Origin of the sequence: Bartonella grahamii ATCC 700132 (genome assembly GCF_000518085.1) — a bacterium.
In the GTDB taxonomy this organism is placed as follows: domain Bacteria; phylum Pseudomonadota; class Alphaproteobacteria; order Rhizobiales; family Rhizobiaceae; genus Bartonella; species Bartonella grahamii.
On record NZ_JACX01000009.1, the window covers coordinates 1 to 57,671 of the forward strand.

At 37.3% G+C, this 57,671-nt stretch carries 45 protein-coding genes, 3 tRNA genes and 2 pseudogenes (1 of these 50 running past the window's edge); 9 read left to right on the forward strand and 41 right to left on the reverse strand.

From position 1 onward, the window contains the following. Positions 1 to 12 precede the first annotated feature (12 nt). The 3 genes from tuf to U736_RS0104405 form a co-directional block, all read right to left on the reverse strand. The gene (gene tuf, locus U736_RS0104395) at positions 13 to 1,188 is read right to left on the reverse strand and encodes an elongation factor Tu (protein ID WP_012755022.1); all 1,176 of its coding nucleotides are present in this window, start codon (positions 1,186 to 1,188) and stop codon (positions 13 to 15) included. Positions 1,189 to 1,368: 180 nt separating this feature from the next. Beyond that, positions 1,369 to 1,442, reverse strand: a tRNA-Gly gene (locus tag U736_RS0104400). A gap of 32 nt (positions 1,443 to 1,474) precedes the next feature. Next, a tRNA-Tyr gene (locus tag U736_RS0104405) sits at positions 1,475 to 1,558 on the reverse strand. 205 nt (positions 1,559 to 1,763) lie between these two features. Between U736_RS0104405 and U736_RS0104410 the strand changes: the two genes are divergently transcribed. After that, entirely contained in the window at positions 1,764 to 2,594 is an 831-nt protein-coding gene (locus U736_RS0104410) for a TrmH family RNA methyltransferase (RefSeq protein WP_026500346.1), read from the forward strand. Positions 2,595 to 2,597: 3 nt separating this feature from the next. Here the strand turns inward: U736_RS0104410 and U736_RS10935 are convergent. The 6 genes and pseudogenes from U736_RS10935 to U736_RS0104440 all read right to left on the reverse strand — a co-directional run bounded on the left by U736_RS10935 (position 2,598) and on the right by U736_RS0104440 (position 8,578). Next, positions 2,598 to 3,316, reverse strand: a pseudogene (locus tag U736_RS10935) (rhomboid family intramembrane serine protease). An 894-nt stretch (positions 3,317 to 4,210) separates the two neighbouring features. Continuing rightward, positions 4,211 to 4,636, reverse strand: a complete 426-nt coding sequence (locus U736_RS0104420) for a DUF2155 domain-containing protein (RefSeq protein WP_012755019.1) — start codon at positions 4,634 to 4,636, stop codon at positions 4,211 to 4,213. Between the two features lie 88 nt (positions 4,637 to 4,724). Beyond that, the gene (locus tag U736_RS0104425) at positions 4,725 to 5,123 is read right to left on the reverse strand and encodes an NADH:ubiquinone oxidoreductase subunit NDUFA12 (RefSeq protein ID WP_012755018.1); all 399 of its coding nucleotides are present in this window, start codon (positions 5,121 to 5,123) and stop codon (positions 4,725 to 4,727) included. 181 nt (positions 5,124 to 5,304) lie between these two features. After that, positions 5,305 to 6,804 carry an Asp-tRNA(Asn)/Glu-tRNA(Gln) amidotransferase subunit GatB gene (gatB, locus tag U736_RS0104430; RefSeq protein WP_026500348.1) on the reverse strand — a complete coding sequence of 500 codons (1,500 nt, stop codon included), beginning with the start codon at positions 6,802 to 6,804 and terminating at the stop codon, positions 5,305 to 5,307. 128 nt (positions 6,805 to 6,932) lie between these two features. After that, the gene (gene tig / locus U736_RS0104435) at positions 6,933 to 8,360 is read right to left on the reverse strand and encodes a trigger factor (protein ID WP_012755016.1); all 1,428 of its coding nucleotides are present in this window, start codon (positions 8,358 to 8,360) and stop codon (positions 6,933 to 6,935) included. Between the two features lie 135 nt (positions 8,361 to 8,495). Next, positions 8,496 to 8,578 (reverse strand) — tRNA-Leu (locus U736_RS0104440). 134 nt (positions 8,579 to 8,712) lie between these two features. On the opposite strand from U736_RS0104440, the gene trmFO reads away from it, so the two are divergent. Continuing rightward, complete coding sequence (trmFO, locus tag U736_RS0104445) at positions 8,713 to 10,125, forward strand: methylenetetrahydrofolate--tRNA-(uracil(54)-C(5))-methyltransferase (FADH(2)-oxidizing) TrmFO (RefSeq protein WP_012755015.1); 1,413 nt, start codon at positions 8,713 to 8,715, stop codon at positions 10,123 to 10,125. A 1,104-nt stretch (positions 10,126 to 11,229) separates the two neighbouring features. Here the strand turns inward: trmFO and U736_RS0104450 are convergent. The 8 genes and pseudogenes from U736_RS0104450 to U736_RS0104485 form a co-directional block, all read right to left on the reverse strand. Next, on the reverse strand, positions 11,230 to 11,508 hold the full coding sequence (locus tag U736_RS0104450) for an HU family DNA-binding protein (RefSeq protein ID WP_012231443.1): 279 nt from the start codon (positions 11,506 to 11,508) through the stop codon (positions 11,230 to 11,232). A 231-nt stretch (positions 11,509 to 11,739) separates the two neighbouring features. Next, positions 11,740 to 14,166 (reverse strand): endopeptidase La, encoded by a 2,427-nt coding sequence (gene lon, locus U736_RS0104455; protein ID WP_012755014.1) that lies wholly within the window; start codon positions 14,164 to 14,166, stop codon positions 11,740 to 11,742. Positions 14,167 to 14,349: 183 nt separating this feature from the next. Further along, complete coding sequence (gene clpX / locus U736_RS0104460; RefSeq protein ID WP_012755013.1) at positions 14,350 to 15,624, reverse strand: ATP-dependent Clp protease ATP-binding subunit ClpX; 1,275 nt, start codon at positions 15,622 to 15,624, stop codon at positions 14,350 to 14,352. A gap of 183 nt (positions 15,625 to 15,807) precedes the next feature. After that, a complete protein-coding gene (clpP, locus tag U736_RS0104465; protein ID WP_012755012.1) occupies positions 15,808 to 16,440 on the reverse strand; it encodes an ATP-dependent Clp endopeptidase proteolytic subunit ClpP in 633 nt (210 codons plus the stop codon). Between the two features lie 146 nt (positions 16,441 to 16,586). After that, positions 16,587 to 17,395, reverse strand: a pseudogene (locus tag U736_RS10940) (glycosyltransferase family 32 protein). Between the two features lie 10 nt (positions 17,396 to 17,405). Beyond that, positions 17,406 to 18,782: a Trk system potassium transporter TrkA gene (gene trkA / locus U736_RS0104475; RefSeq protein WP_012755010.1), complete on the reverse strand. Its 1,377-nt coding sequence runs from the start codon at positions 18,780 to 18,782 to the stop codon at positions 17,406 to 17,408. Positions 18,783 to 18,786: 4 nt separating this feature from the next. Continuing rightward, entirely contained in the window at positions 18,787 to 20,145 is a 1,359-nt protein-coding gene (gene ntrX, locus U736_RS0104480) for a nitrogen assimilation response regulator NtrX (protein WP_012755009.1), read from the reverse strand. A 1-nt stretch (position 20,146) separates the two neighbouring features. Then, complete coding sequence (locus tag U736_RS0104485) at positions 20,147 to 22,414, reverse strand: sensor histidine kinase NtrY-like (protein WP_012755008.1); 2,268 nt, start codon at positions 22,412 to 22,414, stop codon at positions 20,147 to 20,149. A gap of 172 nt (positions 22,415 to 22,586) precedes the next feature. On the opposite strand from U736_RS0104485, the gene rirA reads away from it, so the two are divergent. From rirA to U736_RS0104500, 3 genes are read left to right on the forward strand one after another with little or no spacing between them, the layout of a single operon-like run. Beyond that, positions 22,587 to 23,030 carry an iron-responsive transcriptional regulator RirA gene (gene rirA, locus U736_RS0104490; protein WP_012755007.1) on the forward strand — a complete coding sequence of 148 codons (444 nt, stop codon included), beginning with the start codon at positions 22,587 to 22,589 and terminating at the stop codon, positions 23,028 to 23,030. A 23-nt stretch (positions 23,031 to 23,053) separates the two neighbouring features. After that, positions 23,054 to 24,244: a bifunctional 2-C-methyl-D-erythritol 4-phosphate cytidylyltransferase/2-C-methyl-D-erythritol 2,4-cyclodiphosphate synthase gene (locus tag U736_RS0104495; RefSeq protein ID WP_274532021.1), complete on the forward strand. Its 1,191-nt coding sequence runs from the start codon at positions 23,054 to 23,056 to the stop codon at positions 24,242 to 24,244. Then, positions 24,241 to 24,729 (forward strand): CinA family protein, encoded by a 489-nt coding sequence (locus U736_RS0104500; protein WP_012755005.1) that lies wholly within the window; start codon positions 24,241 to 24,243, stop codon positions 24,727 to 24,729. Before U736_RS0104495 ends, U736_RS0104500 begins: the two co-directional genes overlap by 4 nt. A 540-nt stretch (positions 24,730 to 25,269) precedes the next feature. On the opposite strand, the gene U736_RS0104510 is transcribed toward U736_RS0104500, so the two are convergent. The 13 genes from U736_RS0104510 to tpiA form a co-directional block, all read right to left on the reverse strand. After that, positions 25,270 to 25,731, reverse strand: coding sequence for a type II toxin-antitoxin system RatA family toxin (locus tag U736_RS0104510; RefSeq protein WP_012755004.1), 462 nt, complete (start codon positions 25,729 to 25,731; stop codon positions 25,270 to 25,272). 2 nt (positions 25,732 to 25,733) lie between these two features. Continuing rightward, on the reverse strand, positions 25,734 to 26,696 hold the full coding sequence (gene lipA, locus U736_RS0104515; RefSeq protein WP_012755003.1) for a lipoyl synthase: 963 nt from the start codon (positions 26,694 to 26,696) through the stop codon (positions 25,734 to 25,736). A 67-nt stretch (positions 26,697 to 26,763) separates the two neighbouring features. Beyond that, on the reverse strand, positions 26,764 to 28,224 hold the full coding sequence (lpdA, locus tag U736_RS0104520) for a dihydrolipoyl dehydrogenase (RefSeq protein WP_026500349.1): 1,461 nt from the start codon (positions 28,222 to 28,224) through the stop codon (positions 26,764 to 26,766). A 220-nt stretch (positions 28,225 to 28,444) separates the two neighbouring features. After that, complete coding sequence (locus tag U736_RS0104525) at positions 28,445 to 29,788, reverse strand: pyruvate dehydrogenase complex dihydrolipoamide acetyltransferase (protein ID WP_012755001.1); 1,344 nt, start codon at positions 29,786 to 29,788, stop codon at positions 28,445 to 28,447. A gap of 14 nt (positions 29,789 to 29,802) precedes the next feature. Further along, on the reverse strand, positions 29,803 to 31,167 hold the full coding sequence (locus U736_RS0104530; protein WP_012755000.1) for a pyruvate dehydrogenase complex E1 component subunit beta: 1,365 nt from the start codon (positions 31,165 to 31,167) through the stop codon (positions 29,803 to 29,805). Positions 31,168 to 31,183: 16 nt separating this feature from the next. Further along, a complete protein-coding gene (gene pdhA, locus U736_RS0104535) occupies positions 31,184 to 32,224 on the reverse strand; it encodes a pyruvate dehydrogenase (acetyl-transferring) E1 component subunit alpha (protein WP_012754999.1) in 1,041 nt (346 codons plus the stop codon). A gap of 135 nt (positions 32,225 to 32,359) precedes the next feature. Beyond that, entirely contained in the window at positions 32,360 to 32,671 is a 312-nt protein-coding gene (locus tag U736_RS0104540) for an FtsB family cell division protein (protein WP_012754998.1), read from the reverse strand. A 928-nt stretch (positions 32,672 to 33,599) separates the two neighbouring features. After that, positions 33,600 to 34,007: a TM2 domain-containing protein gene (locus U736_RS0104555; RefSeq protein ID WP_012754997.1), complete on the reverse strand. Its 408-nt coding sequence runs from the start codon at positions 34,005 to 34,007 to the stop codon at positions 33,600 to 33,602. Positions 34,008 to 34,118: 111 nt separating this feature from the next. After that, positions 34,119 to 35,390, reverse strand: a complete 1,272-nt coding sequence (gene eno, locus U736_RS0104560) for a phosphopyruvate hydratase (RefSeq protein ID WP_012754996.1) — start codon at positions 35,388 to 35,390, stop codon at positions 34,119 to 34,121. 71 nt (positions 35,391 to 35,461) lie between these two features. Beyond that, positions 35,462 to 36,298: a 3-deoxy-8-phosphooctulonate synthase gene (gene kdsA / locus U736_RS0104565; RefSeq protein WP_012754995.1), complete on the reverse strand. Its 837-nt coding sequence runs from the start codon at positions 36,296 to 36,298 to the stop codon at positions 35,462 to 35,464. Positions 36,299 to 36,334: 36 nt separating this feature from the next. Then, the gene (locus U736_RS0104570) at positions 36,335 to 37,963 is read right to left on the reverse strand and encodes a CTP synthase (RefSeq protein WP_026500351.1); all 1,629 of its coding nucleotides are present in this window, start codon (positions 37,961 to 37,963) and stop codon (positions 36,335 to 36,337) included. 126 nt (positions 37,964 to 38,089) lie between these two features. Beyond that, entirely contained in the window at positions 38,090 to 38,542 is a 453-nt protein-coding gene (secG, locus tag U736_RS0104580; RefSeq protein WP_012754993.1) for a preprotein translocase subunit SecG, read from the reverse strand. Positions 38,543 to 38,624: 82 nt separating this feature from the next. Continuing rightward, positions 38,625 to 39,389, reverse strand: coding sequence for a triose-phosphate isomerase (gene tpiA / locus U736_RS0104585; RefSeq protein WP_012754992.1), 765 nt, complete (start codon positions 39,387 to 39,389; stop codon positions 38,625 to 38,627). 154 nt (positions 39,390 to 39,543) lie between these two features. Here tpiA and U736_RS0104590 point away from each other — a divergent pair, with 154 nt between their 5' ends. Then, entirely contained in the window at positions 39,544 to 41,433 is a 1,890-nt protein-coding gene (locus U736_RS0104590; RefSeq protein ID WP_026500352.1) for a peptidyl-prolyl cis-trans isomerase, read from the forward strand. A gap of 726 nt (positions 41,434 to 42,159) precedes the next feature. Here U736_RS0104590 and U736_RS0104595 read toward each other — a convergent pair. The 9 genes from U736_RS0104595 to tatA form a co-directional block, all read right to left on the reverse strand. Continuing rightward, positions 42,160 to 43,020: a phytoene/squalene synthase family protein gene (locus U736_RS0104595; protein ID WP_012754990.1), complete on the reverse strand. Its 861-nt coding sequence runs from the start codon at positions 43,018 to 43,020 to the stop codon at positions 42,160 to 42,162. A gap of 875 nt (positions 43,021 to 43,895) precedes the next feature. Continuing rightward, positions 43,896 to 44,282, reverse strand: coding sequence for an Mth938-like domain-containing protein (locus tag U736_RS0104600; protein ID WP_012754989.1), 387 nt, complete (start codon positions 44,280 to 44,282; stop codon positions 43,896 to 43,898). A gap of 460 nt (positions 44,283 to 44,742) precedes the next feature. Next, a complete protein-coding gene (gene yajC, locus U736_RS0104605) occupies positions 44,743 to 45,195 on the reverse strand; it encodes a preprotein translocase subunit YajC (RefSeq protein WP_012754988.1) in 453 nt (150 codons plus the stop codon). A 685-nt stretch (positions 45,196 to 45,880) separates the two neighbouring features. Then, positions 45,881 to 47,062: a M23 family metallopeptidase gene (locus U736_RS0104610; RefSeq protein WP_012754987.1), complete on the reverse strand. Its 1,182-nt coding sequence runs from the start codon at positions 47,060 to 47,062 to the stop codon at positions 45,881 to 45,883. Between the two features lie 155 nt (positions 47,063 to 47,217). Next, positions 47,218 to 47,877 carry a protein-L-isoaspartate(D-aspartate) O-methyltransferase gene (locus tag U736_RS0104615; protein WP_012754986.1) on the reverse strand — a complete coding sequence of 220 codons (660 nt, stop codon included), beginning with the start codon at positions 47,875 to 47,877 and terminating at the stop codon, positions 47,218 to 47,220. A 133-nt stretch (positions 47,878 to 48,010) separates the two neighbouring features. Beyond that, positions 48,011 to 49,288, reverse strand: a complete 1,278-nt coding sequence (gene serS / locus U736_RS0104625; RefSeq protein WP_012754985.1) for a serine--tRNA ligase — start codon at positions 49,286 to 49,288, stop codon at positions 48,011 to 48,013. Between the two features lie 59 nt (positions 49,289 to 49,347). Continuing rightward, a complete protein-coding gene (gene tatC, locus U736_RS0104630; protein ID WP_012754984.1) occupies positions 49,348 to 50,130 on the reverse strand; it encodes a twin-arginine translocase subunit TatC in 783 nt (260 codons plus the stop codon). Continuing rightward, positions 50,127 to 50,531: a Sec-independent protein translocase protein TatB gene (gene tatB, locus U736_RS0104635; protein WP_012754983.1), complete on the reverse strand. Its 405-nt coding sequence runs from the start codon at positions 50,529 to 50,531 to the stop codon at positions 50,127 to 50,129. The genes tatC and tatB overlap by 4 nt, the downstream gene beginning before the upstream one ends. Before the next feature lie 55 nt (positions 50,532 to 50,586). Further along, positions 50,587 to 50,898, reverse strand: coding sequence for a twin-arginine translocase TatA/TatE family subunit (gene tatA / locus U736_RS0104640; protein ID WP_012754982.1), 312 nt, complete (start codon positions 50,896 to 50,898; stop codon positions 50,587 to 50,589). A gap of 1,635 nt (positions 50,899 to 52,533) precedes the next feature. On the opposite strand from tatA, the gene U736_RS0104645 reads away from it, so the two are divergent. The 3 genes from U736_RS0104645 (at position 52,534) to pgsA (ending at position 56,428) form a co-directional block, all read left to right on the forward strand. Further along, on the forward strand, positions 52,534 to 53,397 hold the full coding sequence (locus U736_RS0104645; protein ID WP_012754981.1) for a 23S rRNA (adenine(2030)-N(6))-methyltransferase RlmJ: 864 nt from the start codon (positions 52,534 to 52,536) through the stop codon (positions 53,395 to 53,397). Between the two features lie 397 nt (positions 53,398 to 53,794). Further along, complete coding sequence (gene uvrC / locus U736_RS0104650) at positions 53,795 to 55,774, forward strand: excinuclease ABC subunit UvrC (RefSeq protein WP_012754980.1); 1,980 nt, start codon at positions 53,795 to 53,797, stop codon at positions 55,772 to 55,774. A gap of 72 nt (positions 55,775 to 55,846) precedes the next feature. Next, the gene (pgsA, locus tag U736_RS0104660; protein WP_012754979.1) at positions 55,847 to 56,428 is read left to right on the forward strand and encodes a CDP-diacylglycerol--glycerol-3-phosphate 3-phosphatidyltransferase; all 582 of its coding nucleotides are present in this window, start codon (positions 55,847 to 55,849) and stop codon (positions 56,426 to 56,428) included. 335 nt (positions 56,429 to 56,763) lie between these two features. Here pgsA and ndk read toward each other — a convergent pair whose 3' ends face one another. Both ndk and bafA read right to left on the reverse strand, forming a co-directional pair. Further along, positions 56,764 to 57,186 carry a nucleoside-diphosphate kinase gene (gene ndk, locus U736_RS0104665; protein WP_012754978.1) on the reverse strand — a complete coding sequence of 141 codons (423 nt, stop codon included), beginning with the start codon at positions 57,184 to 57,186 and terminating at the stop codon, positions 56,764 to 56,766. A gap of 393 nt (positions 57,187 to 57,579) precedes the next feature. Further along, positions 57,580 to 57,671: the 3' end of a BafA family autotransporter gene (bafA, locus tag U736_RS0104670; RefSeq protein WP_026500353.1), read on the reverse strand. It continues 5,473 nt past the right edge of the window; the window shows 92 of its 5,565 coding nt (coding positions 5,474-5,565); the start codon falls outside the window, past its right edge — the gene reads right to left on this strand; its stop codon occupies positions 57,580 to 57,582.

The window sequence follows — 57,671 nt, forward strand, 5'->3', positions numbered from 1 at the left end:
AACAAGCATTATTTATTCAATGATTTTAGAGACGATACCGGCACCAACAGTACGACCACCTTCACGAATAGCAAAACGAAGCTTCTCTTCCATCGCTATCGGAACGATCAACGAAACATCCATGGCAACATTGTCGCCTGGCATAACCATTTCCGTTCCTTCTGGAAGCGTAACAATACCTGTAACATCCGTCGTACGGAAGTAAAACTGAGGACGATAATTCGTGAAAAATGGTGTATGACGTCCACCTTCATCTTTTGTCAAAATGTAAGCTTCTGCTTTAAAACGTGTATGAGGCGTAACAGATCCTGGCTTTGCCAATACTTGACCACGCTCAATCCCTTCACGGTCAACACCACGAAGCAGAGCTCCTATATTATCACCCGCTTGACCCTGATCTAAAAGCTTGCGGAACATTTCAACGCCTGTAACCGTCGTCTTAGACGTTGGACGAATACCGATAATCTCGATTTCCTCTCCAACTTTAATAACACCACGCTCAACACGACCCGTAACAACGGTTCCACGACCCGAAATCGAAAATACATCCTCTATCGGCATCAAAAATGGTTGATCAACAGGACGTTCAGGGGTTGGAATATAATTATCAACTTCACTCATTAAAAGACGAACAGCATCTTCACCAATGCTTTTATCCTTATCCTCAAGAGCTGCCAACGCAGAACCTTTAACAATTGGTATATCATCGCCTGGAAAATCATATTTGGATAAAAGTTCCCGAACCTCAAGCTCTACAAGCTCCAAAAGTTCTGCATCATCAACCTGATCAACTTTATTAAGAAAAACAACAATTGCTGGAACACCAACCTGACGCGCAAGCAAAATATGCTCACGTGTCTGAGGCATTGGACCATCAGCTGCTGAAACAACCAAAATAGCACCATCCATCTGTGCTGCCCCTGTGATCATGTTCTTCACATAATCAGCGTGTCCTGGACAATCAACGTGCGCATAGTGACGATTTTCCGTTTCATACTCAACGTGCGCTGTAGAAATAGTAATTCCACGTGCGCGTTCCTCTGGGGCAGCATCAATTTGATCATAGGCTTTAAATTCACCAAAATATTTCGTAATCGCTGCTGTCAACGAGGTCTTCCCATGATCAACGTGACCAATCGTACCAATATTAACATGCGGTTTTGTTCGTTCAAACTTGCTCTTCGCCATCGCTATTAATCTCTTGTTTTATTCCCTATTTTTGTTAGCACCTAGGGACAGTTCTGCAAAACTCAATCTGACTAGGCTATAACCAGCTCAATCACCACAACTCTTAGACGGAAAACCCCACCCAATCTATAAATGGAATATCCTCCATCATACCTATTTGCCCAATCACCAACAACTATTTGGAGCGGGTAGCGGGAATCGAACCCGCATATTCAGCTTGGAAGGCTGCTGCTCTACCATTGAGCTATACCCGCATGAACTCACATACTAACTCTCCTTCGATGAATGGTGGAGGGGGTTGGATTCGAACCAACGTAGCATACGCAACGGATTTACAGTCCGCCCCCTTTAACCACTCGGGCACCCCTCCATTACACCGGTAAAGTCGCGCAATGAGACATTACGAAAACCATCTTGAATACCCATTCAATTCAATCTGATTGCGAAGTGGTTATGACGATTACTATTGTATCTGTCAACAGAATAAATACAATTCTATACAAATTTCCTGCTCATAACTTTAAATCACAGATTTTTTCTCTCTATTTTTCTTATTAACACGCTATAAAGGAGTTATGAAAGAAAAAACATCACAAAATTCTCATTATGCTCGTTTACGTCGCCGATATCGCGATACAAAAGGCTCTCCTTCTCGATCTTTTACACACCTAAAGAAGAAAGCTGCTTCTTTACAGCAAGGGATAATCCATCTTTATGGCATTCATTCTGTTCAGGCAGCTTTAGAAAACCCAAAAAGAATTTTAAAATGTCTTTACGTTACACAAAATGCCTTAAAACGATTAAATATATCCGAATCAGATTATCCTTGCTCTGTTACATTATGCACCCCAAAATATCTTGATTCGCTTGTTGGAAGTGAGGCTGTTCATCAAGGTATTGTTTTGGAAACTTTACCCCTCAAACCATGCAAGCTTTCGGAACTAACCAATACTGACCTGGTCATTGTCATGGATCAAATTACCGATCCGCATAATGTTGGCGCTATTATGCGCTCTGCAGTTGCATTGAAAGCTAAAGCGCTTATTACAACTTGCCGTCACTCTCCCCACGAAAGCGGTGTTCTTGCGAAAGCGGCATCTGGAGCTCTGGAAATGATTCATTATATTACCGTACGAAACCTCGCTGAAGCTCTTCAAGAACTTCATCAAACAGGTTTTACAAGCTTTGGTCTCGATTCAGAAGGGGACAAACCTCTAGAAACAGCATTAACAGGGAATAAAATTGCTCTTGTTTTAGGAGCAGAAGGTAAAGGTTTACGTAAAAAAACACGTGAAACCGTTTGCGCTTTAACACGCCTTGATATGCCTGGAAATATTAAATCATTAAATGTTTCAAATGCAGCAACAATAGCGCTTTATGTGGCACATAAATATCTTAGATTCTAGTTTTTAATTTTTTTGTGAAACATCAAAAAAACCAACCAACAAAAAACCCGCAAGAAACCCGCCAATATGAGCTTCCCATGCTATTGAGATGCCATTTTCTTCAAACAAAATAGAAGAAATACCTATGATAAAATCAGCCATCAGCCATACACCCATATAAACAAGCATCCCCTTAGAGCACAGAGCTTTTTTAATGGACAATAAAGGTCCAAAAAGTTTTTCGTTCTGCGCATTGACAGCTAGATAACCACTAGAAAAACCGTAACGTGCAATAGCTCCCATCATTCCAGATACGGAACCTGACGCCCCAATAAGTGATATGGTACTTTCTTGATGAAATGTAAAATAAGTCAAAATAGAAATAACTGCCATTAACACCCAAAAAATTAAAAAACGTAAAGCACCAAAATGCCTTGCTAAAGGAGAGCCAAAAACCAAACCATATTAAGAGCAACATGTTTAAAACTACTATGCATAAATGAATAACTCACCATGGTATAACAGAGTGCTACAGGATCCCTCTTAAACAATGCTGGTATAAATGAAAAAAATTCAAGACTTTCAACATAAACCTTATGAGAAAAAAAATACTGAGAAATGCAATAAAGACAAAAACAAAATGCTATCAAAACAACTATAATAAATGGAACATTCAACAAGGGTTCTTTAGGTTGTTTCGGTAATCGAGAAACATCATTATGTTGGTGACTAGAAACTTTCATTTTATAAAATCTCGTATTCTTTAGAGAATGGGTTATTCTTTATACAAAATAAATATACCACTCCCAGTGATGCAGAATCTTTTCAACGCCTCTTCGAAGCCCCTTTTTAAATTTTCAATAGCTCTACATGAAAACACGTGTATTTTATACAAAAGATTTTAAAAAGCATGGATATCAAGAATATGATTTACAAACTTAGCGGTATCCTGCTTATTAAAATGTGAAGTTATTATGTAATATACAAGAACTTACGAATAGACAAACTCACTTATGAGGTGGTGTATAATAAAAATATATAAACATTGTTTTTTTACTAGAAATATATTGATCACTGCATTTTTTAACCAATCTATACTTCGATTGAGAAACTTTAAATAATCTTAAGTCTCAATTTTTCCATTAATATAGCTTGAATATAGCTTGTATTGCTTCTACTCTTTGAAAGAAAAACGACATCTCTATGAGAAAACTACCAACACAGCGTTCTCTAGATATACTAATTGCTATTTCATGATGAATTACTCACTCGATAGTCTGTTTCCCTCATAAATGCAAAAGCTTCAGTTCATCTCTTTAACAAATATCAACAAGCCTTTCATTTCAACCTCTAACAAATATAATTGAAGAACTGTCTCTTATGAAACACTGCAAAATATGTTGATTTTAATGATGCATCTTTGAATTTAAACAGTTCATGAAGTAAATTTTTATTCCTTATCTTAGAGAATCTTATCTGCACATCCGCCACTTGTAATGCGCAAGAGAATAATTCAGATTAATTCAATATAGAAAAATTTTAAATGAGGCAATCATAGGAAATTGAACCTCTTATTAAGTTGTAAAATGATAAAGGACCATTATAAATCAATGTATTATAAATAGATAACACACTAATCATTGAAGAGGAAGATCTTGAGAATTCTGCTTGCAATCCTTTAACCACACATCATAAATAGGATGCTCAACAGCGTTCAAACCAGGACTATCTGCAAACATCCATCCTGTAAAAATACGCCGTACTTTTTTATCTAATGTCACTTCATTGACTTCAACAAAACCAGTTGTACGCGTTGGTTCATCTTTAGAGCTCGTATAACACGCACGTGGCGTCACCTGTAATGCACCGTACTGATAAATTTTACCAAGAGTAACTTCAAAACGTGTGGTCCGCCCCGTGATTTTGTCAAGACCTGCAAAAACAGCAATTCCATTGCTAATACGCTCAGCCCGCACTCCACTATTTAAAGATAAAAATACTAAAACTCCCATTAAAAAAATATATATAAAATGCTTCACCCCTAACAATAAAAAAAATCTCATCATATCAAAATCAATCGCATCTTAAAAATAATTCTTTTCATAACTTAGAGTCCAATAAGACAAAAATACACGCGCACACTAAAATCTTTTATTTTTTAGGTGACCACGCATCATAATCTTCATGCACACAAGAACGCTCTCCATTGGAGGTGATAGCCCCCTTTGGTCGATAGTCCTCACTTGTTCCTGTCATATTTGCAACATGAGGCTTTTCCCATTCATAAGGATGATAATCCTCCTGTGTTGGTGGGCACTCACAGCGATGATGAATCCAGCCGTGCCAACCTGGTGGAATAGTAGAGGCCTCAGAATAGTCTTTATAAATAACCCAACGGTGCGGATAACCATCCTTATGAAGTCCCCCTTCATAATATATATTTCCAAATTGATCTTCCCCTATCCGCTTACCTTTGCGCCATGTGAAAAAACGCGTACCAATGGTATTGCCATTCCACCATGTGAAGATTTGCTTAAAAAAACGAGCCATCTGCTATTCCATTCATTTAGTGCGCTCATGAAATTAATCGTTGGAATAAAACTGTTAACGATTGAAATTACCGAAAAATTTACTAGTAAATTCAGCTACAATTCCAATTGATAGGATAACGTGCTATCCCTTAATTTCAGGAAGATATCATATGTATGGCTTCTTCTCCACCCCATAAAATTTAATCTATGCCAAGTTTTATCTTAACCAATTCATTAACAGCTTGAGGGTTTGCCTTACCACCTGTTGCTTTCATTACCTGTCCAACAAACCAACCAGCTAAAGCGGGTTTCTGTTTTGCTTGCGCAACTTTATCAGAATTATTAGCAATGATTTCATCAACGGCTCTTTCAATTGCCTTTGTATCTGTCACCTGCTTCATATTTCGCTCTTCTACAATTTGGCGTGCATCTCCCCCCTCATTCCAAATAATCTCAAAAAGATCTTTGGCAATTTTTCCAGAAATAACTCCTTCTTTTATGAGATCAATAATGCTTCCCAATTGATTTGGCGATACCGGTGATTCTTCAATCTCACGATTATCTTTATTTAAAGCCCCTAAAAGGTCATTAATCACCCAATTGGCAACTATTTTTCCATCACGCCCACGCGCTACTTCTTCAAAATAATCAGCAATAGCCTTTTCTGTCACAAGAATGGAAGCATCATACACAGTCAATCCCATTTCCTTAACAAAACGTGCTTTTATAGCGTCAGGCAATTCTGGTAAGTCTGCTGCCAAAGCATCCACAAATGCTTGATCAAATTCTAATGGTAAAAGATCAGGATCAGGAAAATAACGATAGTCATGTGCTTCTTCTTTTGAGCGCATAGAACGCGTTTCACCTTTAGCCGCATCAAAAAGCCGAGTCTCTTGATCTATGACTCCTCCCTCTTCTAAAATTGCGATCTGACGACGCGCTTCATACTCAATGGCTTGACCAATAAAGCGAATAGAATTAACGTTTTTAATTTCACAGCGCGTTCCAAAATTTTCACCAGGACGACGAACAGATACATTAACATCTGCACGCATAGAACCTTCATCCATATTGCCATCGCAAGTGCCCAAATAACGAACAATCGTACGCAATTTTGTCATATAGGCTTTGGCTTCATCTGATGAGCGCATATCCGGTTTGGAAACAATTTCCATAAGAGCAACACCAGAACGATTAAGATCAACAAAAGACATTGTTGGATGCTGATCATGCATCGATTTTCCTGCATCTTGTTCAAGGTGTAATCTTTCAATCCCGACTTCAATATCTTCAAATTGGCCATTCGAATCTGGACCAACAGATATGGTAATCTTTCCCTCTCCCACAATGGGATAGCGAAATTGAGAAATTTGATACCCCTGCGGTAAATCTGGATAAAAATAATTTTTGCGATCAAAAACAGATTTTAAATTAATATGCGCCTCTAATCCTAACCCCGTTCGAACCGCTTGACGGACACATTCTTGATTAAGAACAGGCAACATACCTGGCATGGCTGCATCAATGAGTGATACATGATTGTTCGGCTCTGCACCAAATTTGGTTGATGCTCCTGAAAAAAGTTTCGAATTTGATATGATTTGCGCATGAACTTCCATGCCAATGATGACTTCCCAATCACCTGTAACTCCAGAAATAAAACGCTTAGAATCAGGAGTACGCGTATCAATGATGCTCATTGCCAATCCACTACCAATATTTTAAAATATACTCATGGCTTATCTAAAACCATTCTCTCAGTGCAATCTTAGGATATAAATCTTACAAAAAGCCCGATTCTATCGGGCTTTTTCTGTTTGCATAAATACTAAGCTTTTTTAGGAGCTTTTTTCTTAGCTGATGTTTTCTCTGTAGACGTTTCTTTCACTGCAGACTTTTTCTTTGCCGGCTTTTCTTCAGGGATATCTGATTCGTCATATTCTTTCATCAACTCTTCAACCGTCACTTCCTTATCTGTGACTTTTATCTGTGCTAATAAATGATCAATGACCTTTTCTTCAAAAATCGGAGCACGTAGATTTTCAACAGCTTCCGGAGTCCTGCGGAAAAAATCCATAATCTCTTTCTCTTGTCCAGGATACTGGCGAACCTGATCAAAAACGGCTGCTTTTAGCTCATCCTCACTAACTTTAACACCAACCTTCATTCCAATTTCAGAAAGCACCAAACCAAGACGAACACGACGTTGTGCAAGGACACGATATTCCTCCCGTGCCTTTTCTTCTGTAATACCTTCATCTTCAAAACTGCGCCCAGCCTTTTTCAAATCATCATTAACCTGAGCCCATATATTGTTAAACTCAATCTCTAAAAGTTCCTCAGGAATCTCAAAATTATAATCAGCATCTAAAGCATCAAGAATTTGACGCTTAACTTTTTGACGTGTCACTGAACCGTATTGGCTTTCAATCTGCCCACGAACGACCTCACGTAAGCGATCTAGAGACTCTAAACCAACTTTTTGTGCTGCTTCATCATCAATTTTTAATTCATCTGGTTTAAAGACAGCTTTGACAGTAATGTCAAACTCTGCTTCCCGTCCGGACAAATGTGCTGCACTGTAATTATCAGGAAATTTAACAAAAATCGTTTTTGCATCCCCAGCTTTCACACCAACCAATTGCTCTTCAAAACCAGGAATAAATTGTTTTGACCCAAGAATCAGTTGTGCATCACTATCTTCCCCACCTTCAAATGGAGCGCCTTCAAGCTTACCTTGATAATCTATGCTAATACGATCACCTTCTTCAGAAGCCCCCTCTTTTAGGGAATAATTACGCGTAGAAGAAAGGACGCGATTGATTTGATCATCAATATCCTGTTCAGGAATAGTTGCAATTTCACGGATAACCTTAATATGTTCAAAATCTTTAATTTCAATTTTTGGTAAAACTTCATACTTTAAACTAAAAGTAAAATCAGCTTTGCCATCTAGAATTTTTTCATCTTCATCTATATCAATTTTCGGCTGCATCGCTGCACGTTCATTGCGATCTGCTAAAATAGACCGAGGTGCATCACTGAGTATCTCATTGAGAATCTCCGCCATAAAGGATTTACCATACATTTTTCGCAAATGCCCACTAGGCACTTTACCGGGACGAAAACCATTAAGCTTGATTTTTCCCTTGGTATCATCCAATCTTTCATTCAGCTTTTCTTCTAAATCTTTCGCTGGAACCACGATCTTAATTTCGCGCTTCAGTCCTTCATTAAGCGTCTCGGTAACCTGCATTAAACACCTTCATTTTCCTAAGGAGAGGGATAAACCCACTCTAATAATCATTACATTCTAACACTTCGAGTGTTACATTTACCATGAAGCGGAATTTCAGACACGTAGAAATCCGTAGCACTTAAGGGATTGCTTTGGTGCGGATGGAGGGACTCGAACCCCCACGGTCTCCCGCCAGAACCTAAATCTGGTGCGTCTACCAATTTCGCCACATCCGCTCAAACTTACAAGCTAATAACCTTATACAAGCGGCGTCTCTATACCATTAATTACGGGAAAAAAGCAAACAAATATATTAAAAAAAACAAAATCTATGCTTTTCATACATAACTGCTTACGCTAAAAGTCAATTATGTTAAAGACATTCGATATCCCAATTCATATCATCGGTGGCGGTCTTGCGGGGTGTGAAGCAAGCTGGCAAATCGCTCAATCAGGAATTCCTGTTGTTTTGCATGAAATGCGACCCGAAAAAAAATCAGATGCCCATAAAACCGATAATTTGGCAGAACTAGTTTGTTCAAATTCATTTCGTTGCGATGATTCATTAACAAATGCCGTAGGGCTTTTACATGCTGAAATGCGATTAGCGAAATCGTTAATTATGAAAGCTGCTGATGCCAACAAAGTTCCCGCAGGTAGTGCCCTTGCTGTTGACCGTGATGGATTTTCAAAAACCGTTACGACAGCAATCGAAAACCATCCTCTTATAACAATCAAACGTGAAGAAGTTCAAGAAATTCCTAAAGCTTGGAAACATGTTGTCATTGCAACGGGTCCCCTTACATCACCTGCACTTGCTCAAGAATTACAAGCAATAACCGGTATAAAAGCTCTTTCTTTTTTTGATGCGATTGCACCTATTATCCATACCAATAGTATTGATATCAACATTTGTTGGTATCAGTCTCGCTATGATAAAATTGGTCCTGAGGGAACAGGAAAAGATTATCTTAATTGTCCCCTCAACAAAGAACAATATAAAACATTCGTTGAAGCATTAAAAAATGCTGAAAAAACAGAGTTTCGTGACTTTGAAAAAACGCCCTATTTTGATGGATGCCTCCCCATTGAAATTATGGCTGAGCGCGGACTTGAAACGTTAAGACACGGTCCTATGAAACCTATGGGCTTAACCAATGCCCATAACCCTACAGTTAAACCCTATGCTGTCGTTCAATTACGCCAAGATAATAAACTTGGAACGCTTTACAATATGGTCGGCTTTCAAACAAAACTGAAATATGGTGAACAAATTCGCATTTTTAGAATGATTCCCGGTCTTGAAAAAGCAGAGTTTGCGCGTCTTGGTGGTCTTCACCGCAATACCTACCTCAACTCGCCAATTATTCTTGATCAAACCCTTCGTTTAAAACAAAAAAAACAACTACGCTTTGCAGGGCAAATTACCGGATGTGAAGGTTATGTAGAATCAGCGGCAATAGGGCTTCTTGCTGGACATTTTGCTGCTGCCGAATATCATCATATTTCCCCTTGCCTACCCCCACAAACGACAGCATTCGGAGCCCTTTTGAATCATATTACGGGGGGACACATCATAGATGAAAAAGCAGAAACACAGTCCTTTCAGCCAATGAATATCAATTTCGGACTCTTTCCCCCTATTGCTTCTATTAGACATTCAGGAAAACGCTTAGCAAGTAAAGAAAAAAAATTAGTAAAAAAACAAGCCATCACAGCGAGAGCTCTCAATGATTGTATTCAGTGGTTAGCAGATAAAGAATCAAAGAGTTCCTGTTTATAAAAAATACACAATTCGCCTCTCATCTACTGAATAGATCTTTATGACTCTCGTGAAAAAATCATTCTAAAGCCTTTTAAAGACTGTCTCCCCCAATCAATAAATACTACTCTACGTTTCATCATTTATTTAATTATGTAGGTGCTTGTAAAATAACTTTTGGCTATAAAAAACCTTTACCGCTATCAACAATTTAATATGATTTAATGACTAAAAATAAAATAATTATATCAATATATTATGAATAATAAAAAATTAAATAGATGGAAAATAAACAAGCAATACTGTATTATCTCTATTAATATTTTTTATATTACGTAATATACATTATTTTATAAGAGTAATTTTTCTGTTTTTTAACTTCCTTCATCAAAATTTTTGATATTCTCTCACTTTAACTCTTGTGTGATGAAGAAAAAACGCTCTCTTGCATATCACAAGTGAAATAGGGATATGGAAAAAATATTTGTAGGATAGAGCTGGATCTATCTCTTCCCTCTCAAATGCCAAGAAAAATCACAATATTGAAAGTGAAATCTGAATATCATAAGATTCTTTCATTTCAGAATCTCTTATAATAAATCAATAAAAATTATTCTCTTGGTGCGTCACAAGCAAGGTTGGCGTATAAGTAAAAGAATAAAACTATCCCTTATACACTCGTCTCAGATATTGAGGGCTAATTGCAACATTATAGGAACTGAGAAAAACAGTACGGCGGCACCAACATGCACTTTTATTAAGCGTAAATAGTAGTATATAATAACTTTTATAGAGTTTACAGAGTTTTTTGCCTCATACTATTTACGGATCTTGTTTTGAAATAAATACCGTAACACTTCAGCGTAATAAAAGTTAACATTAGATTTTATAAGCCACACTGGTACTGCATTAATACAGTGCAATATTTTACTGAAAAGGCTAAAAAATATATTTTAAGCTGACAGTATTTTATACAACACTTAAAATTATTTTCAAAAATACAAGTAATACATGAAAATAAAAAATACCGCAAAAATCTCAACGTGTTATATGAAAAATGGGCATAATACATGTGCTAAAAAAAACCCGCTTATAAATAAATCGGGTTTTTTTATGTAGCTTAAATTATTTTTTATTAACTGCTTCTTTAAGGCTTTTTCCTGCAGAAAATTTAGGTACAGAACGTGCTGGAATATCGATTTCAGCACCAGTTGAAGGATTACGCCCCTTTGTTGCAGCACGATGAGAAACTTCAAAAGAGCCAAAACCTGGAAGACGAACATCTCCCCCTGAAGCCAAAGCTTCTGTTACAGAAGCCATAAAAGCATCAACAACAGCACCAGCTTGCGCTTTCGAAACACCTGCCTTTTCAGCAACGGAGCTAACCAATTCACTTTTATTCATAAAATATTTCCTTTCCCTATATTACCTGACAACATGACTTAATCATGTTATTGGTCAGTTTATTGAAAAGTACAGCAAACAGAAGTCTTATTTTTATCCAAAACATTGTTTTTTTAGCAATAATCACAGTTATTCACGGAATTTTTCACTTTTTCCAACAAAAAACAGAACAATAACCTCAACAACGCCTTCTGCCACCTAAAAAATGCCGTTATAAATGAGATAAGTGAATCAGTGCGCAATCTGTATTCCTTCACTATCACTGCCCTCTGACCGGATTGGGACAGCCACCGTAGAGGGTTCTTTCCATTCAATAGTGTCTGGAAAACGAACCAAAGCGTGTTTCAAAACTTCACTCACATGATTTACCGGAATAATTTCCATATTATTTTTGACATCGTCAGGAATATCAACCAAATCTTTTGCGTTTTCTTCAGGAATAAGTACCTTTTTTATCCCTCCTCGAAGAGCTGCTAGGAGTTTTTCTTTTAATCCACCAATTGGTAAAACGCGTCCACGTAAAGTAATTTCACCAGTCATTGCAATATCTTTATGCACAGCTACTCCTGTAAGAACCGAAACAATTGCTGTCACCATTGCAATCCCAGCAGATGGGCCATCTTTTGGCGTAGCACCCTCTGGAACATGAACATGGATATCGCGTTTTTCAAAAAGTGGAGGTTCAATACCAAAATCAACAGCACGAGAACGTACATAAGATGCTGCCGCTGAAATGGACTCCTTCATAATATCACGTAAATTTCCAGTTACAGTCATCTTACCTTTGCCGGGCATCATAACTCCTTCAATGGTCAATAACTCTCCACCGACTTCTGTCCACGCAAGGCCTGTCACAACACCAATTTGATTTTCTCCTTCAATCTGATTGTAATGATAACGTTTAACACCCAAGAAATCATGAATATTACTTTCTGTAACTTTTACAGATTTTTGATGCGTTTTGAGAATTTTTGTAACAGATTTGCGGGAAATTTTCATGAGTTCACGCTCAAGGTTACGAACGCCTGCCTCACGTGTATAAAACTGAATAATTGACCTTAGTGCTCCATCAGAAATACTGAGTTCTTTTTTAGACAAAGAGTGATCTTTTAGTGCCTTTGGTAAAAGATGCTGTTTAACAATTTCCATTTTCTCACATTCAGTATAACCAGCAATACGAATAATTTCCATACGATCCATTAACGGACCTGGAATATTAAGCGTATTGGCAGTTGTGATAAACATGACATCAGAAAGATCATATTCAACTTCCAAATAGTGATCAATAAATGTACTGTTTTGTTCAGGATCAAGAACTTCTAATAAAGCGGATGAAGGATCTCCACGAAAATCTTGTCCCATTTTATCAATTTCATCAAGCAAGAAAAGCGGATTAGATTTTTTTGCTTTTTTCATAGACTGGATAATTTTTCCAGGCATCGAACCAATATATGTTCGGCGATGTCCGCGAATTTCTGCTTCATCCCGCACGCCTCCCAATGAGATACGAACATACTCACGCCCCGTCGCCTTTGCAATAGAGCGCGCTAATGATGTTTTCCCTACACCAGGAGGACCTAACAAACAAATAATAGGACCTTTTATCTTTGACGCGCGACTTTGTACAGCCAAATATTCAATAATCCGCTCCTTAACCTTTTCAAGACCGAAATGTTCATTATTCATGACCTTTTCAGCAAAATCTAAATTGTTTTTAATCTTAGATTTTTTACCCCAAGGCATTGCTAATAACCAATCAAGATAGTTACGGACAACTGTCGCTTCTGCAGACATAGGAGACATATTCCGTAATTTTCTCAATTCTGCCCCAGCTTTTTCCTGTGCTTCCTTGGATAGTTTTGTATTCTTGATACGTTCTTCTAATTCAGAGAGTTCATCTCGGCTATCATCACCTGCCCCTAACTCTTTTTGAATAGCCTTCATCTGCTCATTGAGATAATATTCTCGTTGGTTTTTTTCCATTTGCCGTTTAACATGCGAACGAATACGTTTTTCAACCTGCAAAACAGAAATTTCTCCTTCCATGAAGGACAGAACACGTTCAAGACGGGCCCGTACAGGTAAGAGCTCTAGTATTTCCTGTTTTTCTGCAAGTTTAATCATCAAATGAGAAGCAATCGTATCGGCAAGCTTAGAAGGATTATCAATCTGACCAATCGCATTAACAACTTCAGGAGAGATTTTTTTATTAAGCTTTACATAGTTTTCAAAATAAGCAATCACTGACCTTGAAAGAGCTTCAATCTCAACATCACTCTCTCTAGATTCTTCTGTAACAGTCGCATATGCCTGATGATAACCTTCACTTAAAGCAAATTGACTAATTTTTGCACGTGCAGTTCCTTCAACCAAAACCTTTACAGTACCATCAGGAAGCTTTAAAAGTTGAAGAATATTAGCAAATGTACCAATATGATAAATATCCTCTGATTTTGGATCGTCATCAGAAGCATTTTTTTGTGTCACCAAGAGTATTTGCTTGTCAACCGCCATCGTTTCTTCAAGAGCACGAATTGATTTTTCGCGGCCCACAAAAAGTGGAACAATCATATGGGGGAAGACAACAATATCACGAAGAGGTAAAACAGCATAAACCCCATCTCTTACTTCATCTGTCTTTTCATCAATATATTGCATAACTCTCCTTTCTGGAGCCTATGAGCTATCTACAACAACCAGCTCACCTTTAGAAAACCTCAGCTCTTCACAATACATGAAGTGGTAATTACTAATACATAAATCAAGCATTATAATGATATTATTATAAACACCCATCAAATACTGTTTATTACCACCTTTCATATTGTGCTTAGCACAATATCATGCTGATACATTTTCTTTATCTTCTGCACGTTCTGAGTAAATATAAAGAGGACGCGCTTTCCCATCAACGACATCACTCGAAATAACCACTTTTTGAACGCCTTCAAGAGCCGGTAGCTCAAACATCGTCTCAAGAAGGATCTTCTCCATAATAGAACGTAAACCACGAGCACCAGTTTTACGTTCAATTGCTTTCTTCGCAATAACACGTAAAGCATCTTCATGAAATGATAACTCGACATTCTCCATTTCAAAAAGACGCTGATATTGCTTTACTAAAGCATTTTTAGGTTGTGATAAAATTTGCATAAGGGCGTTAACATCTAAATCCTCTAAGGTAGCGACTATAGGAAGGCGCCCAATAAATTCTGGTATTAAACCAAATTTTATAAGATCTTCAGGCTCTAAATCACGAAAAATTTCACCGACACAACGCTCATCAGGAGCCTTAACGGTCGCAGAAAAACCAATAGAAGTTTTTTCACCACGCCCTGAAATAATTCGTTCTAAACCAGCAAAAGCTCCCCCACAAATGAATAAGATGTTTGTGGTGTCAACCTGAAGAAACTCTTGTTGCGGATGCTTACGTCCACCTTGAGGAGGAACAGAAGCAATCGTTCCTTCCATAATTTTTAATAACGCTTGCTGAACTCCTTCCCCCGAAACATCTCTTGTAATAGAAGGATTGTCTGCTTTACGAGAAATTTTATCGACCTCATCAATATAAACAATGCCACGTTGTGCACGTTCAACATTATAGTCAGCAGCTTGAAGAAGTTTCAAAATAATATTTTCTACATCCTCACCTACATAGCCTGCTTCCGTCAAAGTGGTCGCATCCGCCATCGTAAAAGGCACATCAATAATACGTGCTAATGTTTGTGCAAGATAAGTTTTACCACAGCCCGTTGGACCAACAAGAAGAATATTTGATTTAGCCAACTCAATATCATTGCTTTTAGACTGATGCGCCAACCGTTTATAATGATTATGAACAGCAACAGAAAGAACACGCTTTGCATGCTGCTGACCAATAACATAATCATCAAGAACTGTTATAATTTCCTGTGGCGTAGGAACACCATCACGCACCTTAACCCCAGAAGACTTATTTTCTTCCCGAATAATATCCATGCAAAGCTCTACACATTCATCACAGATAAATACAGTAGGCCCCGCAATGAGCTTACGCACCTCATGCTGACTCTTGCCGCAGAACGAGCAATAGAGAGTATTTTTTGATTCGTTCCCGCTATTGCTAATTTTGCTCATTTTTCTTTCCTTTCACCACGATATATGAATACTTTGCCTTTTCAAAGGAAGCTTTTCATCATGAAAACTAAAAGACATATAGAAAACCATGCATGTCTCAATATTTTTAGGTGTTTCTCTTATTTTGCGATATTTTTTATAAAACTCTGTGATTTAAAGTAGCTGTTTTTTCTATAAAAATTCTTAATCTTTTTCTTCTTTTTCAGTTTCTGCACGATATTGTATAACATCATCAACTAAGCCAAACGCTTTGGCCTCTTCTGCTGTCATAAAATGATCGCGATCGAGAGTTCTCTCAATAATCTCATAATCTTGACCTGTATGTTGAACATAAATTTCATTTAAACGCCGTTTCATCTTTATAATGTCTTGCGCATGTCGCTCAATATCTGAAGCTTGACCTTGAAAACCACCGGATGGTTGATGCACCATAATACGTGCGTTTGGCAATGTAAAACGATGACCTTTTGCTCCAGCTGTTAACAATAAAGACCCCATAGATGCCGCCTGCCCCATGCAAAGCGTAGAAACAGGAGGGCGAATAAACTGCATAGTATCATAAATAGCCATACCAGATGTTACGACACCACCTGGAGAATTAATATAAAGACTAATTTCTTTTTTAGGATTTTCCGCTTCCAAGAAAAGCAATTGTGCACAAACAAGCATTGCCATACCATCTTCGACAGGACCATTAATAAAAATAATCCGCTCCTTTAAAAGACGGGAAAAAATATCATAGGCCCGTTCACCACGATTGGTTTGTTCAATAACCATAGGAACAAGGCTTAATGCTGTTTTCATTGGATCACTCATATTTTTACTTTCCGTTCATATAACAACCGCTCTTTACACATTCAATGTTTTTATCCATACGTTAACATTACTCTCTTGCGCAAGCTACAATCAAGAGCTGTTTAAGATAGATTAAAATCCCAATAGTTAAAATAGCAATAATAACTCTACTTAAACAAATGATGAACATCAGGAATGCGAGATACCGCCCAATGGTAAAAACTTCCTTCCTGAGGTCTTTTCGTGGTCTTTGTCTTTCTGTGAATATGAAAGCCTATCAAGCGTGAATCTGTAAGCGGCTTTACGCCAAAAGCTGGTTCAAAAATACGTTCAGCTTTTCGCCCAGTCCAATAATAAAAAGTTTCCTTTTCCTTTGCTTCATGAAAAAACCATATCGTTTTGCTAATCGCGAAATACCATCATTGCCAAATATCGTAACGCCAAGACTTCCCGGCAAAATCGGCATTTTTTTCCTCTTTAACCAGAACGGTCTCCAAACACGACGCTTAAACCCAAGCCAATGAGGAATAATTTCTGTGCCTGCCCAATAATCTTCAAATACTTTTATAATAGGGTTATTAGGCGGAAAATAAAGTGCAGAAACGCCTACTCTTGTATTATTTTCTCTTGCTAACCAAACCTTATCCGCATCTGGATGAAATTGTTTAACAAGGTAAACATCTGTATCTAACCAAACACCTTGTTGATATTTCATCAGCATAACACGAAAAAAATCCGAAAACTGAACAATTGTACACCCTGGTTTATCATCAGAAAAATCGGGATCAAGGCGATAAATTGCTGAACGTGGTAAAATTGATTCGGCTTCATGCAACTCAACACCGGCAGGAAGATTATCTATTTTTTTATCATAACTAAAAAGCTTAACGCGCTGTCCAGTTTTAACCATTGAGGACAAACAAAGCCTATCCACCAATCTTAATTGTCCACTATACCAAAAAGTACAAATATCCATAGATAATATATCAAAAATATTCTAAACTTACACGAAAGAGTTGTTCAACATCACGAACCCTATCAGCAAGAGCAAAAATCACTATTCTATCACCAGACAAAATGCGCGTATCTGCCGAAAGCTGTATTATTGTCTTATTGCGATAAATTGCACCAATTCTCAAACCATCTGATAAATTGAGCTCTGATAATGACTTACCAACCAATGAAGATGTTTGCATCACTTCAGCTTCAATAATTTCTGCTCGGCCATTAAAAACTGAATGAACAGAACGAATACGTCCACGGCGCATTTGTTGCAAAATTCTCGATATTGTAACGCTATGGGGATTAAGATATGCATCCACACCAACAGCACGACTAAATTCTTGATAGGCAACATTATTAATCAATACCATATTGGCTTTGCAGCCCAATCTTTTAGCAATAATAGCGCTTAAGAGATTAACCTGATCTTGATTGGTCAATGTAATCATTAAATCGGACTGATCAATTCCCGCATCTTGAAGAATCACTGGATCTAACACGTTACCGTATAAAACTGTTGTTTTTTCAAGCTGATCAGCAATCGTGAGAGCTCTTTCTCTATGCGACTCTATAATCTTCAATTTTAATTTATGGAAACGCTTTTCAATAGCCTGTGCAACATAAAGGCCAATGTGACCGCCTCCTGCAATAATCATGCGGTGGGCATCTTGTTCTTTATGACCAAAAAGCCCAACAGCACGGCGCATTTGATCACGAGCAACAACAAGATAGGTTATATCACCAACGCGTAATTGCGTTTCTGAATGTGCAACCAATAATTCCGCACCACGTTTAATAGCGGTAACCGTCGTATGAAGATCTGGAAAAAGCTCTGTTAATTGACGCAAAGGTGTATTAATAACTGGACAATCTTCCATGCATTCCAAGGCTAGCGCAACAACATCATCATTACAAAAATAAAGAACATCTATTGCACCAGGTAAAGCAATACGGCGCAAAACCATTTCCCCAACTTCAACTTCTGGCGAAATAACCACATCAATGGGAATATTCTCTCTGGAAAAAAGCGTCTTATAACGTGGCTCTAAATAAGATTGTGAACGAATACGAGCAATTTTTGTGGGCACATTAAATAATGAATGTGCTACTTGACAGGCTACCATATTGACTTCATCAAACAAAGTGACAGCAATCAACATATCGGCTTTGTCTGCATCTGCAGCCAAAAGAACTTCAGGACGTGAACCGTGACCAACAAAACCTCTCACATCCAATGTATCGCGAATCTTTTCAATTAATCTCGTTTCAATATCAATAACAGTAACATCGTGATTTTCAGCAGCAAGACGCTCTGCTATCCCATAACCAACCTGTCCTGCTCCGCAAATAATAACACGCATCGCTTTAAGAAACTCCAAGCGCTTTAAGTTTACGGTGCAAAGCTGAACGCTCCATGCCTATAAATTCAGCAGTACGTGATATATTTCCACCCAAACGCCCAATCTGTGCCACTAAATATCTCTTTTCAAACAATTCTCGTGCTTCACGTAACGGCAAATCCATTATACTTTCATCTGAATCCATTTGAAGACGTGGCAAAGAATCACTTACTTCACTGGGAAGAAAGTCCGCTGTTATAGGACCATCACCATCCCGCACAAGAATAAGAAGACGCTCAATATTATTACGTAATTGCCGCACATTACCCGGCCAAGCATGCGTTTGCAAAATAGCAATCACATCATCACTGATTGCACGCGGTTTAATCCCAACCTGCTGTGATATTGTTTTTACAAAATGATGTACAAGTTCTGGAATATCTTCACGACGCGCTGAAAGGGGCGGAACAGCAATAGGAACAACCGAAAGACGGTGGAAAAGATCTTCTCTAAAGCGCCCATCGGAAATGAGGTTTTCAAGATTTTGCGCTGTCGAAGAAATAATACGGACATCCACCTTAACACGTTTTGTGCCGCCAACTCTTTCAAATGTCTGCCCCGTTAACACCCGAAGAATCTTACCTTGAGTCTCACGTGGCATGTCAGCAATTTCATCAAGATATAATATACCGCCATGAGCTTCCTCTAAGGCACCGATCTTGCGCTCTCTTCCTTCCATTTCACTGCCAAACAGCTCTATTTCCATTCTTTCCGGAGTAATCGTTGCAGCATTTATTGTAACAAATGGCCCATTCGAACGCGTTGAGAGCGCATGAATAGTTCGTGCAACTGTCTCTTTTCCTGCCCCTGAAGGACCTGTTATCATGACGCGACTATTTGTTGGTGCTACTTTTTCTATGATTTGACGCAAATTTTTTACAACTGTCGATTTTCCGAGCAACTCTAATGTCTCGTTCGAACGCTTTCGCAATTCTAAAAGCTCACGTTTTAAATTTGAGTTTTCAAGTGTTCTCTCTGCAACCAATACAAGTCTATCAGCTTTAAAAGGTTTTTCAATGAAATCATATGCCCCTCGCTTTATAGCGGAAACAGCCGTCTCAATATTACCATGACCAGAGATCATAACGACCGGAAGAGCCGGATATTGCGTTTTAATTTCATCAAGCAATGCTAAACCATCAAGACGACTACCCTGTAGCCAAATATCCAAAAAAATGAGCTTTGGAATACGCTCACTAATTTGAGCCAATGCTTCATCAGAGTTACAAGCAACACGCGTTTCATAACCTTCATCATCTAAAATACCAGCAACAAGCTCACGAATATCTGCTTCATCATCAACAATCAAGATATCTGATACCATACTATTCCCCTATCTTATGATTTATGGCTTGTATAATACTACCCTGCTTACCCCCATCCGCCGGAAATATCAAACGGATCATCGCACCACGACCTTCATAAAAACTTTCCGGTGCATCATGAAGCTCCATGGAACCGCCGTGATCCTCAATAACTTTACGCACAATGGCTAACCCGAGCCCTGTTCCTTTTTCCCGCGTTGTTATATAGGGCTCTAATAACTTTTGTCTTTGCTCTTTAGGAAGTCCTTTCCCATTATCAACAACATCCACAACCACCCATTCCTCTTGACGATAAGAACGGACAAGAATATGACCGTGAATATTTTCCTCTCGCATAACTGAATCTATGGATTCGCTCGCGTTTTTGATAACATTGCAAAAAGCTTGTACAATGAGACGGTTATCAAATGCACCCATAAGTGGTAGACTTCCTAAATCTTGCTCAAAATGAATATCATGTCGTGTCACTTCTATCAAGAAACATGCTTCGCGCAACAATTCTCGTATATCTAAAATATGCATTTGTGGTTTGGGCATACGTGCAAAAGAGGAAAACTCATCAACCATACGCCCAATATCTCCAACCTGTCGAATAATTGTCTCAATACACCGCTCAAAGACCTCTCTATCTTGTGTAATAACTTTGTTATAACGTTTACGAATGCGTTCAGCGGATAACTGAATAGGTGTGAGGGGATTTTTTATTTCGTGTGCAATACGCCGTGCAATATCCGCCCACGCCGCTGTACGTTGCGCTGCAACAAGGTCTGTAATATCATCAATTGTTAGAACCCAAGATTGCCCCTGTCCATCATCCTCTTCCATCGTAACCTGGACATTACAGACACGCTCTTTTCCTGCAACGTTTAAAGTAACCTGCTCACGATGATTTTTACGATCCAATGAACGTGCAAACTGAAAAACCTGCCAAATTTCAGCACTTAAAGATAAAAGACTTTGTCCAACAACGTGTTCAGAGCGAATATCAAACATCGCTTCAATAGATCGATTAATAATTGTAATATCACCATTATCATCTATACCTGCTACTCCTGCTGTTACACCCGATAACACTGCTTCAGAAAAACGCCGTCTCTCATCAATTTGATCACGCACTGCAATCAACTCATTGCGCCGACTTTTCAATTCACTGACCATGTAATTAAAAGTTTTGGATAATTGCCCAATATCTCCATCCTTCGCGCGTACCGGCACAAAAATTTCCATATTTCCAGTAGCAACATCATCAGCAGCACTAATGAGAAGACGAATAGGACGTACTAAGCGATCAGCGACAGCAATAGCAGCCCAAATAGCTGATAAGAATAAACTAAAAAAAAGACATAAATAAAGCATACCAAATGCAATTTGCGTCAGCAGGCGATTTTCATTTAAATCACGATAACGATCTGTATTGACTTCTGTTAAACGCAAAGCAGATAAAACACCTTTATCAACGTCACGCACCAAATATAGAAATGTGTTTGGAATGTTGGTAAATTTTAAAATAATACCAAAATAATCATGCACGCCTGGTTGAAAAGAAAAAGGCCTCGCACTGGTTGCACGTTCAATAAGATTGGAAGGAGGAATTGGCAGTTTATCTTCATCACCAAGAGCACTCGATATAAAAATAGCTCCGCTAGAACTTAACAAAAATGCGCCACGCAAATTGCGTCCTATAGCATGGCGCGTCAATTGCATCCTATATTCAGCTGGATTACGTTCTAAGAGTTTTTTGTTATCAAGTGCAAATGCCATCGCGTAGGATAAATTTTTTAAATTTTGAAGCATTTCATCTGCATAAGCATTTGCTAAATCAATAGAAGAGCCCACAATTTGCCGCGTTGTTGTATCAAACCATCGATCAAGTCCCAAATTTAGTGCTGGACCCGATACAAGAGCTACAGCAACAGCCGGCATTGTCGCAACAAGTGCAAACAATGAAATAAGGCGCACATGAAGACGCGATCCTGCACGCCTTGAACGCCAAGCACGAATGATCGGAATCATCTCATAAAAAACGATGACAATAAGCCCTAAAACCCAAAAACTATTAATCCCTATAAGAATAAGGGTTACTGTTCTACTGGGAACAACAGGGGTTAATCCAATAAGAATAATAAATGAAACAGAGGCCGTAAGTAAAGCCAATACAATAATTGTAATCCCTAAAAAAATATATACCTTACTTAAACGATACAACTCATCGTTATAAGTATTTTTATCTATGTCTTGAAGATTCGTCACAGATGTTATATTCGTCATGAGCTTACATACCCTTATCCCATTATTCTCATATAACCTTTTGTAGCAAAAATTGACAATACTAATACTACATTTAAAATAGGGCAAATATAGTCAATGAGAAAGAACTTCTACATTTTGCAAAATATCTTAAAATAAACTGTATTCGACGATACTTTACGAAGGAAATGAGATGCGATTAACAAAACAAACAAATTATGCTCTTCGAATGCTCATGTATTGTGCAGATAATCAGGGAACTCTCAGTCGTGTTCCAGAAATTGCTAAAGCATATGCCGTTTCAGAACTTTTTTTATTTAAAATCCTTCAGCTGCTTGTTCAAGCAGGTTTTATACAAACAGTGCGTGGACGCAATGGCGGAGTTAGATTGGCGAAACCCGCAGCAGAGATTTCAGTCGCTGATGTTGTGAAAGTAACAGAAGACAACTTTTCCCTAGCAGAATGTTTCGATACTGCAGAACCAACTTGCCCCTTGATCGATTTTTGTAGTTTAAATACCGCACTTCAAAAAGCATTAAATGCTTTTTTTGAGGTGTTATCCGTGATATCCCTTGCTGATCTACAACAACCATCCTTTCAAAATCATTTTAAAATTAATGACAAAAAGGCAAACTAAATTATAATACAAGGAGATTAGGTATTTCTATTGCAGCAATAATATTAGCCGCTGGACGTGGTGAAAGAGCAGGATCTCCCCATGAAATTCCAAAACAATATCGGCTTCTAGGACAAAAGCCGGTTATTTATCATACCGTGCGTTGTTTTTTGCAGCATCCAGCTATCACAACAATTATCCTTGTTATTCATCCAGAAGATCGTCAAATCTGTGAACAAGCTATTAGTGATTTTAAAGAGCGCCTTATTATCGTTGAAGGAGGCAATACACGTCAAATCTCTACCTTAAATGGACTTCAGGCACTCAAAAAATTCAATCTCCAATATGTGCATATTCATGATGGTGCACGCCCCTTTATCGAAAACAAGCTTCTTGATAACATTCACAATACAATCACGCCTCAAGAAGGTGTTCTTCCTGTTCTTCCCATCTCTGATACCCTTAAACGTGTAAATAATCAGCATGTTTTAGAAACAATTCCCCGTACCCATCTTTATAGTGCACAAACTCCACAGTGTTTTCCCTTTGAACATATCTTAGCGGCCCATAAGCAAGCAAAACAAGCTTGCAAAAAAGAATTCACTGACGATTCTGCGATTGCCGAATGGTTTGGAATTCCTATGCGTACCGTTCCTGGGGATCCTAACAACATAAAAATTACATGGCATGAAGATTTTAATACCGCACATTTATATCTCCAAAAGAAAATGCAAATGTTTCCTGATATCCGCACCGGCAATGGTTATGATGTTCACTCTTTCGAGGATGGTGATTTTCTTATTTTATGTGGTATAAAAATCCCTTTTCATAAAAAATTAAATGGACACTCCGATGCGGATGTTGCTCTTCATGCGCTAACAGATGCCCTGCTCGCTACGCGAGGTGCTGGAGATATTGGCACACATTTTCCTCCCTCTGATCCTCAATGGAAAAATGCATCATCAGAAATTTTTCTCCGTCATGCTCTTGATATTCTAAAACAAGCAAGTGGTCGTATCGCCAATGTTGATATCACAATTATTGCTGAAAATCCTAAAATTGGTCCCTATCGTCATGCCATGACAGAAAAGCTTATGACAATACTTTCAATAACACCTGATCGAATCTCTATCAAAGCAACAACAAATGAAAGGCTTGGATTTATTGGTCGCGGTGAAGGAATTGCTGCTCTTGCAACAGCGAGCGTTCTTTATTCAGGAGAACTTCCCCAATGACATATCTTTGTGAAAAACAAGCACATGAAATCCTTAATATCTTTCGCCAAAAAGGTTTGCTGTTAACAACTGTAGAGTCTTGTACAGGAGGACTCATTGCTGCAAGCCTCACAAATATTGCAGGCTCGTCAGATGTTCTCGATTGTGGATTTGTTGTTTATTCAAATGAATCTAAAACACGCCTTGTTGGCGTTTGTGCTGAACTTATAAGAACCTATGGCGCCGTTTCAAAAGAAGTTGCTCTTGCAATGGCTGAGGGTGGATTAAAACATTCACAAGCTGACATCGCAGTCTCTGTAACAGGAATTGCTGGTCCAGGAGGAGCAAGTCTTGATAAACCTGTAGGACTTGTGCATTGCGCAGTTGCTTACAAAAATCATAAAACTCTGCACAAAGAAATGCACTTTGGTCATCTTAACCGCAATGCTATCCGCCATGCAACTGTTGAAAATGTTTTTAAAATGATTCTGGAATTGCTTCACTGAGTTCCCCGTACTAATTTCAAAGCTCTCTATTCCACATTGAGTCTATAATCGTCAACATCTTGAAAAAATGATTTATTGCACCACAACTTTAAGCTGAATTAATCAAATTTATTCACTTGCACGCCACAAGAAAAAAACTGTATAAATAAAATGATTAAAGAAAGGGATACTTGTACCTCTCTCAAATGCTAAGAGCTCGCGCAACATCTTGAGAGATGACAAATAAATGGTGCAGGCTGACTTTTTCATAAGTGTAAAGATGTTGATTTATATACTTTTACGAGTATCTATACTATTTATTATGAAATGGGTATGACGCAAGCATGTCCTATTTGGGCGTTTTGTTTGGATATGTCTCTATTAAAAAAGAGAAACAAAAGTGTGAAGCTGTGCATCATCTTCATCATTTAAAATGATATTCCTTTAATATGCTTTTCAAAGCTGAAAAAGATGAATTAAAACAAATAGTAAAGATGGAAACCAGTTTTCACCTTCACGCTGTTATAAGCAATACGTATTGTTAAAAAATAACAGAATAGACTATGTTATCGTAGAGCCATAAATCTGATGCGCACGCTTCTCAAAAGCGTCGGTGAATTTACGAAACGCAATATCAAACATTGAGCCCATCACTAATCCAAGCGTTTTACTTTTAAATTCATAATCAATAAAAAACTCTACATTACATGCATTGGTATTTTCAATATCATGAAAGGACCAACGATTTTCAAGATATTTGAATGGACCATCAATATATTTAACTTCTATAAGATTTTTTTCCGGCTGAAGAAATACTTGAGTCGTAAAAGTTTCACGGATAATCTTATAGCCAACGGTCATATCCGCAAGAAGCAACATTTTTTTCCCATAGTCTTTTCGAGAACGTACTATTAAAGACTCACACATTGGTAAAAATTCAGGATAACGCTCAATATCTGAAACCAGCTCAAACATTTCACTGGCACTATGGGTGATCTGCCGATGTATTGTAAAAATCGGCATAATTATCTCTGTAAGGAAAATTTTTCATCACGCGCTTTTTGCAAAATAGCAAAATCATCTCCAGCATGATGAGATGAACGCGTCAGAGGATTGGAGGACATATGCAAAAATCCTTTTACTTTACCAATCTTGGCAAAAGACTCAAATTCTTCAGGAGGCACAAAACGAACAACCGGATGATGTTTTCGTGTAGGCTGCAAATATTGTCCAATCGTCATAAAGTCAACATCAGCAGAGCGCAAATCATCCATCAATTGCAAAATTTCATTTCGCTCCTCCCCAAGACCAACCATAATTCCCGATTTTGTAAAAATTGTTGGATCAAGTTCTTTAACGCGTTGTAATAAACGAATTGAATGAAAATAACGTGCCCCTGGACGAACCTTCAAATATTTAGAAGGAACTGTTTCTAAGTTATGATTAAAAACATCAGGCTTAGCAGCAACAACAACTTCTAAAGCACCATCCTTATGACGAAAATCAGGTGTCAGAACTTCAATTGTTGTTTTAGGAGTTTTTTGACGAATCGCATAAATAACTTTTGCAAAATGCTCAGCACCACCATCAGCAAGATCATCACGATCAACAGATGTAATGACAACATGTTTTAATTCCATCCGTGCAACAGCATCGGCTACACGTTCTGGCTCATTATCATCAACGGCAAGTGGAATACCTGTTGCAACATTACAAAAAGCACAAGCACGCGTACATATTTCACCTAAAATCATAAAGCTAGCATGCCGCTGGCTCCAACATTCGCCAATATTAGGGCAACCAGCTTCTTCACATACAGTCACTAACTTATGCGTACGTACAATACCATGTGTTTCCTTATAAATTGGTGATGTTGGCGCTTTTACACGAATCCAATCTGGCTTTTTTTGAACGCTTGTATCAGGACGATGTGCCTTTTCAGGATGACGCAAACGTCTATTTGTAACTCTATCAACAACCGTAACCATTTAAGCCTTTGCCTTATAAATACGAAGTAACAATCAAAAATATAAAATCTTTCACACAATCCAGTCATCAAGCGTTTAAAACTTGACCATAAGCATCCAATACACTTTCTTTCATCATTTCCGATAAAGTCGGATGTGGAAAGACAGTATGCATTAATTCTTCTTCTGTTGTTTCAAGATTCATGGCAATAACAAAACCCTGTATCAATTCTGTTACCTCAGCCCCTACCATATGGGCCCCAAGAAGTTGTCCTGTTTTTTTATCAAAAATCGTTTTTACTAACCCCTGATCTTCACCCAAAGCAATCGCCTTGCCATTCGCAGCAAAAGAATAACGACCAATACGTATATCATAACCTGCTTCTTTTGCTGTAGCTTCTGAAAGCCCTACAGAGGCAACCTGTGGTGTACAATATGTACACCCTGGAATTTTTCTTTTATCAAGCGGATGAGCATTCTTTAAACCTGCAAGATGCTCAATACATATCACACCTTCTTCTTCTGCTTTATGTGCCAACATAGGAGGACCTGCTACATCACCAATAGCATAAATGCCTTCCACCCCCGTCCAACTCCATTCATCGGTTACAATGCACCCGCGATCGGTTTTTATTCCCAAAGCTTCTAAACCAAGATTCTCAATATTACCTTGCACCCCAGCAGCCGAAATCAACCGGTCAACAGTCATTGACTCTATTTTACCTTGAACATCAATACGTACAGTCACAGAATCAGAAGATTTTTCAACCTTTGTTACTTTTGCTTGACGAAGAATGCGTAAACCTTTTTTCTCTAACTGTTTACAAGCAAACGTTGAAATTTCAATATCTTCAGCAGGCATGACGTGGGGCATCATTTCAACAACAGTTACCTCAGCTCCCATATCACGATAAAAAGAAGCAAATTCAATGCCAATAGCCCCAGACCCTATAACCAAAAGCGATTTTGGCATTGCTGGCGGTATCATAGCTTCAAAATAAGTCCAAATGAGTTTTCCATCTGGCTCAATACCAGGAAGGACACGAGGACGTGCGCCCGTTGCAATAATGATATACTTTGCTTGATAAGCTCCCTCCCCTAACGTCCCTTTAGGGACTGGATTTTGCGGTTGCATAATCGGTTTGGAGGATGAAGAAACCATGATTTCCGCAGGATGGCTTCCCTTCGCTTCTTTGGTAAGCTTTGCTTCACCCCAGATAATATCAATTTTGTTTTTTTTCATTAAAAAATCAACGCCAGCATTTAAACGTGCTGAAACACCGCGTGAACGTGCTACAACATCTTTGATGTTTGCCTCAATTGAACCATTAATTTTTAGTCCATAATTTTTTGCATGTTCAGCAAAATGTTTCATTTCCGCTGAACGTAGAAGGGCCTTTGTTGGAATACATCCCCAATTTAAACAGATCCCTCCCAAATGTTCACGTTCAACAATCGCAGTCTTAAAGCCACATTGTGCTGCACGAATTGCGGTTACATATCCGCCTGGACCTGCTCCAATCACAATTACATCATAAAGATTTGCCACAGTAATTCCTCCATGGATATATATAAAATGGATATGCATTTTTTGAACTTAAGACTGCAAAACAATATCACAGAATTATCTTATGTCTTCTTCTTTAAGCTCCACGTAAATGCTTTACCCAAACCAGAAATAGCAATAACATTGCTCTTCAAACTCTTAAATTTGTTTTTATTCTCTTAACACACTCTCTCACAATTTACGTGAAGAACTGTTAAACAGTTCAAACCAACATTGCTAATGGATTTTCAATCATCTTCTTAAAAGCCCGCGCGAGCTCTGCTGCTAAAGCACCATCGACAGCACGATGATCCGCAGAAATTGTAACTGACATAACTGTCGCAACAACTAATGCACCATTTTTAACAACGGCGCGTTCTTCCCCTGCACCAATCGCAAAAATCGTTGCATGCGGTGGATTAAGGATAGCCGAAAAACTTTTTATACCATACATCCCCATATTTGATACAGCTGTTGTTCCACCCTGATATTCCTCCATTTTTAACTTGCCCTCACGCGCACGCTTTGCAAAATCCTTCATCTCTTTGGAAATAAGTGATAACGGCTTTTCCTCTGCATGGCGAATAATCGGCGTAATTAATCCATTGGGAATAGAAACAGCAACCCCAACATCACAATGTTTATGATGAAGCATTCCGCCTTCAAGCCAAGAGACATTCGCATCAGGAACAGCTTTCAAAGAAAGTGCGACAGCTTTGATCACCATATCATTAACAGAAAGCTTATAAGTAGGCTGAGTTTCTTCCTGCCCCTTAATCATTGGTGCAGCAGCATTCAGTTGTGTACGCAGTGCTAACAGCGCATCAAGTTCACAATCTACCGTTACATAGAAATGTGGAACTCTCTGTTTTGATTCCATCAAACGTGTTGCGATTGTTTTACGCATATTATTATGGGGTGCGAAGGTATATTCATCCTCTTTAAAGAGTTTCAGTATCTGTTTGTCAGAAGCACCTGTAGCTACTAGCTCCCCTATTTGTGATGAATAAGACACTTTAGAAATATCACTACTCACAGCTTTTTCTACATCGCGCTTGATAATACGCCCATGCGGACCACTTCCAGAAATAAGGGATAAATCAAGGCCGTCCTGAGATGCTAATCGCCGCGCTAAGGGAGAGGCAAAAAGACGCGCTACCTTTTTATCTTGCTGTATTAATTGCTGAGCTGATGATTCATGAGACATTTTTGTACCCTTTGAGTCCGTCTGTTTCAGAGTATCTGTCTGTTTTACGCCCTCTGGTTCTTGTCTTGTAGAAGAAGAGATTTCTTCTGAAACTTTTGCAGCTTCAGCTAAATCTTCACCTTCTTCTGCTAAAACAACAATTAAAGCATTTACTTTAACGCCTTGTGTTCCAGCAGGAACAACAATTTTGGCAACCCTACCTTCATCAACGGCTTCGACTTCCATTGTCGCTTTATCCGTCTCAATTTCAGCAATAACATCACCAGAGGAAACCTTATCTCCCTCCTTAATATTCCATTTTGTTAAATTTCCCTCTTCCATCGTAGGGGAAAGTGCTGGCATTGTAATTTTAATGGGCATTATGCTTTCCTCCGTTATGCTCTGTATGTCACAGCCTTAACGGCCTCAATAATCTCAGCAGTATTAGGCAAAGCCAACTTCTCAAGATTAGCAGCATAAGGCATCGGAACATCTTTGCCAGAAATCGTAGCAATTGGCGCATCAAGATAATCAAAAGCCTGCTGCATAACACGCGTTGCTATTTCAGTTCCCACGGATGACTGAGGAAATCCCTCTTCAATCGTTACCAAACGACCTGTTTTTTTAACTGAAGAAAGAATTGTTGGAAGATCCATCGGGCGAATGGTTCGTAAATCAATCAATTCAACATCGATTCCAAATTGTTCAATTTCCGGCAACGCTTGAACGGCATAGTGCATCCCAATTCCACACGCGACAATCGTCACATCTTGTCCAGACTTATGAATGCGCGCCTTACCAATAGGCAAAACAAAATCATCCAGTTGAGGGACATCAAATTGATGCCCATACAAAATCTCATTTTCAAGAAAAATAACAGGATTATCATCACGAATAGCAGCTTTCAGCAAACCTTTTGCATCTGCAGCACTATAAGGCATGACAACTTTCAGACCTGGTACATGACTATACCATGCAGCATAACATTGAGAATGTTGAGCACCAACACGGGAAGCCGCACCATTGGGACCTCGGAAAACCATAGGAGCGGTCATTTGTCCACCAGACATATAACGTGTTTTTGCTGCTGAGTTAATAATTTGATCCATCGCCTGCATCGCAAAATTAAAGGTCATAAACTCAACAATGGGACGTAACCCTCCAAAAGCAGCCCCAACAGCCAACCCAGCAAAGCCGTGCTCTGTAATTGGAGTATCAATAACTCGGCGCTCTCCGAATTCTTCCAATAAACCCTGACTAACCTTATAGGCACCTTGATATTGCGCGACTTCTTCCCCCATGAGAAAAACCTTTTCATCACGCCGCATTTCTTCAGCCAAAGCTTGATTAAGCGCTTCACGAACTGTCATTGTAACCATTTGTGTTCCCGCTGGAATATCAAAATCAGGAGACGTATCAAAAGTAGGAACCTGCGGAACTGACGAAGGCAGAGAACGTGGAGAGCCCTTAGTTTTTTGTGCTGTGTCCGTAGGTTGCGAAATATCCTCAGCACGCTCACCTTCTTCTAACAAAATCGCAATAACAGTGTTAACCTTTACACCTTCAGAACCTTCAGGCACAAAAATTTTACCAAGAGTACCTTCATCAACGGCTTCTACTTCCATTGTAGCCTTATCCGTTTCGATTTCAGCAATAACATCGCCAGAGCTAACTTTATCACCTTCTCTCTTGAGCCATTTAGACAGTTTACCTTCTTCCATAGTTGGTGAAAGCGCCGGCATCAAAATATCAATAGACATACTTGCTTCCCTCGCATCAAACTAAAATATCAGTATAGAGCTCAGAAGCATCTGGCTCTTGATCACTTTGTGCAAAATCTGCCGCATCAGCAACAATTGCACGAACCTCTTTCTCAATAGACTTTAAATCATCTTCGTTCGCCCAATTTTTCTTAAGAATCCGACTTTTTACTTGATCAATCGGATCGTGTTCCTCTTTTATTTTTTGGACTTCTTCCTTTGAACGATATTTTGCTGGATCAGACATGGAATGACCACGATAGCGATAGGTCTGCATATCAAGAATGATCGGTCCTTTACCTGAGCGCGCCCAAGAAATTGCTTCATCAGCAGCTCCTTTTACTGATCGAACATCCATACCGTCAACAACAATACCTGGAATTTCAAAAGAAAGACCACGTCGGGAAAAATCAGTTTCTGCAGATGCACGTGAAACTGACGTTCCCATAGCATACTGATTATTTTCAATAATATAAACAACAGGAAGCTTCCAAAGTGAAGCCATATTAAAACTTTCGTAAACCTGCCCCTGATTTGCGGCACCATCACCAAAATAAACCAATGTCACATTATCTTTACCAAGGTACCGATTCGAAAATGCCAAACCTGAACCAATTGGAACTTGCGCACCAACAATACCATGTCCTCCATAAAAATTCTTTTCTTTAGAGAACATATGCATCGAGCCACCTTTCCCTTTGGAAAAGCCACCTTGACGTCCCGTTAATTCTGCCATGACACCACGTGGACTCATCCCAACGGCTAACATATGACCATGATCACGGTAAGACGTAATAACCTGATCACCTTCTTTTGCCGCTTTCAATGTTCCTATAACAACGGCTTCCTGACCAATATAAAGGTGACAAAATCCCCCAATAAGCCCCATACCATAAAGTTGTCCTGCTTTTTCTTCAAAACGGCGAATTAAAAGCATTTCACGATAAGCATCAATTTCTTCTTCTTTTGTAAAGTCTGCTATTGGTGCTTTCTTTGTGGTGCTTGATAATGCAGTGCGCGCCACCGACGCAGAATTTTTTTTAAGTCGTTCTGCCATATTAAACTCCCTTTTATGATTATTTAGGAATAACCTTTACAAACAAAAGTTACAAGCCTTATCAATCGGCTTAAACAATATCATTGCTGATTATCGTTTAAAGTAAGCGATTTTTCATTTACCTTTGCTATCATTTCAAGGTATTAAGATTGTCAGTTCATTTGGCTTAGAAAAATTCAAATTCTTTCGGACATACTCATCCAACATATCTTTTTCTATATGCCCATTGCGTAAAAGAGAAATACGCTTTTCCATGAATATCCGCTCAGCTTCTATTTTATGAAGCTCCTTTTCTAATTCGCTAATATGCTGATTAACTTCACTGCGTGAATACAATCCATACTCACCATGATAAATGTGATAACTGAAATAGCTTAAGACTCCCACCGTCATAAGAGGTAGTACAAAGCGCACTTTGATTGATCGACGTTTCTGCTTTGTCCACATAAAATAGCACAGTCTTTACAGCACAAATTTTTTAATATTTTGCCCAACTATGCACGATTTTGATTAATACCTCATTACCAAATCTACACCAAAATAATTTGTCATTTTCAATTTACCCCCATCTTTGTCTCTAAATCTTTGTCCCTAAAATTTCCTGTTAAAATAAATATAAAATCAATCAATGCCCAAGGTATAGTTATCAAAGTATAGTTGTCAAAAAACCCGATCCCCAGAAATAGTAGACCTATTACACTTATAAGAAGCGTTATAAGTCCCGATACAACTCTACCAACCATAAAGTGATGAATCCCCAATGCACAAAAAACAAGTAAACGATCGCTAGCATCACATTTAATTTTCGTGACTGACCTTCAACCAAGATAGGAAAAATAGATTTAATGGTATCCATTCACAGACAAAATCAATGGTATCCCCTACCTTTGGTGTTTTTTCCCTAAAAAATCTTCAGGCGAAAATTGATAACGCTTATCATCATCTCCAAAAACGAGATAAACCCTTTGATCTTGACCAATAATCGTACCTTTCATCTTTAACACCTATAAAGCTGCCCCTCACGTGTTATTCATAAAAAGATTGTTTCTAATTTGATAATATATTAACCAACCTCACAGTGTAAATACAATCCGTACTCACCGTGAAAACGTGAAATAAAAACAGTTTTGAGCCCCCAATAATCTAATGTTATCCACTGCTATAAGCAGAAACACAATACACGCCTTAATTAATTTGCGTCTTTGCCCTACCCATATAAAATAGCATTGTCTTTTCCAATATTTTTATTTAACTGTGCATATTTTCTTAATATCCCACATTAAAGACATATAGTACAATAATTCGGCATTATGCAGCTTAATATATTGATCGAAATAAAAAGTAAACTTAATTATTTTCTTTTTATTATAAATTTTTAAAAATCTGTAATCTGATTCCCGTCTTTATCCGTAAATCTTCCACCAAGAATGACTATAAAATCAACAATTGCCCAAATACCGGTAATTATCAATCCAAACAATGATAAGGATAGAACCAGCATTAAAGCACCAGTCCGAACTTTACCAACCATAAAGCGATGGACACCAAAGATACCTGAACACCAACAAAGGAGTGCGAACATTATCTTTGAGTTCTCTGTACCTGGTCTCAACAATGGAAAAACAGAACTGACAACACCCCCCTCACAAACAAAATCAACAGTACAACCGATCCTTGGCGGATTCTTTCCCATCCAATCCCAAGTCGCAAACTGATAACGTTTACCATCATCACCCGAAACGAGATAAGTTCCTTGATCTTGACTAATAATTATACCTCTCATCTTAATCCCTATAAATTTAAACACTTAAAAATTATTGCGTATATGCCTTTGATAAGAAATCTCAATTTCATAGTCTAAATGATCTCATACTTTTATATTTTGTGCTCACAACTATACACGATATAAATCACCAGCATAACGCGCTTGGGCTCCTAGCATTTCTTCAATACGAATAAGTTGATTGTATTTTGCTAATCTATCCGAACGTGCAAGAGAACCTGTTTTAATTTGTCCACAATTCGTTGCAACAGCAAGATCTGCAATAAAAGAATCCTCTGTTTCGCCTGAACGATGAGATATAATGGCACGATAACCTGCCTTATGTGCTACTTCTACAGCATTAAGTGTTTCACTCAATGTACCAATTTGATTAACTTTTATGAGAATAGAATTGCCTACCCCCATTTTGATGCCATCACGCAAACGTGCTGAATTCGTTACAAACAAATCATCGCCAACAAGCTGACATTTTCCTCCAATTGTGTCAGTGAGTAACTTCCAACCTTCCCAATCATCCTCAGCCATTCCATCTTCAATTGTAATAATAGGATAATTTTTCACAAGCTGCGCTAAATAATCTACCTGCTCTTGGATGTCACGGCATTTCCCCTCACCTTTATAAAAATACGAACCATTTTTATAAAATTCGGTTGAAGCACAGTCTAAACCAATGGCAATTTGTTCCCCTAGTTTGTAGCCACATGTTGTAATAGATTCCATAATAAAATCAATTGCTTGATCAGCACTTTTAAATTGAGGAGCAAAGCCACCTTCATCACCAACATTGGTATTATAACCCGCATCTTTTAAACGCTTTTTCAACGCATGGAAAATTTCAGCGCCATAACGAATGGCTTCTCTTACAGTAGGGGCTCCTATAGGAATAATCATAAACTCCTGAAAATCAATCAGATTATCAGCATGAACGCCACCATTAATAATATTCATCATAGGGGTTGGAAGAATATGCGCTTGTGTACCACCAATATAACGATACAAAGGTAAATTTAATGAATCCGCAGCTGCTTTTGCAACAGCTAATGAAACACCAAGAAGTGCATTGGCACCAAGACGGGCTTTGTTTGGCGTTCCATCCAAAGCAATCATCGCTTGATCAATAGCGATTTGATTTGTTGCATCCCGCCCACCAAGTTCTTCAAGAATTTCGCCATTAACTGCAGCAATCGCTTTTTCAACACCTTTCCCTTGATAGCGCAAACCACCATCACGAAGCTCTATAGCCTCGTGTGCTCCTGTTGAAGCTCCCGATGGAACCAGAGCACGACCAAAAGCTCCATTCTCCAAATGAACATCAACTTCTACCGTTGGATTACCACGGCTATCAAGAACTTCACGTCCAATGATATCGACAATTATAGTCATATGTGTTTCCTTATCCAATAAAAGTCTTGATTCATTTCTAATGTCCTATTAATGAAATATTTTTTCTCTTCTCAATTCAACTTCTTTGACAGATAATCAAACTCCATTAAAGTCTCAAGCAATCTTTGTAAATTATCAAGTTTAACCATATTGGGTCCATCAGAAGGTGCATTATCTGGATCTTGATGCGTTTCTAAAAAAATACCTGCTACCCCAACAGAAACAGCTGCACGTGCTAAAACTTCAACAAATTGACGCTGTCCACCAGATGAAGCACCCTGCCCCCCAGGTTCTTGAACAGAATGCGTTGCATCAAAAATAACAGGAGCACCAAATGAACGTAAAATAGGCAACGAGCGCATATCAGAAATAAGTCGGTTGTAACCAAATGACGTGCCTCGCTCACAAAGCATAACATTCGGATTACCACTGTAAACAACCTTTTTTAAAACATTCTCCATGTCCCACGGCGCTAAAAACTGACCTTTTTTAATGTTAATAACACACTCTGTTTTAGCGGCTGCTACCAAAAGATCTGTTTGACGACATAAAAAAGCCGGTATTTGTAAAATATCAACCGTAGAAGAAACAATTGTACACTGCTCTTCTGTATGCACATCAGTTAATATAGGACAATCAAACTCCTTTTTTAAATCAGAAAAAACAGCCATTGCTTTTTCAAGACCAATACCACGTGCCGCCCCTAAAGAAGTTCGGTTAGCTTTATCGTAACTCGATTTATAAACAAATCCGATACCAAGCTGATCGGTAATTGTTTTTATACGACCAGCCATTTCAAAAGCATGATCGCGACTTTCCATCTGACATGGCCCTGCAATTAATGAAAGAGGCATTTCATTTGAAAAAATAATATTTCCAACTTTCACACAGGCATTTGGTTTAGCCATTTTATCCCTCAAAAGAAAAGTAACCCAATTTATGCATTAAACCAATCGACTTTGTTCTACAGCGGCTTCAATAAAAGAAGAAAAAAGCGGATGTGGATCAAAAGGACGGGATTTTAATTCTGGATGATATTGAACACCAATAAACCATGGATGATCTGCATATTCTATAGTTTCTGGTAAAATACCATCAGGAGACATCCCAGAAAAAATCAAACCACACTGTTCTAACTTATCCTTATAATCAATATTGACCTCATAACGATGACGATGTCGCTCGACAATCTTGGTCATCCCATAAATTTGAGCAATATGACTCTCTTCTTTTAATTCAGCAGCAAAAGCACCAAGACGCATTGATCCGCCGAGATCACCATTTCTTGTACGTTTTTCAAGAACGTCTCCTTTAAGCCATTCTGTCATTAAACCTACAATTGGATTTTCTGTTTCGCAAAACTCACTTGATGAAGCATTCTTAATCTGTGCAATATTGCGCGCGGCTTCTATACAAGCTAATTGCATTCCAAAACAAATCCCTAAAAATGGAACTTTACGCTCTCGCGCAAATTGAATTGCTCGAATCTTTCCTTCTGCTCCTCGTGCCCCAAAAGCACCTGGAACCAAAATTCCATGGGCTTTTTGTAAAGCTGAAACAGAATCTTCTTTTTCAAAAAGTTCCGAATCAATCCACTCAATATTAACTTTCACTTTATTCGCTAAACCACCATGCGCAATCGCTTCAATAAGAGATTTATAAGCATCCTTTAAACCCGTATATTTTCCTACAACAGCAATCGTAACTTCTCCTTCAGGATGGTGAATACGATGCGTAATATCTTCCCAACGATCCATCTGAGGGGAAGGTGCCGAATCGATTCCAAAAGCGCAAAGAACTTCAGAGTCCAAACCCTCCTTATGATATGCCATAGGAACATCATAAATTGTTGGCATATCTAATGCCTGAATGACTGCATTGGAGCGAACATTACAAAAAAGTGATAATTTGCACCGTTCTGTTTCTGGAATAGATCGATCTGCACGTACAAGCAAAATATCAGGAGAAATACCAATTGCTTGCAATTCTTTGACAGAATGTTGTGTTGGTTTCGTTTTTAATTCACCTGCCGAAGGTATATAAGGCATTAATGTGAGATGGACATAAACGACACTTTGTCTTGGTAGCTCATTGCGAAGCTGGCGAATCGCTTCTAGAAAAGGCATTGCTTCAATATCACCAACCGTTCCCCCTATCTCACACAAAACAAAATCAAACTCTTCATTTCCCATCGTAATGAATCTCTTAATTTCATCCGTAACATGAGGAATAACTTGAACTGTTGCCCCCAAATAATCACCACGCCGCTCTCGTTCAATGATATTGCGATAAATACGCCCTGTTGTGATATTATCTTGGCTATTTGCAGACCGCCCAGTAAAACGCTCATAATGACCAAGATCAAGATCCGTTTCTGCACCATCATCGGTCACAAATACTTCACCATGTTGATAAGGTGACATCGTACCTGGATCAACATTTAAATAAGGATCAAGTTTGCGAAGACGTACACGGTAGCCACGAGCCTGTAATAACGCTGCTAACGCCGCCGCTGCGATGCCTTTTCCAAGGGAAGAAACCACACCACCAGTAATAAAAACATAACGTGCCATGGGCTTATGGTGATAAGCAATTTATAATGATTTTTCCAGCAAAAAATGCAAAAAGAAACAATTTTTCTTCTAAAATAAAAAAGGTGAAAAAATCACCTTTTAAAAAGTCTATATTTTCTTAAAAAACTATTTCGTACTGTTATCCGGAACTGTATTTTCAAGAACCGGTGGAACTGGACTTTCTGCTTCAGGATTTGTGGACTGTTTCTGTTCCTGCGGAGAATTCGAATTGCCTCCTAGCTGTTCAAGAATAGAAGGGGAAGACTCACCATCTGATGATGGGACTGATTCTGAGCCTTTATTGGTAGAATTCTGCTCTGAATTAACCGGTATACGCTTTAAAATATCAGAACTAGAATTTGATATATTACCCACCACGGTAAGTCCAATAGACACAACAAAAAAACAACAGGCTAAAATAGCAGTCAAACGTGTTAAAGGGTTTCGAGATCCACGAGTTTTCATCAACCCTGAGCTATTACTCACACCTAGCCCACCACCTTCTGAAGGTTGGATTAATATAACACCAACCAAAGTAATCACAATCAACAAATGAATAACTATAAGTACTGTTTGCATAAACCCTGCTCTTCAAATAACTCTTTCATAGCTATTTACACATAAATAACACACAATCCAAGGGGAAACTCAAATTTCTCTACTATAGTTTACGACAAACATCGCAAATAGTTAAAAAATCAATTGCTTTTAAGCTTGCTCCACCTATCAAAGCACCATTAACATGAGGAATGCTTAAAAGCTCAAATGCATTGGATGGCTTTACGGACCCACCATAAAGCAGGCGTATCTTATTGCCTTCACCACTAAAACGAGAACGCACCTTATCACGAATGAAATGATGTACTTTTGCAATATCTTCTGAAGTTGCTGTATTGCCGGTGCCTATCGCCCAAACAGGTTCATAAGCGATAATGGTATTCTCTGCTGTTGCATCATCTGGTAAAGATTCTTCAAGCTGCTGCGTGAGAATATCCAGCACTTTATTATTATTACGCTCCTCCAATGTTTCACCAATACACACAAGAGCCACAAGACCTGCTCGCCACGCAGCTTGCACTTTGGCACAGACAATCGCATCATTTTCCTGATACACTGTACGACGTTCTGAATGCCCAATAATGACATGACTTGCTCCTGCTTCTTTAAGCATAAAAGCTGAAATATCTCCAGTATAGGGACCATGATCATCAAAATGACAATTTTGTCCTCCCAAAAGGAGATTTTCACCATCCAGCATATCAGAAGCACGAGATAAAAGCGTTGCTGGGACGCAAATAAGTGCCTCAAAAAGATGACTGAGATCAGAGCTAACGCCTGTAGAAATAGCACGCAACTCTCCAAGCGATTCACTCGTTCCATTCATTTTCCAATTTCCAGCAAGAAAAGGCCGAGTATTTGGAGACATATTTTCACCTCAAGAGCTCTTACAATACATTGTTTATCTGTAGTTACCAAATTATAAAATGAAAGCAAGTCTTTAAAGCTTGCATCTTTCATCTCTTTATTGCAAATTCCATTACAGCTTTGATAATAACTCACATTAAAAATGGACTTGAACAATGCTTGACATCATAAGAAATGCTACAAATTCTTGGATTTTTAGAATTTTCCTTGCTATTTTACTCTTATGCTTCATTCTTTTATGGGGGGTACCGCAGTTACACAAAAAAAGTGAAAGAGATCTTATCACTTCTGGAAAGTCCACAGTAACTGTCGATGATTATCGTCTTGCACTCGCCGATCAAAGCGCACGTTTAGCATATGCTGCTCATCTTGGACGAATGTTTACAGCAAATGAAATGCAGCAATACCAAATTCCTGCTTTTGTATTTAATCAATTACAACAAAATTTATTGCTTGATGAACAAGTACGTAAAATGAAAATAAGTCTTTCAAAAGATACGATAGCTCATACGATTGGTTCTGATAAGATGTTCCAAGTAAATGGCACTTTTGATAAAAACTTGTTTTATAACTATCTTCAGCATTTACGTATTAGTGAAAGTGCTTTTCTTAATTATTACACCAAACAAGAAAAGCGTAATCAGCTTATTGCTGCTTTACTTTCTGATATGAAGGCACCAAATCTCTTTTATAAAGCACTTGCTCTTTATCAAGGAGAAATGCGTATTGCTGATTATCTCGTTATTGATCTAAAAGAAAAGGAAACAATTGCTGATCCTGATGACGAAAAACTACAAAAATGGTTTAAAACACATCAAAGTCAATTTCGTGCTCCAGAATACCGCACTGTCTCTTTGCTATCTATGGAACTTAATGATTTTGTAAAACCTAAAGATATCTCAACAGATGAGGCAAAAGCCTATTATACACAAAATGCTTCACGTTTTGTAACGCCTGAAAAGCGTACATTCGAGGAACTGCAATTCCCCTCACGTGAAGAAGCCGATAATGCAGCAAAAAAAATAGCTGATGGATTGAGTTTTGATGAACTGGTAAAAGCTGAAAACAAGACTCTTAATGACATAAAAAAAGGTCCTCTCGCAGAAAATGAACTTCCTAGTCATCTAGCCTCTGAAATTTTTGAACTTCAACAAGGCCAAGTCAGTACTGTGATAAATGACTTACAGGGACCTATTATCATTCGCGTCACGCATATTGAACCCTCAAGCTCTCTTCCTTTTGAAAAGGTCGAAGAAAATATTCGCCAAACACTTGCCAAAAATCGTGCTACTGATGATATCCGTAACAATTATGTAGCCATTGAAAATGCTCGTTTTGAGGGTGCTTCTCTCAAAGAGCTAGCTGACCAATACAAGTTATCTTTGCGCACAATTACCATTGATAAAACGGGAAAAACGCTTGAAGGTGCAATACTCACGGATTTACCTCAAAAAGATATTTTACTGAATGCCATCTATCAATCAAATGAAGGAGTCGATCTTGATCCTCTCTCCTTTCAAAATGGTGGATATCTCTGGTATAAGGTCGATAAAATTATTCCTGCCCGCGATAAAACACTTGAAGAGGCTAAGCTAGATGTTCTTTCTCAATGGAAAAGTGAGGAAATACAACGTCTTCTTGATGAAAAAGCCCAAAATGCTCTCAAACAGCTCACGGAAGGAAAAAGTCTTGTTGCTCTTGCTCGTACCCTTGGTGTTACAAAACAAACAACACCAGCCCTCCGGCGTCAAGACTCGTCTGACCCTCTTGGCGTTGAAGGGATTAAAGCATTATTTTCTGCTCCCAAAGGTCATTATGGCATCATAAAAGGTCCAGTTGCAACAAACCGTATCATTTATCAAATAAAGACTGTCACCATGCCTAAAGATATCACGCCTCATACTCTTTCAACTGAGGTCCGCGCCAATATAGATATGATGATAAGAGAAGATCTCAAGCTAGAAATGCTACAAATTGCCAATAAAGAACATCCTTTGGAAATTAATAGCACAAATTATAATCAGATCTTTAACGCTCTCCAATAAAAAGGTTGTGCATAATTTAAAGAACTTATTTGGTAAAGTTTCCATCAGCTCTTCGTCTATAGTTGAAGAGGTAAGATGAATCTCTTGTTTTCATATCTTAAGATCAGCATTAGTATAATGTTTAATTCTCTCGCAAATCAGTGCATGTATGGATTTGCGAAAAATAGTCAATAGAATGTACAGTCATTTTTGCAACGCATTAAAAATATTATCCATCTAAAGGTTGTAAAAGTTGTCGCACACTAAGCTATACCCATTAAGCTATAAATGTCATCCCTATCGTCATTCATTTATAGCTTATCATATTGCTACTCTTAATACTCATTCATAAGGAGCGTATTGCTTCTTCTTTAAATGATTTCATTTACACACCCAACTTATAGTATACAAAAAACTATTTTTAAAATTCATTATAAAAATGAAGAAATCTTTTTCTATTCAAGACTCTCATTCAATATGAGAAAAAACGAATTATCATTATAAATCAATATATTCATAAATCATAACTGTCATCAATTATGATTTTATAATTTCTCAAAAATAAGAATTTTTTATAGACTGCCAAGATAACTTCTCTCATAAAATTTCTTATTCTTTTGCGCTCATAACAACCAAAACATCAACATTTTTTATAACAAAAAATGGTTTGGAAACACCATAGCTCCTTTTATCTTCATATGAGAAAATCAGTCTATATGTTACGCATTCCAACGTGGTAATATTCTTTTACAATATCTTTGGAAAATTGCCGCTTATTGCTGCCCTTGTTATCAACCAATAGCGATATATCAATGGCAACGTTGCACTCTCTTGAAAAATTGCAGCACCCAGCTGTATAGCTTTTTGAAGAGAAGCTGGAACAATGACCAATGGAAGAAAAGCTGGTTTAAGAACTCTAGGTAAAGCACAAGAATACTCGTAAAATTTGGTATAACGATCGCGCGATAATGCTACCATAGCTTCAACAATACGATCCTTTTGTTGATCACTGAGACGATGAGATTCCAAATCTTCCCTATTCACTCCTACAGCCTTTAATATATCAGTAGGTAAATAATATTGATATCGTGATTGCATGAATGATAAAAGACGCAATACACCGCTTAATCCTTGAGAAATCCCTCCATGTTCATAGATATCTGTAAACTCTTGTGCAGTATCAGGATCTAATATCTGACAAGAAAGCTGTAAAATTATGCTTGCTGTCTCACCACAATAATGCTCTAGATCATGAAGCGTTTCTATTGGATTGTGATAAAGATCTAAAATTTGTGCATTACAATAACGTAAAAAAGCTGTCTTAGGTAAATTAAAAAGAGTTATTGCTTTCAATAAATCACTCAAAATCGGATTATTTCCACTCGTTTGCATTTCACCATGAGCAATAGAATCATACCACCAACGTAACCGTATTTCTCCTATGAGTGGATCATGTACACTTTCGCGAATACGAGAAACTTCAGCATTAAATACATAAAGAGCAGCCAATGCTTGGCGCTTTTTTTTAGGTGCAAATAAAACCGATATATAGCGATCACGATCTATGGTACGTAAAATATCAAGACAATAAGGAAGAGAGCCTATCATTTGAACCTATTAACGTCCCTTTTTTAGTAATGAAATTAATATCCTCTTTTTATTCATATTAAAAAATGAGGGATAAGCAAATACAGTTCAGAAAATAAGATTTTTAAATGTGTCTCTTAACTGTATTATGAATTAGAATTTCTTTTCTAGTCACTTTTCGTTTTAGAAAGAAAAAAATTAAATAAATAACTTTTCTGATAAAACTTATCTTATCGGGCTTCAAGTTTTCATTTGCAGTAAAAAAAGCTAAAAACTAATCGTAACATGCATAGTGAAACTTAGAATAACAAACAACGCAAAACACTTTTTCACCGAATAGATGATAATGTTATTTTGTAAAAAACGCACTGATCACAAAAATTTCATCAAATCATTGATCTCCTCCCCATCCTAAAAGACAAAGGTTCTTACCAATACCAATTTGTAAAAAATCCAATTGCTCTCGGTGAGTTTCTATTACTATCAATACATTGATTCATAATGATAATTCATTGTTTTATATGTTAAATTAGAATCTCAAATATCGTAGAATGCTTGCATTTCAAAGCAATTCCATGTTGAATCAATCAAAACTATTCCCTTGCACGTCACAAGCTGGGCTGGCTTGTAGGTAAAATTGTATAAGAAAGAATTAAAAATGCCTCTTATGAACTGTCTCAAGTGCCAAGTGTTGATCTCTCATGTGATTCATTGAACTACGAACAAGCTCTGCCCTGAATACTTGCTGCTGTATTAAAAAACACTTAATGTGTTAAGTTATGTATATTTTATTCCCCTTATATCACCACTTTACACGACGGTATTTTACGGCGCAGTAAAATAATCACACAAGTCTTTCATACTAGACGAGAGCATTTGTTTTATTAAACAATACTCTATTCTACCGCAAATAATAATGCCGCAACAGCGCGATCTTCAGCCAATAAAACATTAAATGTACGCACCGCCGCTCCCGTACTCATTGTATCTGATGAAATACGTTTTTCCCATAAAAGCACCCGTAACTCTTCAGGTAATCGCAATAATTCAATTCCAGTACCTATTAATAAAACTTCGATTTCAGAAGCTTCTTCTAAAATACGAGATAGATCCCCTTGAGTGGGAATAGGCCCTGCCATGTCAATACCATAAATACCCGATGGTACACAAATAATAGAACCTCTATGAGACATATCAGCAAAACGAAATCCACCATTTCCGTAAGCATCAATAGGTGCGCGACTTGGAAAATGTGCTTCACGAATTTGAATTGCATCGAACATGAACAAGCACCCTTTATTTTTGAATAATCCAATTGTCTTTGCTACTTCTCACCATAAAATTAAAGGAAGGCTGATACAAACATTGATATCTTAACCATAGCCTAGTATTGAAGTGGAAATTTTATATAAAACCCTAATCTTCTCATACAACAAGTATATGAAAATTTGATAATAAACCGCAGTCAAAAGCTATACCTGCTTAAATAAATCTATCTTTTAAAAAGTTTTCTCAGCTTATTTACTCGCAAATTTCTTTTTATAGAAACAATGATCTTGTTTAAAAAACAGAAAAAAATTGCGTAATATTCTATAAATAAAGCAACTATTTTAATAATCTCAAGGAAACAAAAACTCCATTTTCTGTAGCCACTATAAAAGCTATTTTTCCAATGAAATTGTCCTGATCTTGCCAAGCTTTTTATAAAAATGCTGAAAAAATGTAATAAACTGCCATTACATCTTAAGATGCATTTTCTTTTGATATAGCTTTTTTCTCTTTAGAGACACTCATATTTTCTTTCGTTGTCGTTTTAGATTTAGACTTTTGTGGTGTTTTTGTTTTAGCATTAAGCTTTGATTTTTTTTCTGCAATCGGCTCGCCTTTAACGCGCACATCAGCTAATGTTGAGCGAATAACACGAATATTCATACTCTCACCAATTTCAACCTCTAATTCACCACTCTCGTCGTGAACCTTCGTAACTTTGCCGATAATACCACCACCCGTTATAACTGTATCACCACGACGTACTGCATTAAGCATTTCTTGGCGTTTTTTCATTTGGGCACGCTGTGGACGAATGATAAAAAAATACATAATTGCAAAAATTAAAATGAGAGGGACAACGCTAGCAAATGAAATTCCACCGGAAACATCGCCTGCAACTTGAGCATAAGCGTTCGTAATAAACATTTTCAACTCCTATAGTTAAACCTCAGATATTTCCCACTCTATAAAATGAAATTCCGATACAGAAAAAATTTCTAAAGAATTTATCATAAAAAGCAATAACTACATAATCTAATCACAGCTTTACAAAAATACAATAAATCCTTAAGAGACAGAATACCAAAATACAATGAGAAAAATCTTTAAAAATAGATTCATTTTCCCCTATTATATATCCTAAAATATAAATCTTTTCACTAACTCAATAAATGATACAAGATAATTTTTCTAATGAAAAAACTTTAATTTATATAGATAATTTATCGTTTTTGATATCGAATGACAGATCTAAGTACAGTAAAATACTCTCATTTCAAACCCTCTGAATTAATCAAAACGATTTTCTTGCACGTCTCACATATGAAATGAGCCTGTAGATAAAAACTTTTTAAGAAAGGCGTGAAATATCTCTTTTCATGCTTCTCTCAAATACAAGAGCAGTTGGAACACTGAAAGCTGACAAATAGTATGATACTATTGTCTTACACTTTCATAAACACAAAGATGGTAATATCTAACGCCCCCAACGAACAGCTCTCCTTAAACCAATGATTTTTTGCTGCAGTGTTATTGATTTAAGAAAATCTATTGTTTTTCATGAAGTTTCTATAAACTGTAAGACTATTCAAATTTAAAAGTCATCAATAAATTAGTTTTCTAAATATTTAAGGGGATCAACAGGTAATGAATTCTTACGCATCTCAAAATAGACACGTGGCGTTTTAACATTTCCTGAAACACCAGATTTAGCAATCTCATCACCGCGTCTTATCCTTTGTCCTTTGTTAACAACAAGTTTACTGTTACATCCATAAATAGTGATAATATTATTTTCATGTCGAATCATCACAACATTACCAAGCTCTTTTAATCCATCTCCCGCGTAAATAACAACACCATTTTCTGCCGCCTTTACCGAAGATCCTTCCGGCACTGCAATATCTATTCCTCGATTCATTACTGTTCCCTTTTTTTGACCGAACTGGCTTAATAAACGCCCTCGTACTGGCCAACGCATCTTAGAAATTCCTGTGGCTTGCGGAGTCGTCATATTATCGGTACTCGTAACAGTACTTGATAAACCAGTTCCATGATTCAATTGCGTCATCTGTTTAGAAAAATTTTTCTCAGAACTTGAGTTGTTCATCTTTGCAGAAGGTGGCGTTGTTACAGGAGTTTTATATATAGGAGAGGACTTCTTGTTTTTTATAGAGGACATCACTTGAGATTGGAATGCAGAGTCTGTTGTTGACGCTGCCCAATCGTTATTATTGTGTGCATTTGAAGCTGCTAATGTACGCCTGCTTGGAACAACAAGTACCTGACCGATATAAATGGAATTGCTGTTTATACCATTTGCTAATTTTAATGCCTCAACACTAACCCCTATTTGTCGTGAAATACTGAGCAGGGTATCTCCACTCTGGACAATATAAGAGTTCCGCCGAAAAATAGGAGATTTATCCATTTGTGAACGGGAAAGTGTTCCAAGATTACGTGGAGGGACTCCCATAACGCGACCATCAGAAGAAGTTATCCTACCTTGATGTGGAGAATTATAGGGAGAATTGTCATCTCCCCACGAATCATCGCTTGATTCCACAGGTGGCAATTCAGTGCTTTGTATCATACCACTACCGTACGATAGCATTCGCGGATCTGTAGACATAGTGCTCGATATATTTGATTGAGATGATACCGTACGATGAGAGACAATGTTAGAAAAACGCTGTGTACCAGAACTACAACCAGCAACAATAGTTACCACCGCTAAAAAAGTTATTCTCTGAAAATTATGCTGGAAAATGTTATCCAAAGCTTTTAAACACATCGTTTTGCTCACTCATCAATAATCAACTCACTCCATTAAAGCTTTTTTAAATTACCGAAGAGTTAAAATGAGATGTTTTATTCATAAATATCTTTATATAAGATCAAAATGAATTTAACGTAGACAATTTGCAGCACTTTCTTAACTTTCAAAAATTAAAGTATCTCCGCAATGCCTTTAATAAAAGGTTGGTAACGCACTTGAAACAGTTCTAAACACTCAAATCGACTACCAATTTTTGTATAGCGCGTCACCGTTTGTACCCCTTCGTCAGGTCCTATCGCCTGAATGAGAATTCCGTTTTCAGCTAAAAGTTCTAAAAATTCCTTTGGTTCATCAAAACGTGATGGCCAAATAAGAATGCGATCAAATGATCCCAAGCCTGTCACACTATGACTTCCATCAATCTGCCGTATAATAATATTTTCAATTCCTAAAGTTTGAAATTTTTGGCGCGCCAAATCAACAAGCGTTTTATAACGATCAATCGTTGTCACTCGGTCACTCAGACATGCCATAAGCGCAGTACAAAAACCAGATCCTGTACCGATTTCTAAAACGCGATGCCTTTTTTTCAACGATAATGCCGAAAGAATTAAGAGTTGTTCTTCCAAACGTTCCATATATTCACCACACTCAAGGGGAATAACCTTATTATCATAAGCACTATTAAACCAAGGAGCAGAAACAAACTGTTGACGCGGAATTTTCTCTAATGCCGAAAAAAATCGCACGTCATCAATGCCTTTGCTACGCATTTTCAGTACAAGAGCGGCTAACTCCTCACGAAATTGTAAAATACCCTTTTGCCCCATAGTATCATTCAATCTCCAATGGAGGTGCACTTTTATTATACTGACAAACTGCTTCTTTTAAAATGGCAAAAACTTGCGTTTGCATATTATCACCTCTTGGCAATAAACGCATATTGTCTCTCCTTTCGTAAAATTAAGCAGTAATACAACGCATGCCTCCCATATAAGGTTGTAAAACATCTGGAATAATAATTGATCCATCAGCCTGTTGATAATTTTCAAGCACGGCAATAAGACAACGTCCAACAGCTGTACCAGAACCATTAAGGCTATGAACAAAATGTAATTTTTTATCGCCTTCTGTACGATAACGTGCATTCATACGACGACCTTGAAAATCTCCACAAACTGAACAGCTGGAAATTTCACGATAACATTCTTGACCAGGAAGCCAAACCTCGATGTCATAGGTTTTACGTGCTGCAAACCCCATATCACCCGTAGAAAGAACCACTGTGCGAAAAGGCAAACCAAGTCGTTTTAATATATCTTCTGCACATTCCGTCATACGTTCTAATTCAATTAAAGACTGCTCTTCACTGGTAATTGAGACCATTTCAACTTTCCAAAATTGGTGCTGACGCAACATACCGCGCGTATCACGACCGGCTGCTCCCGCCTCTGAACGAAAACAGGGAGATAAAGAAGAAAATCGCAGTGGTAAATCTGATATTTCAAGAATTTCATCGTTGACCAAATTGGTTAATGGCACTTCTGCTGTAGAAATAAGCCATCGACCATCTGTTGTACGAAAAAGGTCTTCAGCAAATTTCGGCAATTGTGCTGCTCCGTAAACAATCTCATCACGAACAAGAAAAGGGATTGAGACTTCTGTATAACCATGCTCATTGACATGCACATCAAGCATAAATTGGCCTAATGCCCGTTCTAGCCGTGCTAACGCCCCTGAAAGTACTGTAAAACGTGTTCCAGACAAACGACTAGCTCGTTCAAAATTCATCTGCTTGAGATTTTGACCAAGATCAAAATGTTCCTTTGGTGTAAAATTAAATGTTGGAGGTGTACCAAAATGTCGAATGACGACATTATCACTTTCATCTTTACCTTCTGGAACATCATCTAATGGAATATTTGGAAGTGCTGAAAGAATTTTTTCAAGACTCTCCGTCAGCTGTTTTTCTTCCGCTGTTGCAGAGGAAAGAAAGATTTTAATCTCTTCACCTTCAGCTCTAAAGCTTTCAGCCTTTTGCTGATCAGATACCGCTAAAGCCTGTCCTATTTCCTTTGAAACCGCATTGCGACGTTCCTGCGCCAATTGTACCTTAGCAATATGCGACCGACGTGCAAGATCAAGTTGTATTAACCTCTCAGCTTGTGGCTCAAGACCTCTACTTACGAGTGCTTTATCTAATTTCTCAGGATTGTCACGAATCCACTTAATATCAAGCATAAAAATTCCTCATTTATATTTTTTATTCATTTCTTATCATATAAGATTATACACTTTTCTTAAGCGGATTTTCTTCTCTTTTCTATACTGTAAGCAATTAAAATTGAAATCTCGTAAAGTGCTATCGTTGGTAAAGCCACTGCAAACATCGTAAAAAAATCCGACGGCGTTATGATTGCCGCAATGATAAAAGAAAGTAAAATAGCCCATTTTCGTTTAGACGCCAAATCATGAGACGTTAAAAATCCAACTTTTGTTAAAAGACTGATGACAAGAGGTAATTGAAAAATCAAACCAAAAATTAGGATAAATGATGTCATAAAGCCCAAATAATCAGAAATACGCACTATAAACTCTATTTTTAAATGAACATCTGGAAGAAATTGTTGAGAAAGGCTAAACCATAGTATTATTGGCGCTAATAGACCATAAACAAACGCTCCCCCAATACAAAATAAAATAGGCCCCCCAATGAGAAATGGTAAAAAAGCCATACGCTCATTTTTATAAAGCCCTGGTGCAATAAAACTATAAAACTGAAAAGCCGTATAGGGAAAAGATAAAATAATTCCCCCAAAAGCAGAAAGCTTCATCTTTGTTAAAAAAGTTTCCCATACTTGCGTTGATTGCAAACGAATACCCTCAGGATTACCCCCTGCTATTTTCATTGCCCACTGATATGGCCATAGTAAAAAATTTAAGATATAATCTTTAACAAGAAAACACATCATAAAAGCGATCATAAATACAACTAGGGCAGCAATAATTCGCTGACGAAGTTCAATTAAATGTTCCAAAACTGGTGCCATATGGGCATCAACTTCATCTTTCTTAACATTCATGACACATCTTCTTTATCTTTAGAAGCTATAGATCCTGTCATATCTTTATTGGTTACGTTGTGATCGCATTCCAAAAATTCTTTACCTTTTTCTGATTTATGGTGTGTTGCCTTAACATCCAAATTATCGTGGATATCTTCTAATGTATTTTGAATGGAATCAAAAGTCTCTGTCAACTCCTTGCTTGAATCGCTAATATCCGAATATGTTTTTTGCAAATCATCGAGCTCGATTTGTTTTATTGCATCATCAAACTGATGACGAAGTTCATTTGCCATTAAACACATATGAGCTCTTACCTTTGCTATTGTCTTTAATATTTTAGGTAAATCTTTCGGTCCAACAACAATGATGAGAACAAGTAAGATTACGACAAACTCTGGTCCATCAATCCCAAACATCTCTTAATTCGACTTCCTCATCAAAAAATAACGCACAATGATGATTACGTTTTTGTTATTTGACACGCTGTTTTTTAGCAACAGATGTTTTGCTTCTTTTAGAAGCAGAAGAAGCCTTTCTGCGCGCTGTTACATGTTTTACCGATAGCGGCTGATATTGTTGAGATTCTACATCAATTATTTGGGAAGTAGTAGTCATTTCAACTTTATCCTCAATGCCATCATCTTCTTCCTTCATATTTTTTTTGAAGGCTTTAACTCCCTTAGCAACATCGCCCATTAATTCAGAAATCTTACCGCGACCGAAAAGCACAAAGATAATCAGTAAAATTATAATTAAATGCGTTGGTGAAAAAATATTACCCATTACTCTCTCTAACTTTATGCTTTTAAATTTGATTTCATTTATCCACGCTTCTTCTGAAGAATATATCAAATATAATATCTTAATTATATATTTTCTTCTTAACTTAAAAACAATCACACGCTTTTATTGCAAAAAAACTTTTTATCCTCTCATCCCTTCTTAGCGTACTATAACACAAACCATTCCAAAATGATAAACCGCTTCATAGAAAATTCAAAAGGCTTAAAAACTTTTCTAAAGTAACTTCATCTGATCTCTTAGTTACTCATCTTCCTGTAGATACTATAGCTCATGTCTTTCCTTTTAAACAAAGTTGTACGTATCATTACAAACATTTCCTCCAAATTATCCGTTACTGATAAAAATCATACCATGTTGTAAAAAATTTTACGTATTCAATTAAAAAATTCAGAAAGAAAAATCTCTAAAAAACTTTCTTGACACATCATCAGTCTCTTTAAAAACTATCATCTTACGCATAATATTTATTCTTTGCGTTGGTGGGATTTTATCATCCATTATTCCATATACAATACGAAATATAAGCCATCATCGCATTCAATTAAATATCTGACGTGTGGATAAAAACTATTAGTGGAAAGAGTAAAAATGCACTTTATGAATCAGGTCAAGTGCCAAGAGGTATGGCAATACTAAAAAATAAAAATGGTACCAGCTTGCGCCTTTATTCAGTAAAATACCTCCATATAACCAGCTCTTTGAACCGCTGCATGCCCTAACTATTACAAGTCTCCGGATTCTGGGCATGCGTTCTCATAATATCATGTGCTTAACCTATCTCACTATTGAAAACAGAATGGGTATTAATAGAAAATTACATTCAATCAAAAGCATGGAATCGAAGCACAATCCATGTAAAAGAATTTCTTATCCTAGTCTTTTTATAAGATTACCTCATAAAGCTGCTAGATAATACAGTGTTAGAAATAGATCAACCTATTTACTTTAGTTAAAAATCGCTCATTTTATTGAGATCGCTTGCAGAGAACATATCACTTTTCAAAAGTTTTGTTTTAGCACCATACACAATAATCTAGCCATTTAGCGTGTATAATGTAAAGCTTGGGCTCCGCTTAAACCAATGAGATTCATCCACACTTTTACAAAAATCTATCACTATAATACCAGCACTTTATTGCTCTATCCATAATTTTACGCTCGCTAAAAAAACTGATAAATGTAACAATGTTTTTATCAAGCATTTTAAATTCTTTAATCTTTAAACAAGTAAATTTATGAATGAATTTGAAAGATAACCTTAAATTTTTTTAACAAACTTCACTAATATTCTCGTTAATTTCTTGTCTTTTATCGTTTTCCTGAAAGAGTCCGCGATCATAAGAAACTTCTCTTACAACATAACTATCTCTATTGAAATGTTTGCCCTCTTCCTATCTATTTTTCATATAAAAAATTAAAATCTTAACGATGAATCTCACAATATAAAAATAGCCCAGTGAATAAATGCTCCCATGACATTAATATTTTTTCTGTAGGGTATTATTTGGGAGTGAGGGTATTATTTGATTTCTATAAGAGTATTTTTATGGATATCAATTCTAATATTCTATGCTAATAATCCGGTACAGTTATACATATGATAGAGTTTATTCCATGAATTATCGGCATATTTATCATGCTGGCAATTTTGCTGATGTTTTTAAACACATTATTGTCACTCGCATTGTAGAATATCTTAAACGCAAAGAAAAAGCTTTTCGCGTTATAGATACGCATGCTGGAATCGGTATTTATGACCTTTCTTCTTTAGAAGCACATAAAACAGGAGAGTGGCGCGAAGGTGTCCAACGGCTTTTTTCAACTCCTATCCCAGAAGATTTAAGAGCACTCCTTTGTCCATGGTGTGATATCATTGATGCCCTCAATAAAGGGGAAAAAGAAATTGTATTTTATCCTGGATCTCCTGTTCTTATTCGTCAATTATTACGGAAACAAGATCGCCTCACCGCAATAGAATTGCACAACGAAGATTATCATATTTTAGCAAAAAACTTTGCCGGAGATTATCAGACAAAAGTTCTGCATTTAGATGGTTGGCTTTCCTTAAATGCTCATGTACCACCAAAAGAAAAACGTGGGTTTATCCTTGTTGACCCTCCCTTTGAAAAGACTGGAGAATTTTCCCGCCTTATTGAGGGATTAACGAAAGCCTATCGTCGCTTTTCTGGAGGGATCTACGCTTTATGGTATCCTGTTAAATATGACAAAGAAATTGAAAGTTTTCTTCACGCGCTTTATCAAACAGGAATTCCTAAGATTCTACAGCTTGAAATGCGTATCCGAAAAAGTTCAAGTCCACCGACAATGAATGGAAGTGGTATGATTATTATTAACCCTCCCTACCTTTTGGAAGAAGAAATGAAAAAACTCAGCCCCTTTCTTATCAACCGTCTGGGACAAGATGAAAATGCCCAAATAACGCATAAGTGGCTTCAAAAAGAACATCTATTATATTAGATCTTTCTCTGTATTTTTTCTAAATCAAATATCATGTTGTAAGATACAAACGCATTAAATGATAAAGTTCTTTGATTTTTTGAATAATATCAGCATATTATAATGATATGCTAACAACGATCAGCGTGAATTAATTTTTTCCCTTTTAGAACGTCTATCTTCTTAATCATCATGAATTTCCTATTCCAATCATTTTAATGAATAAATTGGGCAAATTCATAAAGCTGTTTTAGAATAACAACTCTCATATTTTTTATGAAAAATCGGCTCTCTAAAATCATACTCTTATGCTATAAGATATTATTTATAGAAAAAATTATAAGGATATAAATAATCATTATTTAATAAAAAAGAATATTTCATATATTAAACAAAAAACATATTCTTAATAAACCGAATGGTCCTGAAAAATAATACAAATTGTCCGAAAAATGAGCGGGAAAAGCTTTCTTTTCTCTCTAACATTACATGGAATAATGCCAATCAAAGTAATGAGAAAAATCAATTCCAAGGTGTAAAATTCATACAAGAGTTTGTTAGACACCTTCCGCATAAGCCAGGGGTTTACCGGATGATTGGTAAAAATGGTGATATTCTCTATATTGGCAAAGCTCGTAATCTCAAAAAACGCGTTTCAAACTATACACGTGAACAAGGACACAATAATCGTATTACCCGCATGATTCGCGCAACATATCATATGGAATTTATCGTCACCCATACAGAAACAGAAGCACTCCTTTTAGAAGCCAATCTCATAAAAAGATTGCATCCACATTTTAATGTATTACTACGTGATGATAAAAGTTTCCCTTATATTATGATTACAGATGATCATCGAGTGCCTGGACTTTACAAACATCGTGGTGCCCGAACACGAAAAGCTCACTATTTTGGTCCTTTTGCTTCTGCTGGTGCAGTGACACAAACAGTTCATGTTTTACAACGCGCCTTCTTATTACGAACCTGTACTGATTCAGTTTTTGAAAACCGTACACGCCCCTGTTTGCTTTATCAAATTAAGCGATGTTCTGCACCTTGTACCCATGAAATTAGTGACAATGATTATAAAGAACTGCTGAGGGGAGCAAAAGCGTTCCTTTCGGGAAAAGATCAATCTGTTAAAAACAATATGGTTCAAGCTATGCATAAAGCCGCAGAAAATCTTGATTTTGAACAAGCAGCTTCCTATCGTGACCGCTTATCAGCCCTTTCTCATATACAAAGCCATCAAGGTATTAATCCTCAAACGATAAAAGAAGCGGATGTATTTGCAATTGCGCAAAAAGAAGGAATGACCTGTATTCAAGTGTTCTTTTTTCGCATGGGGCAAAATTGGGGAAATCGTGCCTATTTTCCTAAAGCAGATCCCTCTTTTTCCTGTACTGAAATTTTAGCGAGTTTTCTTGCCCAATTTTACGATGATAAACCACTTCCCAAAAGCATCCTTTTATCTGAAGAAATTGAAGAAAAGACACTTCTTACAGAAGCATTGAGTCTCAAAGCAAATCACAAAGTGTCTCTCTCTTTACCCAAACAAGGTGAACGGAAAACTCTTGTTAATCATGCCTATCTCAATGCTCATGAAGCACTTGAACATAAGCTTTCTGAAACAGCCACTCATACAAAATTGCTTCAAGGTCTTGCCAAAATATTCCAACTACCTTTTCCTCCACGCCGGATAGAAGTCTATGATAATTCTCATATCATGGGAACAAATGCTGTAGGAGCTATGATTGTTGCTGGTCAGATGGGATTTGTTAAAAATCAATATCGCAAATTCAACATTCGCTCAATAGATATCACGCCTGGCGATGATTTTGGCATGATGAAAGAAGTGATTAAACGAAGATTTTCACGCCTTATAAAAGAGCATGATCAGCCAAATAGAAGTCATGACATAAAAGATAATGATCTTTTTCCCATTTGGCCTGATCTTATCTTAATCGATGGTGGTGAAGGACAAATCAACAGCGTACATGCAATACTTGCTGAATTACAATTAAATGACCTCTTCACAGTTGTTGGAATCGCCAAAGGTGTTGACCGCCATGCGGGACGTGAACGATTTTTTATAAAAGGTATCCCCCCCTTTACACTTCCTCCACGTGATCCTATCCTCTATTTTTTGCAACGTCTGCGTGATGAAGCACACCGTTTTGCGATTGGAGCTCATAGGATAAAACGAAAAAAAGAAACATTCAAAAACCCACTTGATGAAATCGAAAATATCGGTCCAACAAGAAAGCGTGCGTTGCTTCATCATTTTGGAAGTGCCAAGGCTATTGCTAGTGCCTCACTTGAAGATTTAAAAAAAGTTACGGGAATTTCTATGACAATTGCACAAAAAATTCATAACCATTTTCATGAAAAATAGGCTTGTTTCATAACCTTTGCCTTGTTACGTTTAGGAAATATATTCTCTTTCACAAGAATTAAAAATGGCTCCATGAAAAATCATACTTTTTCTTTTCCAAATATTTTAACTTATGCACGAATTGTTGCAGTCCCAATGGTTGTTGCATGCTTTTTTTTAGAAGGGCGATTACAATCAAGTGATATCACTCGCTGGATTGCTGTGTCCATTTTTATCGTTGCATCCATTACTGACTTTCTTGACGGTTACCTTGCTCGTATTTGGGAACAAACATCCAATATTGGTCGCATGTTAGATCCAATTGCTGATAAACTTCTCGTCTCTGCTTGTTTGCTCTTGCTTGCCGCAGACAGTACCATCGCTGGGTGGACACTATGGGCAGCTATTATCATTCTTTGCAGAGAAATTCTTGTATCAGGATTACGTGAATATTTGGCTGAGTTAAAAGTTAGTGTTCCTGTCTCTCGTCTTGCAAAATGGAAAACTTTTGTACAGATGATCGCTATTGTATTTCTTTTAGCTGGACCAGCCGGTAATAAAATTTTTCCTTACACAGTAGAGTTTGGCATTACTATGCTGTGGATTGCTGCCCTCCTTACATTGTGGACAGGGTGGGATTATTTTCGTGCAGGTTTAAAACACGTTATCCTATGAAGAGTATGGAGATTTATAATGGTAATTTATCTTTTTATACTTAAATAAGAGATGAGAATAGTATAAGATTGACTTATTTTAAATCTATCAATGATAAATTAATAAAACACTTTTTTGCACATTACAAGTAAGGGTGGCATGTAGATAAAAGCTCTTCAAAAAAAGAGTAAACAGATTTTATATTCTCGCAAAAGCAGTTACAATATTAAAAGCTAAAAAACGATGAATGCTCCCTATGCTTTCAAAAAAGTCTATAATCTTATAAGCAAAAAAACCGAAATATAGTATTTCGGATTTTTGCTTCTTATAAACGCTTTATTATTATAAACGCTTGATTAACCAACAATTTCTACCTCAGAAAACCAAAAGGCGATTTCTGTTTTTGCCGTTTCAGCGCTATCGGATCCATGGACAGAATTTTCGCCAATCGATAAAGCATGAACCTTACGAATTGTCCCTTCTTCTGCATCACTAGGATTCGTAGCCCCCATTACTTCACGGTTTTTAGCTATTGCATTTTCGCCTTCCAAAACTTGTACAACGGTTGGACCAGAAGACATGAATTCAACCAATTCACTAAAAAAAGGGCGTTCTTTATGAACAGCATAAAAATTTTCAGCCTCACGTTTGCTCATCCAGACACGTTTAGACGCAATAACACACAAGCCCGCATCCTCAAGCATTTTAATAATTGCGCCAGTCAAATTACGACGGGTTGCATCTGGTTTAATCATCGAAAAAGTACGCTCTAAAGCCATTTAACCACCTTTATTTCATCTATAACATTCTCTCGCCATTTCTATAGCGAGCAAGAAGCCCTTTGCCAAGTGACTCTGCATAAATCTACACAAATTCTCAAAAATATAGAATGAATTATAAAGAAAACTTTAATAGAAATACCTTTAATTTCTCATCCCATCATAAAGATGCGCTACCGACTCTCAATAAATATTGAACCTTCTTACATAATCTTAAACGCCTCTCATCAAATTTATCATTGAAGCAATAAAGAATCATAAGAAAAGCCTAACATGCAAAATATATACCTTTTTGAAATTCTTCTTCTTTAAAGAGGACGAACCTAGACACTTCGATCTAGGTTTGAAAATCCTTCTACACACATTGAGATCAATCAAAAAATAACCATATAATTAAAAACTATAGCGTACACCTAAAATACCCTGAAGGGACTGTTTTGTTTTACGTCCTTTAACATAATGTGCCTCACCATATAACTTTAACT

Bases quoted from the DNA above. Each gene is read 5' to 3' on its own strand.
- pdhA (WP_012754999.1), bottom strand. From the start codon at position 32,224: ATGGCAGAACGACTTAAAAAAAATTCTGCGTCGGTGGCGCGCACTGCA.
- U736_RS0104610 (WP_012754987.1), bottom strand. From the start codon at position 47,062: ATGTGTTTAAAAGCTTTGGATAACATTTTCCAGCATAATTTTCAGAGA.
- rirA (WP_012755007.1), top strand. From the start codon at position 22,587: ATGCGATTAACAAAACAAACAAATTATGCTCTTCGAATGCTCATGTAT.
- U736_RS0104425 (WP_012755018.1), bottom strand. From the start codon at position 5,123: ATGGCTCGTTTTTTTAAGCAAATCTTCACATGGTGGAATGGCAATACC.
- U736_RS0104555 (WP_012754997.1), bottom strand. From the start codon at position 34,007: ATGAGAGGTATAATTATTAGTCAAGATCAAGGAACTTATCTCGTTTCG.
- pgsA (WP_012754979.1), top strand. From the start codon at position 55,847: ATGAAAAATCATACTTTTTCTTTTCCAAATATTTTAACTTATGCACGA.
- tatA (WP_012754982.1), bottom strand. From the start codon at position 50,898: ATGGGTAATATTTTTTCACCAACGCATTTAATTATAATTTTACTGATT.
- U736_RS0104540 (WP_012754998.1), bottom strand. From the start codon at position 32,671: ATGTGGACAAAGCAGAAACGTCGATCAATCAAAGTGCGCTTTGTACTA.
- yajC (WP_012754988.1), bottom strand. From the start codon at position 45,195: ATGTTTATTACGAACGCTTATGCTCAAGTTGCAGGCGATGTTTCCGGT.
- tatC (WP_012754984.1), bottom strand. From the start codon at position 50,130: ATGAATGTTAAGAAAGATGAAGTTGATGCCCATATGGCACCAGTTTTG.
- clpX (WP_012755013.1), bottom strand. From the start codon at position 15,624: ATGAGCAAAATTAGCAATAGCGGGAACGAATCAAAAAATACTCTCTAT.
- lon (WP_012755014.1), bottom strand. From the start codon at position 14,166: ATGCAATATATTGATGAAAAGACAGATGAAGTAAGAGATGGGGTTTAT.
- U736_RS0104450 (WP_012231443.1), bottom strand. From the start codon at position 11,508: ATGAATAAAAGTGAATTGGTTAGCTCCGTTGCTGAAAAGGCAGGTGTT.
- U736_RS0104615 (WP_012754986.1), bottom strand. From the start codon at position 47,877: ATGGGGCAAAAGGGTATTTTACAATTTCGTGAGGAGTTAGCCGCTCTT.
- uvrC (WP_012754980.1), top strand. From the start codon at position 53,795: ATGGTCCTGAAAAATAATACAAATTGTCCGAAAAATGAGCGGGAAAAG.
- ndk (WP_012754978.1), bottom strand. From the start codon at position 57,186: ATGGCTTTAGAGCGTACTTTTTCGATGATTAAACCAGATGCAACCCGT.
- trmFO (WP_012755015.1), top strand. From the start codon at position 8,713: ATGTTAAAGACATTCGATATCCCAATTCATATCATCGGTGGCGGTCTT.
- lipA (WP_012755003.1), bottom strand. From the start codon at position 26,696: ATGGTTACGGTTGTTGATAGAGTTACAAATAGACGTTTGCGTCATCCT.
- trkA (WP_012755010.1), bottom strand. From the start codon at position 18,782: ATGCGTGTTATTATTTGCGGAGCAGGACAGGTTGGTTATGGGATAGCA.
- U736_RS0104420 (WP_012755019.1), bottom strand. From the start codon at position 4,636: ATGAGATTTTTTTTATTGTTAGGGGTGAAGCATTTTATATATATTTTT.
- kdsA (WP_012754995.1), bottom strand. From the start codon at position 36,298: ATGGCTAAACCAAATGCCTGTGTGAAAGTTGGAAATATTATTTTTTCA.
- U736_RS0104525 (WP_012755001.1), bottom strand. From the start codon at position 29,788: ATGCCCATTAAAATTACAATGCCAGCACTTTCCCCTACGATGGAAGAG.
- tuf (WP_012755022.1), bottom strand. From the start codon at position 1,188: ATGGCGAAGAGCAAGTTTGAACGAACAAAACCGCATGTTAATATTGGT.
- U736_RS0104410 (WP_026500346.1), top strand. From the start codon at position 1,764: ATGAAAGAAAAAACATCACAAAATTCTCATTATGCTCGTTTACGTCGC.
- U736_RS0104590 (WP_026500352.1), top strand. From the start codon at position 39,544: ATGCTTGACATCATAAGAAATGCTACAAATTCTTGGATTTTTAGAATT.
- U736_RS0104600 (WP_012754989.1), bottom strand. From the start codon at position 44,282: ATGTTCGATGCAATTCAAATTCGTGAAGCACATTTTCCAAGTCGCGCA.
- serS (WP_012754985.1), bottom strand. From the start codon at position 49,288: ATGCTTGATATTAAGTGGATTCGTGACAATCCTGAGAAATTAGATAAA.
- U736_RS0104645 (WP_012754981.1), top strand. From the start codon at position 52,534: ATGAATTATCGGCATATTTATCATGCTGGCAATTTTGCTGATGTTTTT.
- ntrX (WP_012755009.1), bottom strand. From the start codon at position 20,145: ATGGTATCAGATATCTTGATTGTTGATGATGAAGCAGATATTCGTGAG.
- gatB (WP_026500348.1), bottom strand. From the start codon at position 6,804: ATGAGCATCATTGATACGCGTACTCCTGATTCTAAGCGTTTTATTTCT.
- U736_RS0104570 (WP_026500351.1), bottom strand. From the start codon at position 37,963: ATGGCACGTTATGTTTTTATTACTGGTGGTGTGGTTTCTTCCCTTGGA.
- U736_RS0104500 (WP_012755005.1), top strand. From the start codon at position 24,241: ATGACATATCTTTGTGAAAAACAAGCACATGAAATCCTTAATATCTTT.
- secG (WP_012754993.1), bottom strand. From the start codon at position 38,542: ATGCAAACAGTACTTATAGTTATTCATTTGTTGATTGTGATTACTTTG.
- tig (WP_012755016.1), bottom strand. From the start codon at position 8,360: ATGCAGGTTACCGAGACGCTTAATGAAGGACTGAAGCGCGAAATTAAG.
- U736_RS0104485 (WP_012755008.1), bottom strand. From the start codon at position 22,414: ATGACGAATATAACATCTGTGACGAATCTTCAAGACATAGATAAAAAT.
- tatB (WP_012754983.1), bottom strand. From the start codon at position 50,531: ATGTTTGGGATTGATGGACCAGAGTTTGTCGTAATCTTACTTGTTCTC.
- U736_RS0104530 (WP_012755000.1), bottom strand. From the start codon at position 31,167: ATGTCTATTGATATTTTGATGCCGGCGCTTTCACCAACTATGGAAGAA.
- U736_RS0104595 (WP_012754990.1), bottom strand. From the start codon at position 43,020: ATGATAGGCTCTCTTCCTTATTGTCTTGATATTTTACGTACCATAGAT.
- U736_RS0104510 (WP_012755004.1), bottom strand. From the start codon at position 25,731: ATGCCGATTTTTACAATACATCGGCAGATCACCCATAGTGCCAGTGAA.
- clpP (WP_012755012.1), bottom strand. From the start codon at position 16,440: ATGAGTGATCCAATGAAAACAGCATTAAGCCTTGTTCCTATGGTTATT.
- eno (WP_012754996.1), bottom strand. From the start codon at position 35,390: ATGACTATAATTGTCGATATCATTGGACGTGAAGTTCTTGATAGCCGT.
- tpiA (WP_012754992.1), bottom strand. From the start codon at position 39,389: ATGTCTCCAAATACTCGGCCTTTTCTTGCTGGAAATTGGAAAATGAAT.